At 42.0% G+C, this 57,671-nt stretch carries 47 protein-coding genes and 3 riboswitches (1 of these 50 running past the window's edge); of the genes, 36 read left to right on the top strand and 11 right to left on the bottom strand.

Annotated features, from left to right (window positions below; genetic code table 11):
- Positions 1–768: the 3' portion of a CoA-acylating methylmalonate-semialdehyde dehydrogenase gene (locus CSV74_RS07375; RefSeq protein WP_099691189.1), read on the top strand. Its footprint begins 747 nt before the window's first position; only the last 768 of its 1,515 coding nucleotides appear in the window; its start codon lies beyond the left edge, outside the window; its stop codon occupies positions 766–768.
- 109 nt (positions 769–877) lie between these two features.
- Positions 878–2,161 (top strand): GntP family permease, encoded by a 1,284-nt coding sequence (locus CSV74_RS07370; RefSeq protein ID WP_099691188.1) that lies wholly within the window; start codon positions 878–880, stop codon positions 2,159–2,161.
- Positions 2,162–2,316: 155 nt separating this feature from the next.
- Here the strand turns inward: CSV74_RS07370 and CSV74_RS07365 are convergent, their stop codons facing one another.
- Entirely contained in the window at positions 2,317–2,922 is a 606-nt protein-coding gene (locus tag CSV74_RS07365; RefSeq protein ID WP_099691187.1) for a transposase, read from the bottom strand.
- A 402-nt stretch (positions 2,923–3,324) separates the two neighbouring features.
- Between CSV74_RS07365 and CSV74_RS07360 the strand changes: the two genes are divergently transcribed.
- The 5 genes from CSV74_RS07360 to CSV74_RS07340 all read left to right on the top strand — a co-directional run bounded on the left by CSV74_RS07360 (position 3,325) and on the right by CSV74_RS07340 (position 8,752).
- Positions 3,325–4,533: an acyl-CoA dehydrogenase gene (locus tag CSV74_RS07360; RefSeq protein WP_099691186.1), complete on the top strand. Its 1,209-nt coding sequence runs from the start codon at positions 3,325–3,327 to the stop codon at positions 4,531–4,533.
- A gap of 103 nt (positions 4,534–4,636) precedes the next feature.
- A complete protein-coding gene (locus tag CSV74_RS07355) occupies positions 4,637–5,209 on the top strand; it encodes a TetR/AcrR family transcriptional regulator (RefSeq protein ID WP_369823702.1) in 573 nt (190 codons plus the stop codon).
- 58 nt (positions 5,210–5,267) lie between these two features.
- Complete coding sequence (locus CSV74_RS07350; RefSeq protein ID WP_099691185.1) at positions 5,268–6,326, top strand: phosphotransferase family protein; 1,059 nt, start codon at positions 5,268–5,270, stop codon at positions 6,324–6,326.
- A gap of 11 nt (positions 6,327–6,337) precedes the next feature.
- Positions 6,338–7,090, top strand: a complete 753-nt coding sequence (locus CSV74_RS07345; protein ID WP_099691184.1) for a 2-phosphosulfolactate phosphatase — start codon at positions 6,338–6,340, stop codon at positions 7,088–7,090.
- Between the two features lie 12 nt (positions 7,091–7,102).
- Entirely contained in the window at positions 7,103–8,752 is a 1,650-nt protein-coding gene (locus CSV74_RS07340) for a long-chain-fatty-acid--CoA ligase (RefSeq protein WP_099691183.1), read from the top strand.
- A 116-nt stretch (positions 8,753–8,868) separates the two neighbouring features.
- On the opposite strand, the gene dapA is transcribed toward CSV74_RS07340, so the two are convergent.
- Positions 8,869–9,762: a 4-hydroxy-tetrahydrodipicolinate synthase gene (dapA, locus tag CSV74_RS07335; RefSeq protein WP_099691182.1), complete on the bottom strand. Its 894-nt coding sequence runs from the start codon at positions 9,760–9,762 to the stop codon at positions 8,869–8,871.
- A gap of 117 nt (positions 9,763–9,879) precedes the next feature.
- Positions 9,880–10,057: riboswitch (Lysine riboswitch) on the bottom strand.
- Positions 10,058–10,353: 296 nt separating this feature from the next.
- Here dapA and grpE point away from each other — a divergent pair.
- Entirely contained in the window at positions 10,354–10,944 is a 591-nt protein-coding gene (grpE, locus tag CSV74_RS07330) for a nucleotide exchange factor GrpE (protein WP_158231767.1), read from the top strand.
- A gap of 84 nt (positions 10,945–11,028) precedes the next feature.
- Entirely contained in the window at positions 11,029–12,249 is a 1,221-nt protein-coding gene (locus CSV74_RS07325) for a tetratricopeptide repeat protein (protein WP_099691180.1), read from the top strand.
- Positions 12,250–12,364: 115 nt separating this feature from the next.
- On the opposite strand, the gene CSV74_RS07320 is transcribed toward CSV74_RS07325, so the two are convergent.
- Entirely contained in the window at positions 12,365–13,438 is a 1,074-nt protein-coding gene (locus CSV74_RS07320; RefSeq protein ID WP_099691179.1) for a YARHG domain-containing protein, read from the bottom strand.
- 286 nt (positions 13,439–13,724) lie between these two features.
- Between CSV74_RS07320 and CSV74_RS07315 the strand changes: the two genes are divergently transcribed.
- Positions 13,725–15,239, top strand: coding sequence for a S8 family peptidase (locus CSV74_RS07315; protein WP_099691178.1), 1,515 nt, complete (start codon positions 13,725–13,727; stop codon positions 15,237–15,239).
- 67 nt (positions 15,240–15,306) lie between these two features.
- Here CSV74_RS07315 and CSV74_RS07310 read toward each other — a convergent pair whose 3' ends face one another.
- Genes CSV74_RS07310 through CSV74_RS07300 form a run of 3 tightly spaced genes read right to left on the bottom strand, consistent with a single transcriptional unit; the run spans position 15,307 to position 17,863 of the window.
- Positions 15,307–16,347 (bottom strand): ABC transporter substrate-binding protein, encoded by a 1,041-nt coding sequence (locus tag CSV74_RS07310; protein WP_099691177.1) that lies wholly within the window; start codon positions 16,345–16,347, stop codon positions 15,307–15,309.
- Positions 16,344–17,096: an ABC transporter permease gene (locus tag CSV74_RS07305; protein WP_099691176.1), complete on the bottom strand. Its 753-nt coding sequence runs from the start codon at positions 17,094–17,096 to the stop codon at positions 16,344–16,346. Before CSV74_RS07305 ends, CSV74_RS07310 begins: the two co-directional genes overlap by 4 nt.
- On the bottom strand, positions 17,093–17,863 hold the full coding sequence (locus tag CSV74_RS07300) for an ABC transporter ATP-binding protein (protein WP_099691175.1): 771 nt from the start codon (positions 17,861–17,863) through the stop codon (positions 17,093–17,095). The genes CSV74_RS07305 and CSV74_RS07300 overlap by 4 nt, the downstream gene beginning before the upstream one ends.
- Before the next feature lie 85 nt (positions 17,864–17,948).
- Positions 17,949–18,047, bottom strand: a riboswitch (TPP riboswitch).
- Between the two features lie 141 nt (positions 18,048–18,188).
- Positions 18,189–18,376, top strand: a riboswitch (cobalamin riboswitch).
- Positions 18,377–18,494: 118 nt separating this feature from the next.
- Between CSV74_RS07300 and CSV74_RS07295 the strand changes: the two genes are divergently transcribed.
- The 3 genes from CSV74_RS07295 to CSV74_RS07285 all read left to right on the top strand — a co-directional run bounded on the left by CSV74_RS07295 (position 18,495) and on the right by CSV74_RS07285 (position 25,730).
- Entirely contained in the window at positions 18,495–21,917 is a 3,423-nt protein-coding gene (locus CSV74_RS07295) for a DUF4430 domain-containing protein (RefSeq protein ID WP_099691174.1), read from the top strand.
- A gap of 147 nt (positions 21,918–22,064) precedes the next feature.
- Complete coding sequence (locus tag CSV74_RS07290; protein WP_099669730.1) at positions 22,065–22,634, top strand: TetR/AcrR family transcriptional regulator; 570 nt, start codon at positions 22,065–22,067, stop codon at positions 22,632–22,634.
- 39 nt (positions 22,635–22,673) lie between these two features.
- Positions 22,674–25,730, top strand: coding sequence for a YhgE/Pip domain-containing protein (locus CSV74_RS07285; RefSeq protein WP_099691173.1), 3,057 nt, complete (start codon positions 22,674–22,676; stop codon positions 25,728–25,730).
- 244 nt (positions 25,731–25,974) lie between these two features.
- On the opposite strand, the gene CSV74_RS07280 is transcribed toward CSV74_RS07285, so the two are convergent.
- Complete coding sequence (locus CSV74_RS07280; protein WP_099691172.1) at positions 25,975–26,295, bottom strand: GRAM domain-containing protein; 321 nt, start codon at positions 26,293–26,295, stop codon at positions 25,975–25,977.
- A gap of 826 nt (positions 26,296–27,121) precedes the next feature.
- Between CSV74_RS07280 and CSV74_RS07275 the strand changes: the two genes are divergently transcribed.
- From CSV74_RS07275 to CSV74_RS07220, 13 genes are all read left to right on the top strand, one after another.
- Positions 27,122–28,099 (top strand): LacI family DNA-binding transcriptional regulator, encoded by a 978-nt coding sequence (locus CSV74_RS07275; protein ID WP_099691171.1) that lies wholly within the window; start codon positions 27,122–27,124, stop codon positions 28,097–28,099.
- On the top strand, positions 28,099–28,977 hold the full coding sequence (gene rbsK, locus CSV74_RS07270; RefSeq protein WP_099691170.1) for a ribokinase: 879 nt from the start codon (positions 28,099–28,101) through the stop codon (positions 28,975–28,977). Before CSV74_RS07275 ends, rbsK begins: the two co-directional genes overlap by 1 nt.
- Positions 28,974–29,363, top strand: a complete 390-nt coding sequence (rbsD, locus tag CSV74_RS07265) for a D-ribose pyranase (protein ID WP_099691169.1) — start codon at positions 28,974–28,976, stop codon at positions 29,361–29,363. Before rbsK ends, rbsD begins: the two co-directional genes overlap by 4 nt.
- 16 nt (positions 29,364–29,379) lie before the next feature.
- A complete protein-coding gene (locus CSV74_RS07260; protein WP_099691168.1) occupies positions 29,380–30,876 on the top strand; it encodes a sugar ABC transporter ATP-binding protein in 1,497 nt (498 codons plus the stop codon).
- Entirely contained in the window at positions 30,863–31,804 is a 942-nt protein-coding gene (gene rbsC / locus CSV74_RS07255; RefSeq protein WP_099691167.1) for a ribose ABC transporter permease, read from the top strand. The genes CSV74_RS07260 and rbsC overlap by 14 nt, the downstream gene beginning before the upstream one ends.
- A 15-nt stretch (positions 31,805–31,819) precedes the next feature.
- Complete coding sequence (rbsB, locus tag CSV74_RS07250) at positions 31,820–32,755, top strand: ribose ABC transporter substrate-binding protein RbsB (protein ID WP_099691166.1); 936 nt, start codon at positions 31,820–31,822, stop codon at positions 32,753–32,755.
- A gap of 716 nt (positions 32,756–33,471) precedes the next feature.
- Positions 33,472–34,725: a M20 family metallo-hydrolase gene (locus CSV74_RS07245; RefSeq protein WP_099691165.1), complete on the top strand. Its 1,254-nt coding sequence runs from the start codon at positions 33,472–33,474 to the stop codon at positions 34,723–34,725.
- A gap of 35 nt (positions 34,726–34,760) precedes the next feature.
- Positions 34,761–34,985 (top strand): DUF3311 domain-containing protein, encoded by a 225-nt coding sequence (locus CSV74_RS07240; RefSeq protein ID WP_099691164.1) that lies wholly within the window; start codon positions 34,761–34,763, stop codon positions 34,983–34,985.
- Complete coding sequence (locus tag CSV74_RS07235; protein WP_099691286.1) at positions 34,985–36,448, top strand: sodium:solute symporter family protein; 1,464 nt, start codon at positions 34,985–34,987, stop codon at positions 36,446–36,448. The genes CSV74_RS07240 and CSV74_RS07235 overlap by 1 nt, the downstream gene beginning before the upstream one ends.
- 39 nt (positions 36,449–36,487) lie before the next feature.
- Positions 36,488–38,113 carry an amidohydrolase gene (locus tag CSV74_RS07230; RefSeq protein ID WP_099691163.1) on the top strand — a complete coding sequence of 542 codons (1,626 nt, stop codon included), beginning with the start codon at positions 36,488–36,490 and terminating at the stop codon, positions 38,111–38,113.
- A gap of 324 nt (positions 38,114–38,437) precedes the next feature.
- Positions 38,438–38,584 (top strand): hypothetical protein, encoded by a 147-nt coding sequence (locus CSV74_RS16755; RefSeq protein WP_199170327.1) that lies wholly within the window; start codon positions 38,438–38,440, stop codon positions 38,582–38,584.
- Positions 38,585–38,604: 20 nt separating this feature from the next.
- Positions 38,605–40,155 (top strand): sodium/proline symporter, encoded by a 1,551-nt coding sequence (locus tag CSV74_RS07225; RefSeq protein WP_099691162.1) that lies wholly within the window; start codon positions 38,605–38,607, stop codon positions 40,153–40,155.
- 19 nt (positions 40,156–40,174) lie between these two features.
- Positions 40,175–40,660, top strand: coding sequence for a hypothetical protein (locus tag CSV74_RS07220; RefSeq protein ID WP_099691161.1), 486 nt, complete (start codon positions 40,175–40,177; stop codon positions 40,658–40,660).
- A 98-nt stretch (positions 40,661–40,758) separates the two neighbouring features.
- On the opposite strand, the gene CSV74_RS07215 is transcribed toward CSV74_RS07220, so the two are convergent.
- Positions 40,759–42,375 carry a PucR family transcriptional regulator gene (locus CSV74_RS07215; protein ID WP_099691160.1) on the bottom strand — a complete coding sequence of 539 codons (1,617 nt, stop codon included), beginning with the start codon at positions 42,373–42,375 and terminating at the stop codon, positions 40,759–40,761.
- A gap of 149 nt (positions 42,376–42,524) precedes the next feature.
- On the opposite strand from CSV74_RS07215, the gene CSV74_RS07210 reads away from it, so the two are divergent.
- From CSV74_RS07210 to CSV74_RS07195, 4 genes are all read left to right on the top strand, one after another.
- On the top strand, positions 42,525–43,994 hold the full coding sequence (locus CSV74_RS07210) for a CoA-acylating methylmalonate-semialdehyde dehydrogenase (protein ID WP_099691159.1): 1,470 nt from the start codon (positions 42,525–42,527) through the stop codon (positions 43,992–43,994).
- Positions 43,995–44,014: 20 nt separating this feature from the next.
- Positions 44,015–45,382 carry an aspartate aminotransferase family protein gene (locus CSV74_RS07205; protein WP_099691158.1) on the top strand — a complete coding sequence of 456 codons (1,368 nt, stop codon included), beginning with the start codon at positions 44,015–44,017 and terminating at the stop codon, positions 45,380–45,382.
- Between the two features lie 177 nt (positions 45,383–45,559).
- Positions 45,560–46,699: an alanine dehydrogenase gene (gene ald, locus CSV74_RS07200; protein ID WP_099691157.1), complete on the top strand. Its 1,140-nt coding sequence runs from the start codon at positions 45,560–45,562 to the stop codon at positions 46,697–46,699.
- 286 nt (positions 46,700–46,985) lie between these two features.
- A complete protein-coding gene (locus CSV74_RS07195; RefSeq protein ID WP_233190844.1) occupies positions 46,986–48,659 on the top strand; it encodes an N-acetylglucosaminidase in 1,674 nt (557 codons plus the stop codon).
- 45 nt (positions 48,660–48,704) lie between these two features.
- Here CSV74_RS07195 and CSV74_RS07190 read toward each other — a convergent pair whose 3' ends face one another.
- The gene (locus CSV74_RS07190) at positions 48,705–49,616 is read right to left on the bottom strand and encodes an NAD(P)/FAD-dependent oxidoreductase (RefSeq protein ID WP_099691155.1); all 912 of its coding nucleotides are present in this window, start codon (positions 49,614–49,616) and stop codon (positions 48,705–48,707) included.
- A 189-nt stretch (positions 49,617–49,805) separates the two neighbouring features.
- On the opposite strand from CSV74_RS07190, the gene CSV74_RS07185 reads away from it, so the two are divergent.
- Positions 49,806–50,741 carry a carbohydrate kinase family protein gene (locus CSV74_RS07185; RefSeq protein ID WP_099691154.1) on the top strand — a complete coding sequence of 312 codons (936 nt, stop codon included), beginning with the start codon at positions 49,806–49,808 and terminating at the stop codon, positions 50,739–50,741.
- Here the strand turns inward: CSV74_RS07185 and CSV74_RS16500 are convergent.
- Complete coding sequence (locus tag CSV74_RS16500; protein ID WP_158231766.1) at positions 50,682–51,122, bottom strand: hypothetical protein; 441 nt, start codon at positions 51,120–51,122, stop codon at positions 50,682–50,684. The genes CSV74_RS07185 and CSV74_RS16500 overlap by 60 nt on opposite strands.
- A gap of 70 nt (positions 51,123–51,192) precedes the next feature.
- Positions 51,193–51,477, bottom strand: coding sequence for a hypothetical protein (locus CSV74_RS07180; RefSeq protein WP_099691153.1), 285 nt, complete (start codon positions 51,475–51,477; stop codon positions 51,193–51,195).
- Positions 51,478–51,933: 456 nt separating this feature from the next.
- On the opposite strand from CSV74_RS07180, the gene CSV74_RS07175 reads away from it, so the two are divergent.
- From CSV74_RS07175 to CSV74_RS07155, 5 genes are all read left to right on the top strand, one after another.
- A complete protein-coding gene (locus CSV74_RS07175) occupies positions 51,934–52,638 on the top strand; it encodes a CBS domain-containing protein (protein ID WP_099691152.1) in 705 nt (234 codons plus the stop codon).
- Between the two features lie 347 nt (positions 52,639–52,985).
- Positions 52,986–54,134, top strand: a complete 1,149-nt coding sequence (locus CSV74_RS07170; protein WP_369823704.1) for a sigma-54 interaction domain-containing protein — start codon at positions 52,986–52,988, stop codon at positions 54,132–54,134.
- Positions 54,135–54,428: 294 nt separating this feature from the next.
- A complete protein-coding gene (locus CSV74_RS07165; RefSeq protein ID WP_099691150.1) occupies positions 54,429–55,751 on the top strand; it encodes an acyclic terpene utilization AtuA family protein in 1,323 nt (440 codons plus the stop codon).
- The gene (locus tag CSV74_RS07160) at positions 55,748–56,059 is read left to right on the top strand and encodes an AtuA-related protein (protein ID WP_099691149.1); all 312 of its coding nucleotides are present in this window, start codon (positions 55,748–55,750) and stop codon (positions 56,057–56,059) included. The genes CSV74_RS07165 and CSV74_RS07160 overlap by 4 nt, the downstream gene beginning before the upstream one ends.
- 35 nt (positions 56,060–56,094) lie before the next feature.
- Complete coding sequence (locus CSV74_RS07155; protein WP_099691148.1) at positions 56,095–57,387, top strand: CitMHS family transporter; 1,293 nt, start codon at positions 56,095–56,097, stop codon at positions 57,385–57,387.
- Positions 57,388–57,671: the final 284 nt, after the last annotated feature.

Genomic DNA, 57,671 nt, shown 5'->3' with positions numbered 1-57,671 from the left:
CAGGCATTCGGTGGCGGAAAGAATAATATGGTCATTATGCCGGATGCGGATATAGATACAGCGGTCAATTCATTCCTCGGTGCAGCTTATGGTGCCGCATCACAAAGATGTATGGCGATTTCTACTGCGATTCCCGTAGGTGAGAAAACAGCTGACGCATTTGTTGCGAAGCTAACAGAGAAAGTGAACGAGCTCAAAGTCGGCAAGTTCGATGACCAAGAGGCGGATTTTGGACCTGTGATTAGTGCAGAGGCAAAAGCAAGTATTATAAAATCCATCGATTTGGCTATAGAAGAAGGAGCCGTTCTTGCAGCGGATGGACGAAATCCTAAAGTAGCGGATGAAAATGGCTATTACTTAGCGCCAACATTGCTCGATCATGTGACAACCGACATGAATGTGTATAAGGAAGAAGTCTTCGGACCAGCACGAATCGTTGTTAGGGTAAATACGCTGGAACAAGCGATTGAACTGATTAATGAGCATGAATATGGTAATGGCGTTACGATCTATACCAACAGTGGAAGCGCTGCAAGAACGTTCACGGATCAAATTGAAGTGGGAATGGTAGGAGTGAATGTTCCGATTCCGATTCCGGTTGGTTACCATAACTTCGGTGGATGGAAACGCTCCAGATTTGGTGAAGGGCAAATGTTCGGTCCGGATACTGTTCGTTTCTTTACAAAAACTAAAACCGTTTCTGAGAGATGGTTCGATACTTCTTATAATAATGAAAGCAAAACAGATTTCAACTTCCCAAGTAGTTGATTGACCATAAGCAGGATCGTAGTGAATACATAACTTCGATCCTGCTTTATTTCTAACATAAAGTAGTTTGACGATTGAAAAGTGTACAGCCTGATGGAGGAGGGATAGGATGTTAGGGATATTTATAGGCTTAGTGTTGCTTATGGTATTGGCTTATAGAGGTTGGTCGATCATCTGGATTGCACCGATTTGTGCAGGAATTGTTGCGTTATTTGGTGGATTAAACTTATTGGATGCGTATACGGATACATATATGACGGGTTTCGTTAACTTTGCGAAGCAATGGTTCCCGGTATTTATGTTGGGGGCGATTTTCGGGAAATTGATGGAGTACAGCGGCATGGCCCATTCAGTAGCTATTGGAATTTCACGCGTTTTTGGTAAAGAGCGTGCGATCATTGGTGTCATTGTGGCAGCAAGTGTATTGGCTTACGGTGGCGTGAGTGTGTTCGTTGTAGTATTCGCAGTCTATCCATTGGCACTTAATATGTTCCGTGAAGCGAATATAAGCAGACGTCTTCTACCGGGAACGATTGTAGCGGGGATGATGACATTCGCGATGACGGCATTACCTGGCACACCGCAAATCCAGAATCTAATCCCGACACAGTACTTTCATACAACAGCGGCAGCGGCTCCGATTATAGGACTTGTTTCATCGGCGTTCATGATTGTCTCTTCCATTTTGTATTTAAATCGTAGAGTTCGCGTGTTAAGAGAAGCAGGGGAAGTCTTCGAAGAACGTGAAGAGGATTTGAATGCAGAACCACGTACGAAGTATCCACATATCATTCTTTCTTTACTACCTTTACTGGCTGTAATTATAACATTGAACATTTTAAAATGGGATATTGTCATATCACTTGCAACGGGAATTGTTCTTATATTAATCATTTCAATCAGAGAATTTAAAGGCTTCACAAAAGCGGTAAACAGCGGAGCAAGCGATTCTGTCATGGCGATGATTAACACGAGTGCTGCAGTAGGATTCGGAACGATTGTACGATCGGTTCCTGGCTTTGAAAAGTTAAGCGATGCAATTTTAGGAATCAATGCAAATCCTTTAATCTCTGAAGCCATTGCAGTAAACGTTTTAGCAGGAGCGACAGGGTCAGCTTCCGGTGGTCTTGGTATCACATTAGAAGCACTAGGCTCGCACTACTATGAAATTGCGACGACTACTGGTCCTGCGCCCGAAGCTTTTCACCGAATTGCATCGATTGCTTCCGGGGGATTGGATTCCCTTCCTCATAACGGGGCGATCTTGACGATTTTGATTGTAACAGGGATGACGCATAAGGAGTCGTATAGAGAGATGGGTGTGATCGCGATTGTATTCCCTATGCTTTCGTTGATTCCTGCGATTGCGCTTGGGATTATTGGGGTTTATTGATGGTGCTGGTGCTGGTGGTTGTCGGTGGCGGGGCGCGGTGGTGGTGGTACCAGGTCCCTACACAATTCAAAACTATTCTGACAATTTAGCGCGCATTGCAAAAAGGTTTCTATTCCAGTGGATTAGAAGCCTTTTTGAGTTTCATTTTGTTGGAATTACGTAAGCACTTCTGAAATGTCAGCACTATTATTGACGTTCAAAATATCCTCTATTTCCATCAAACAATAGTTCACGTAGGCTTCTGTAGTTTTCTCGAATGGTTTGGGTAAGTAGTGTGGGAGTTTTGATGTATCAAGATAAGGATAAGGTGACGGAGCAGATGAGTGGTAGTAGGGGAATGTACTGAATGGATAATCAGCTAAATGTTTGACCATAGGTGTTTTTGTTGCGATTGGATTTCGGTGAATATAGCGGCTTACGGCAAGCATTGCGTAAGGAGATTTCACTTCCTTGCAATAATATCGACCCTGGTAAAGCTGTCCGACATATCCGTAACGTTTAGCATAATAATCACTGTATTTTCGATTGATATGCCGCATGATTTTGGATAGGTTGTCTTCAGATTGTAGCAAAATGTGATAGTGGTTTGTCATGATACAGAAAGCAAAAACTGTAAACTGATAATCGATAGAAGCATGACCCATGCATCGCATCAAATGCAGCATGTCTTCATCGGTGGAATAGATGTTTTGTCGGTTATTCCCACGCATGACGACGTGGTAGTTTGCACCCGGCCTCCAATTCCGTTTATGTCTTGCCATTGACCTCTCCTCCAATTATTTTGTGAATATATTGAGTATAGAGGGGAAGTTTTATTTTGGTCAAAAGGGCGAAATTGAATTTTGGTAAGTGGAAAGTGTGTACAGATCATGTTGTGAATTTGAAGAATTGAATTCTTGCAGCTATTCCGATAGAAGAATTGAATTTCTGAGTGAATTGTGTCTGAATTGTATGGGGACCTGGTACCGTGCCGGACCGTGCCGCAAAGCAGAATTGTGTGCAAATTGTGTGGGGACCTGGTACCGTGCCAACCGTACCAACCGTACCACCCACCCCAACCCCAACCCAAAAACCCCTTGCAACCCCCCAACAAATCCCGTATAGTAAGTGTAATATTCAGAACATACCAACCGGTTAGTATAAACGAAAGGAAGTCATAGAGTATGAATTTTTCCTATTCCGAGAAAGTAGTGAAGTTGCAAGAGCAAGTGACGCAATTTATGGAGGAGTATATTTATCCGAATGAAACTGTGTTTCGCCAGCAGCAGGATGAGCAGGGGGATCGTTGGAATAAGATCCCGCCAATTATAGATGAATTGAAAGCAAAGGCGAAAGAGAAAGGTCTTTGGAATTTGTTTCTGCCGGATGATAGTTATGGAGCAGGATTGACGAATCTAGAATATGCACCGCTTTGTGAAATTATGGGGCGTTCTTTCTTGGCACCGGAAATATTCAATTGTAATGCGCCGGATACTGGCAATATGGAAGTGTTGGCGCGTTATGGTACGGGTGAGCAGAAGAAGCAATGGCTCGAGCCTTTACTTGCAGGAGAGATCCGCTCAGCGTTTGCGATGACGGAGAAAGATGTGGCGTCGAGTGATGCGACGAATATTGAATCAAGTATTGTGCGCGACGGTGATGAGTATGTGATAAACGGTAGGAAGTGGTGGACTTCAGGCGCAGGGGATCCTCGTTGTAAAGTGATGATCTTTATGGGCAAGAGTGATCCGAACGCAGCGAAACATGAACAGCAATCGATGATTCTTGTGCCCATGGATGCGGAAGGCGTAACAGTGGAGCGCATGCTACCTGTTTTCGGCTATGATGATGCACCGCATGGACACGCAGAAATTCTCTTTACCAATGTACGTGTGCCAGCAGAAAATATATTATGGGGTGAAGGGAAAGGATTTGCGATTGCGCAAGGCAGATTAGGGCCTGGCCGAATTCACCATTGTATGCGTTTGATTGGAGCGGCTGAACGTTCGCTTGAATTGATGTGCAAAAGAACGAGTGAACGAGAGACGTTTGGACAGAAAATATCCAATCACGGTGTCGTGCAGCAATGGATTGCGGAATCACGAATGGATATTGAGCAGGCGCGTCTGCTGACATTAAAAGCCGCGTACATGATGGATACGGTCGGCAATAAAGTTGCGAAAGCTGAAATCGCTATGATTAAAGTGGTAGCACCGAATATGGCGTTGCGTGTGATTGATCGGGCGATTCAAGCATTTGGCGGAGCGGGTGTTAGTGAAGACTTCCCGATTGCGTATATGTATGCAGCAGCGCGGACGTTGCGTATTGCAGACGGTCCGGATGAAGTGCATTCGAGACAGATTGCTAGTTTGGAATTGAAAAATTACAGATAAATATTGGATACAATAGGTTTTCTATTTCGTTCGTTTTGCATGAGGATTCGATCCGCTGAAATGTGATATAGTATGAGGTAAATAACATGAAGAGGGTCGAGGAATGAGTATGAAAGCTAAAATTACACAAGCAAGTGTGTTGTTGTTTGAAGAAAAAGGATTTAGCGATACATCGATTCAAGATATAGTCGAAGCAATCGGTGTGACAAAAGGGACATTTTATTATTATTTCAATAGTAAAGAGCAATTATTGATGGAAATTCATCTCGAATATATTTCGGATTTGCTAAAACGCCAACAGACGATTTTAGAATCGGATCATTTATCAGGTCGTGAAAAGCTTGAAGCCATTATCGCGTTGCTAATCCATGATATTCAGTATAACGGGCCGAGTGGTCGTGTGTTTTTCCGTGAAATGCGCCATTTAGTTGAACAGAATGTCGATACCATTGAAAAACAACGAGATCTATTTCGTCTAAATATCGAGCAGCTGATCACGGATAGCATCGAAGCGGGTGAATTCCGCCAAGACTTGCGTGCAGATATTGTGGCTTTTGGCGTATTAGGCATTACGAATTATAGCTACAACTGGTTTAATCCAAAAGGGAATATGTCCGCCGATGAATTGGTTGAACTATTTTCGAGTCTATTGCTTGAAGGAATCATTCCACGCTAAGCTGAGAAATCAGCTTACGCACAACATACCTACTGGTTAGTATAAAGGAGGATTAACTATGGAGAATGCTACTACAATTAATGTTCGGTCTGGGGAAGAACTGAATAAAGAGAAGCTACAACACTTTATTCGAGAACATATTCCAGAAGCACCAGAAGGAGAATTGCACATTCGTCAGTTCAGTGCAGGGCATTCCAATTTAACGTATCTTCTGCAAATTAATGAATGGCAAGCGGTATTACGCAGACCGCCGCTAGGGCCGGTTGCACCGAAAGCGCATGATATGGAGAGGGAATATCAAATTTTATCGAGTTTGCATCCGTATTTTATACCGGCTCCAAAACCATATGTCTTTTCTAATGATGAAGAGATTGTTGGAAGTCCGTTTTTCATTATGGAACGTCGGAATGGCATCGTGCTAGACACCGAATTCCCTGCCGACACGGTGTATACGCCTGAACTCGGCCGGAAGATTTCCGAATTACTAGTGGAGCAACTCGTTAGCCTGCATCAAGTGGATTATAAGAAAACGAAGTTTGTGGATATGGTGAAACCTGAAGGCTTTATGGAGCGACAAGTTGCGGGGTGGATCGGGCGCTATGAACGTGCGAAAACGGATGACGTGAAAGATTTGGACGAATTGACCGAGTACTTGAAGCGTAATGTGCCGGAGTCCGCAGAGCCTACGATTATTCATTATGATTATAAATTAAACAATGCGATGTTTTCGGAAGACTATTCTGAAATGACAGGGCTGTTTGACTGGGAAATGACGACCGTAGGTGATCCGCTCGCTGATGTGGGCGCTGCGATGAGTTATTGGATTCAGGCAGACGATCCTGAAATGCTGAAAAAAGGACTTGGCAAACCACCGGTCACAGTACTGGCAGGGTTTTTTACGAGAGATGAATTTATCGAACGTTATGCGGAGAAGAGCGGACGTGATGTCAGTACAATTGATTATTATTTGACGTTTGCGTATTTTAAGTTGGCGGTCATTTGCCAGCAGATTTATTACCGCTATAAAAAGGGACAAACGCAAGATCAACGTTTTGCTCACTTCAATGTGTTTGTTGAAAATCTGATTCAGTACGCGTTAATTAGCGCTAGGAAGTAAGAGGTGACAGGGTGAGAATTCATTTGCTTTTTAAGAAAGAAGAGTTGAATGAGGCGAAGCTCAATGCGACCAAAACAGTTGTAGTCTTTGATGTGTTATTAGCGACTTCTACGATTTCTGCCTGCCTGTCGTTTGGCGCACGGACAGTGATTCCAGTAGCTGATGAAGAGGAAGCGCGTGAAATTGCGGAAAATTTACCGACTGAAGAGTATTGTATGGCTGGTGAATGGAACGGTTTACCTATAGAAGGGTTTTCCTATCCATTGCCGCTAGCCCTTCAAGGGGAAGTTGCGGGTAAAACGTTAATATTGCGAACGACTAACGGTACAGTGGCCATCCGAAAAGCTGCAGCTGCGCGTAAAGTATGGATTGCTTCATTACTTAATAGTCCAGCAGTTGCCAGAAAAGTATATGAAGAATATGAAGATGAAACGATTTTGCTCACTTGTGCAGGATCTGCCAATCAATTTTGCTTAGAAGACTTCTACGGTGCAGGGTACTTTTTGTCCGAGCTGATTCAGCTAGCAGGGGAGAATGCTGTTCAATTAACGGACAGTGCTCTCGGAGCCAAGTCGTTCTATGAGAATCAGAAAGATCAAAATGAAATGTTACTCGCACAAACGCAAGTAGGCAGAGCGATGCTGGAGATGGGTGTAGGTGAAGATTTACATTTCGTCAGTCAAAAAGGGCAGTTGGAGGTCGCGCCTTATTTGTCTGGACAGAAAGTCATCTGTGATACGTGTATAAGCGTATACAATAATTGAGGAGTGAATCGTATGAAACATACAGCCCATTTTGAATTTTGGCCGCCACGCATTGCAAAATCCCTTACATTACCTGAAACAACGATTTATGATAATTTGGCGATCACTGTGAAGAAATATCCGAATAAAACTGCGTATGAATTTTATGGCGGATCTGCAACATACAGTCAATTACTGGACGAAACAGAGAAGATGGCAGGGTATTTGGAACAAGAGTGCCAGGTGAAGCAAGGTGATCGTGTCTTGTTGCTTATGCAGAACTCGCCCCAATTTCTTGTGAGTTTATTTGCGATATTGCGTGTGCGAGCAGTAGTGGTCGCGATCAATCCGATGAGTACGACTAATGATTTGCAGTTTTTCCTAGAAGACGGCGATATTCGACTGGCGTTTATTGGACAGGAACTGTATCCGAAACTAGAGCCGTTAATAGGTACGACGACACTTCAAACAGTAATTTCTGCCGCTTATTCGGATTATATTGATGAAGGAAAAGCGTTGGCTGAAATTCCTGGAGAAGTAAAGGCGCCTGCTAAAAAACTAGCGAAGACTGTTTCGTGGAAATCCGCGTTGGATGCGGCTCAAACTCCGTCAGACTACGCAGGTGAGAGTGACGATATGGCGATGATTCCGTATACGTCAGGAACGACAGGAGCCCCTAAAGGATGTATTCATACGAATCGTACGGTGCAGGCCAATACGACAGGTTCCTATCACTGGATGACGATGAGTCCGGACACGGTCGTATTGACAAGTTTGCCTTTATTTCATGTGACTGGACTCACGCATAGTGCGTTGAATCCTATTTTGGCAGGGAGTAATATGGTGATTCTGACGAGATGGGATCGCGACTATGCGATGAAGGCGATCGAGCAGTTTCAAGTTAGTCACTGGATCAACATTAGTACGATGCTGATCGATTTCCTTGCGAATACTAAACTCGCGGATTATGATATTTCGTCTCTGGAGATTGTCGGTGGCGGAGGAGCTACGCTTCCTATCGCAGTGGGTGAAAAACTGCGTCAACGAACGGGACTTGATTATGTAGAAGGGTACGGTCTATCCGAAACGATGTCGCATACTCATTTCAATCCGCCAAACCGTCCTAAGTTGCAATGTCTTGGTATTCCGGCATTCGGTGTAGATGCCCGCATTATTGATCCGACGACAGGAGAAGAGCTCGGAGTAGAAGAGGAAGGCGAGCTGGTGGTCCATGCGCCTCAGATGTTTAAAGGCTACTATAATCAGGAAGAAGAAACGAAAGCGAGTCATATGATGCTAGACGGTATACAATTCTTCCGCACTGGCGATATCGTGCGAATTGATAACGAAGGCTATTTCTTTATCGTAGACCGCGTCAAGCGGATGATTAATGCGGCCGGCTTTAAAGTGTGGCCGACGGAAGTGGAGTCAATCCTTTATAAACATCCGGCGGTTCAGCAAGCATGTGTCGTTCGGTCTCCTGATGAAGTGCGTGGTGAAACGGTTAAAGCACTCATTATTTTGGATCCAGAATATAAAGAAAGTGTAACGGGCGAAGAGATTATCGAGTGGTCGAAGGGGCAGATGGCTAGCTATAAATACCCGCGAATTGTCGAATTTCGGGATAGTTTCCCGACTACGAGTAGTGGGAAAATCTTGTGGCGTCAGTTGCAGGATGCGTAAAAGATAACTAGATGAAACACCATGACTATTATATAGAAGTGACTCAAAAAGCTGCACCGAATAGACCGAATCTTGCGGTCATCTCGGTGCAGCTTATAGTTGTTTCTATAAATCGATCAAAGACCGACTGCGGATTGATTACGAAGAGCTAGCAGGTCTTTCAACGACTCTACTTGTTCGTCAGGCAACGCAATCATTGGTAAACGAACGCCACCCACCGGTACACCTGTCAAGTTCAATGCAGCCTTTGTAGGTGAAGGGTTCGGAGCAGCAAACATCGCTTTCATGATCGGCAATAGACCGCGGTAGATGGTAGCCGCTTGCTTTGTATTACCTGTTTTGAATTGACGCACCATTTCTTGCATTTCATTGCCTATAATATGAGCGGAAACCGATACGACGCCTGTGCCGCCAATAGCTAGTACAGGAAGTGTAGACGAGTCATCACCTGTATAAACAAAGAAGTCGTCTTCCGTATGCTCGATAATCGCTGCAACAGCATCTAGATCACCGCTTGCTTCTTTGACAGACGTAATATTCGAAACGTTGTTAGCTAATCGGATAATCGTATCGGGGAGCATATTTACAGCGCTACGTCCCGGGATATTATAGAGCATGATCGGTAATGTAGTCGTTTGTGCAATCGTTTGGAAGTGCTGGTACAACCCTTCTTGACACGGCTTATTATAGTACGGCACGACAAGCATGATTCCGTCGACGCCAGCTTCTTCTGCTTGAATCGTCAAGTCAATGGACTCTCTTGTACTGTTCGTTCCTGTACCTGCAATAACCGGTGCACGACCTGCAACTGTTTGCACAGTGAACTTGAATAGTTCCACTTTCTCTTGCGCAGTAAGAGTAGGGGACTCACCTGTCGTACCTGCGACGACTAATGCGTCTGTTCCATTGGCTAGTAAGTGATTGATTAAGTTTTGTGTTGCTGGGTAATCGATGTCTCCTCTTTCATCAAACGGAGTAACCATCGCTGTCATAATTGATCCGAAATTCATTATTCTCCACATCCTATCATTTTATTAAGAAACATAGAGGTGGGGGCGATACGTAATTGAACGCAAAAAGCAACAACGAGGGCTCGCTGTTGCGTTGAAATAATGAATTATTTCTTTGCACGAGATAGCCCACCATATAGTCTCCTATATGACAATCCTGCACTTGTTCAGTCCAGGATCAGCTTAGAGATCATGAGCATCTCGCCGCTTCGGCAAATTCCCCTTTCCACAATCTTCACAGAACCTCATGATTCTCCGATTGTGTACTAATGGTTTTTGCGCCTCTATCCTTATTTCCGAATTATCGAAATAAGTGAAAGTTTAATTAACCTTACTGTACTTGGTATTCGAAGAAATAGCAACCTTAATTTTTCTAGATGTTTTATAGGTGTACCTTCTGTCTATCTATGACACATTGTGCAATAATACGTCAACCCGTGTATCGTAGTCGCCTCATTCCTTCGACAATTCGTGGCCCAGTATTGTGTTAGCCACCAAAAAGTGCTATCTTATCAGTATAATAGCCTAAGCTTAGACTGGGCTTTTCTTGCTTGATTTATGCATTATATGTTTTCTGAAAAGGGGAATTCGATGAGTACTATACATGAGTCCGCGAATAACAGGCCGGAAGAGTTACAGCGTTTATTGGATAAAGAATTATTACAACTGGAGAAAATTACGATTGAAGATTTCGAAGTAGATCCTATTGAGAAGCCCGTTACGCAAGAAGACTTGAAGCAGTTTCAGCAGTTTACATCGACCAGTTTCCGCTCTCTAGAAGAGTTGCTCGAAAGCAATCAAGCTGTTTTGCCCGTTGATGAGGCCATTACACGTTTGCAAGATGAAGCATTGCAAGACCGTGTACAAATGGCGAAACGTGCAGTGCAGATCTTTACTTTATTTGAAGATGTACGTCAGACGGTTGACCCTGAATCTGTCGATTTAATTGCACAGCTAGACGCAGCGATGGATCAAGCACATCTTTTACTTGAAGAAATCGGTATACAAGAGTTATCGGTCTATGATGAGTATTTCGATGAAAGTTATATGGAAGCAGTTGGAACTATACCCGTTGAAGAAGCGCAAGGAATCGAGCGTTTTAAAGTAGCGGCTGTATTCCGTAGAGCCTTTTCAATAGAAGGTCTAGTCATTCAAGATGCATTAGTGAAAACGGTTTCGTAAAAGGGGGGACGTTTATGACGAGCATTACAAATGATCAATGGGTGAGTCACTACGTACGCCCGTTTAGTAGGTGGAGGTGATTCGATGAGTTCATTCACTAACGTTCCTATGCTGATTCAGCAAATGCAACAAGCCATACGACAGAAGCGTTACACGCTGGCGCTTGATACGATACGCGAACTGGAAAAGCTGAATGTTAGCCGTAAGCAAATTCTGTGGCATAAAGCATTGCTTGAAAGTAAGGTCGGGAATTTGCATGTGGCCTTAGCCTACTTAAAGGAATTAGATAGCGACGAGCTACATGCTATCAAGTTACAGCAAACGATCGTCGACAATTGGGACACGTATACGCAGATCATCGCTAAATATAACGATGCCGTATCGGAAATTCAGTTAGGATTTGGCGAAAAAGCACTACATATTATCGATCACGCGATGGAACTTGCAGGAAAACTGCCTATTCCGATTGAATTATATCGCATGAAAACGGTGTTGTTGGCACGTTATGAAAGTGACCCTTTATCTCGCTATACGGCGGGGTTACCTATGTATGCGCTTGATGATCCGACAATCAAACGTGTCGTGGCGGCAGAACCTCCACGTCCAGATATCCCACGGCCGATTCCGAAGCCGAAAGTTAAGCGTAAGCTAAAAAAAGAAGCGGCAGTACTACTCGCTAGTATAGCAACCGTCCTATTAGTATTCGTCGTCTGGTTAGTTGCCAATCTCATGGCACAGCCTGAAACCGCTACGGAGTCGCCAACTACAGCACCCGTGAAAAAGCCGGCTATAACGGAGACTGCGTCTAAGAAAGACGAGCCGGTTAAAGAAGTGGTCGCAACAACTAAAGAAGAAACTAAGCTTGAATTCGTTTCCGATGAAGCGGCGAGAACGTATTATAATGAAGGCTATAAGCAATTTATGAAAGAAGACTTCCCAGCGGCTGTGGTGTACTTGGAATATGCTATGCGTACGGAGGAAAGTGATTACTTCACGGACGATGCCTCGTACTTCCTAGCTTCGAGTTATTTGCGTGAGCAGAAGTATGAAGACGTGGTGAAAATCGCGAAAGCATTCCGTAAAGAAAAAGATGTGAATTATAAGGAATCACCTTATCGAGAGGGAATTCGTCTTCAAGCAAGCCGCGCTTTGTGGCAGCTTGGTAAGGAAACTCAAGCTATTTCGATTTTGGATGAGTTGATTAACAAGTCCGATGAAGATTGGGTGACGTATGAAGCGAGAGCTATGAAGAAGTTCGTAGTCGATGGTGAGAGTAGTAGTGAGGACGAGGAAGAGACTGGTTGAGTTAGCATGGGTTCGCGCTTTTTTGTGTCGATATCGCGCCATCCACCAGTGCGTCCAAACCACAAAAATAGAGCAATCCGTTAAGTCAACATGACTTAACGGATTGCTCCTTCTTTTATTCCAGTGATTTAATCAATTCAACATTATGTTTCTCCCACTCGGTCATCTTGCCATCGAAGGATGGATCCGGGCTGTACCAAGACTGTGAGCCAAAGTAGTTTTGCATTTCTTTTGATTTGAATACATAGCCATGTCGTGCATAGATTTCATTACGCGCTAAACGTAAATCATCTTTTGACAATCCTTTTAAATCGGATTCGTCGAGGAACACGTCACCGCTGTATGAGATGATGAAGTGGTCATTTGAAGCGTCAGCTGGAACTTCTTTAATCACCTCTTTGACAATAACGGTTTCGACGGGTTCTTCTTCCACGACGTCGTTTTGCACGACTGGCAAATCGTTGTCGGTTTCCACGTTCGTTGCAATGGCCAATTCTTTGATGGAATCAAAAGCGAGGTGAACTGATTGCTTCGCTCCAAATACGTTCGCCTGAATTTCTTCACGCACGCTTTCGTCATTCAAAGTCGTGGTCATTTTGATGGGATAAATTCCTGCCATATACGGGCCGAATTCTGCTTGTTCTTTACTCTTTTTAATATAGCCCATCTCGGTATCGTGAATGGATAGTACCGTTTCGTCTCCGATCGATTTCACTTTGAGGATATAGCCCGCTGGATTAATCGTATAGCGGGGAAAGAGGCCGAATCGCTTACCATCCGCACGTATGGAGAACATGCCGTCGTCGGTCGTTTCTCGTAAATTGTTTTCTATTACTTGTACGATGGAAGGGTTCTTCTCGACCAATGTAAGTAAGGCTTGTATGCTATCCCTGTTGATCGAAATCCGACTATCTTTCGGTACAATCAATTCATGCAACTCGTCTTGATCCTGCTCGATCAGTGCTGAAATGAATTGCTCTGTTATTGCCTTCCGACCATATTTATTTTCAATAGTGTAATAACCTATAATCGCGACAAGCACAGCAGTAATCAATAAAATGGGATACAGTGGTGTTTTCAATAACGAACGTTTTTTATTGGAATAGCGGGATGCAAGAAACGCTTTACAGTGTGTGCAGTACTCTTGCTGAATTGTATTCATTTCTTTACATATCGGACATTTTTTCATATAAATTCTCCTACTTCATGCTATGGCTCTATCTTTTGAAAGCGAGTATAGATACCAATGTAGTCAAGATTATACTATGACTGACGGGATTATTCTAGATGTAAGGACGGTTGTTGTGTAATGGAAGTAGGTCGCAGGATATTCATTCCAAGGAATGTTTCAAAATTCGTCATTTAAAGTAGTTCTATCATACGCCTAGTATGTATGAAGATGGTAAAAAGTGAGTTATAATGGTTTAAAAGAATCCCATATTACTAAAGTGTGGCAGGGAGGAAAAGAGGGGCGAATGAAAAGACGGCATCATGTAGTTTTGATTGCCTGCATTGGATTGCTGGCGGTACTTGGATTTAAAGGGGTAGTCAGTGCAGAAGCTGCTTCAAATGAGTTGTTGATAGAGTACGAAGAAAATCGTCAAACATTTTCTGTAGACGATAGCGTACCCGGTGTAGAAAGCCGCGAACCTATCACAGACAAAGTGGAGTTATGGAGCTTTACAGATTCTGCTGATACGCTATTAATGAAGGAACAACTTCTCAAAGATCCCAACGTCTTACATGTTGAACCGAACTATGAGCGCTATTCGCATGTTGTATTCAATGATCCTATTCTAGTGAAGCAGTGGTGGATACCACAAATGAAGCCGCAGTGGATGTGGTCTAGGGTGCAAGAACAAAAGAAAATGACCGTCGTGGCAGTCATTGATTCCGGCATTGATCTACAACATGAAGATTTACAGGGCCGAATTCAGCCAGGCGGTTATAACTTTTACGCAAATAATTCGAATCTTCAGGACGTCAATGGCCATGGCACAGCTGTCGCAGGCGTAGTCGCGGCTAAGGCTGGAAATAATCTGGGTGTAGTAGGTATTGCGGGAACATATGAAACCAAAATATTGCCGTTGAAAATCTCGCATCTGAACGGTCTCAGTAAAGTGTCGGATAGTATTAAGGCGATTGATTACGCCATCAAGAAACAAGTCGATGTAATCAATATGAGTTACGGAAGCAGCATGTCTTCTCAAATGGAAGAAAAAGTGATTCAGCGTGCAGTCGAATCGGGTATCACGGTCGTATCGTCTGCAGGGAATGATGCAACGAAAGGGAATTCGATCATGTTTCCTGCATCTTATCCTTCCGTCATTTCAGTTGGCGCAACGGAAAGAGATAATCAGCGCGCTTCCTTTTCAAACTATAACTCTCACGTGAGCTTAGTCGCTCCAGGTGCGGCAATCTATACGACAACCCTTGCTAATAGCTATAAGTTAGTCAGTGGAACATCTTTTTCGGGACCAATGGTAGCAGGTGCAGCGGCTTTGGTAAAATCATTGAAGCCTGAAGCAACACCGGCTGAAATCAGACAGTTACTAGAAATGACCGCGACAGACCTAGGCGCGCCGGGTAAAGATATTCATTTTGGTGCAGGGATAGTAAGTTTAGAGAAACTGAGCCATGCGTTACCAGCTAGTTCTACACCTATTCCGCCAAATGAATTTACAGGCGATTTTCCAGAACTAAAAGTACAAACGAATAAAGTATTCACAATCAAATTTACTAATGAATTACTACTTGGAAAAGACTACTCAAAACATATTTACATTACCCGTTCGCCAAATAGCGCAGAACGTATCGAAAGCTTTACAGCGAAAGTGGATCCTACAAATAGCAAGCAATTATTAATTACACCAACTAAAGAATGGCAACTAGGAGTTCATTATTTACGCGTGGAGCAAGGGTTGCAGAATAAAAAAGGTGTCGCAATGAAAAAGTCATTTGCTGTGAAGTTTACGGTACTTCCTCGCTAATTCCATAGAATCGAAAAAGGCTATTGCGGTCAGTCATAGAGACTTCCGCAATAGCCCTTTGTGCGTGTTACTTCGTTATTTTAGAAAACATTTCACCTGTGCTGACGTCTAAAATCATATCGTCCACTTCAGGTTTCGTCTTGATCAATTCCATCTCATGTAGCCAGTCCCGCACTTCTTCCCAAGATGTTTCATCAAGCGTACCAAATGCTTCACCGTCTGTATCCATCTTCGGTAATAACACATTTAAACTTTCCGTTTCGATTGCTTTGTCTAACGGGAAGTTCGCTTGATCTTGGTTGCTTAGCAAGAGGTCGAGAGCTTCTTCGGGTTGTTCTACCATAAATTCATACCCTTTTTGTGCTGCCCGCCAGAAAGCCTGGATAGCGTCTTGTTCTTTGTCCCATGTATCATCACTCGTCAACAACACAATTTCACTATAATTTGGCACGCCATAGTCTACTGGATTAAAGTAGCGCGTTTTGAAGCCTTTCGATTCCATAACAGGCACTTCGTGGTTAATAAATGTTCCTGTCACGGCATCGGCACGTTTTGAAACGAGTGAAGATTCCAGTTCGAATCCAACGTCGATCATATTCACTTTGTCATAATCGCCACCGTCATTCGTTACCATCGTTTTAATCAAAGATTCGTTTAGTGGAATTCCTGGATAACCGATTGTTTTACCTTCGAGATCTTTAGGTGATTGAATCGAACTTTCCTCTAGCATGACAGTATAATTTAGTGGCTCTCGCACAATCGAAGCAATTGCTTTAACTGGAATGTCTTCATTGGCTTGCGCTAAAATGACATCCGGTTGGTAATACAGTCCAAGAGTCACTTTTCCTGCTGCGGTCAAGTTCATTGGATCGGTCGGATTGGCAGGGAATTGTATATCCACTTCCACGTTCTCTTCATTAAAATAGCCTTTTTCCTGGGCTACATAAATATAGCTATGTACTGCATTTGGATACCAGTCGAGCATGATACTGACTTTTTTCTTTTCATTTTTCGGTGTCTCTTCGTTATCTGCGGGAGACTTATCATTATTGCACCCAGCTAGCAGTACAAGAAGAAAAATGATGCTAAGGAATAGATGTTTTCTCATTGGTGATTCCTCCATTGTAAAAAGTGTTTTTCCAATACGACGACGAGTAGAAAGAAAATAATACCTACTGCAGAAAGCAAGACGATCGGTGCGAATACAGCGGCACTGTCAAATTGCGTCATCATTCTTCTGCTGAAATATCCAAGTCCTGCCTGAGCACCCAGCCATTCCCCAATGGCCGCACCGATTACACTCAGTGTGACCGCCACTTTAAGTCCAGAGAAGAAAGATGGCAAAGCGGAAGGTAGGTCTAGTTTATAGAAGATATCTTTTGCGGACGCACCCATTGTTAGCATTAATTCACGTAAATTTTTATCTGAAGAGCGCAAGCCGTCGAAAACGCTGACGGTAATCGGGAAAAAAGTAATCAGTACCGTAACCGCGACTTTACTCCAAATACTGTAGCCGAACCATAAGACGAAAATCGGTGCGAGCGCGATGACCGGAATCGTTTGCGACGCGATCAGGATAGGGTAAAACGCCTGCTCGATCGGTTTCTTACTATACATCGCAATTGCCAGTGTGGATCCGAGCATGATTGAAATCGATAAGCCGATTAAGATAGTTAAAGCAGTCGGAGGTAAGTGGTGGATAAACAGCTCCGTTTTTAGCTCCCATAATCTGATCAGAATCGCTGAAGGGGACGGGAAGAGAAAGCTTTTGTCGTAAAGACGTGCGCTAATTTCCCATAGGCCCAGTAAAATCGAAACGAAAAGTATAGACCAACTATACGAAGTGATTTTCTTCATAGCCGCGCCTCCGAACGAAGCTCACTAATAAGTTGCTCCTTCAGTTCCATCAGTTCGGGCCGTGCCAAGTCTCGCATAGTACGTGGTCGGCTAAGAGGCACGATGACTTCGCGAATCGTCTGTACTGGTCTTTCAGCTAGTACAAAGATGCGATCGGATAGAAATAAAGCTTCGTCGATATCATGTGTGATGAAGACGATCGTTTTATCGAGCTTCTGCCATTGATCGATCAGCCACTCTTGCATCGTCAGCCGTGTGATTGCATCCAATGCGCTGAATGGCTCGTCCAGCAATAAAACATTGGAGCCGGTCAGGATCGTTCGTAAAAAGGAAACCCGTTGTCGCATCCCACCTGATAAATTTCCAGGATAGGCGTTTTCTTCGCCTGCCAGTCCGAAATCAGCTAGTAGCTGGATGATCTGATCGGCAGTAGGTTTATCGCCTTGAAGTTCTACTGGTAATTGGACATTTTCAAGAATCGTTCGCCACGGCATAAGTAAGTCTTGCTGCGGCATATAGCCGACTTTGCCCAACCGCTTCGTTGTCACTTCTCCGTTCAATGAAATCTCACCACTGTCAGGATTTTCTAGACCGGTGACTAGTCGGAACAACGTGCTTTTCCCGTAACCACTTGGTCCAATGATGCTGACAAATTCGCCTTCATTTACATGCCAATCGACTTGATCAAAAATAGCAGTTGGTTTCGAAGCATTGGTTGCTCGATAATGAAAAGATACATTCGTAAACTCTAAAACCTTATTCGTCATCATTCTTACCACTTCTCATTTCTTCAAAAAATACACACAAAAAAACCACTTCTCTGTGCGAAGCGGTTGCATAGTACGGTCGAAATCCGTCATATGTCCACTTCCCTCCGCTAGCATTATCTAGAGCAGGTTTCGAGGGTTAAGGCGAACGCCTCTCTCAGCAACAGCACCCCTAGTGTTTATCCATATCTTATCGTTACATAGTCTGAAAAGATAGTCAAGATAGGAAAGGAATAAATTGGTCATTTATAGGAGGTTGGAAAATATTCTACACGTCAAAAATCTCGCTATTGCAATTGTTTTGTCGACTCATTATGATTAAGGGGAGTTTATAGCGTATTTTGGTGTCTTGCTAGTTTGCAAGACGTAAAAAGGAATCAGGTGAAAATCCTGAACGGTCCGGCCACTGTAATTGGAAAGTAACTTCAGACAACCACTGGTATTTATACTGGGAAGGTTGAAGTTGCGTTCGTATCCAAAAGTCAGGAGACTTACCATAATACAATGCTTACAGCCTTCCGGGAAAAGGTGTGTATGTTGTGTTGTATTATGTATGTCTAAACACGCATCCATCCTTGTCTCTTTCCGGAGGCGGGATTTTTTTATTGAGAAAAATAGGGGGTAGGAGTCGTTGAGGAAAGGTAGTCGAGTAAGCAAGACATTCTCTGTGTTGCTAAGTTTGTTGTTGGTGTTGTCGGTTTTAACTCCAACAGTACAAGCGGTTGATACAGGAGTAGAGAAAACCAAAGCAACGGTTGCCGAGCAGGCAGATGTGGAAGAATTATTAGCTAAAACCATTCAATTTTATAAAAACAAAAAAATGAAATTGGATTCGTGGCAAACATTAGTAGGACTTTACGCAGCAGGTGAAGACCTGAATAATGGCGAGTGGATATTACCAGAATGGCAAAAAGAAGATCCAGATTATCTAGAACCTATACATCATGGTACAGATCATATTCGCTTTATCTTCGGGTTACTCGCAATGAACGAAGATCCAGCAGATGCATGGGAAACGAATCGTAATCTTTATGCAGAATTAGCATCGCAACAAAACGAAGAGACAGGCTCATTTGGCGGCATTAATAAACATATGTGGGCCTTGCTTGCGATGGATACAGGCGAACGTCTAGGAGCCGACTTAGGTGAGTGGAATACAGATAAGAAACAAAAAGCGCTACAATTCTTATTCGATAACCAAAATGAAGATGGTGGATATTCATTCTTTGGTCCAGTTTCCGATCCAGATATGACAGGTATGGGCATGATCGCGTTGTCTACTTATCAAGGGGAAGAAGCGGCAGATGCAGTTATTGAAAGAACGAAGGATTTATTACGAGCTAGACAACTAGACTTAACGACGGGTGGGTTTAATTCTCCAGGTAATTTTGGAATGGGCGATAATGCCAACTCCACAGCGACAGCGATTTGGGGTCTAGCTGCAGTAAATGAAGATATACTAGCAGAAAAGTGGCATGTAGGCGATCAGACAGTAGTAGATGCAATAAAAGGTTTTCAGTTTGAAGACGGGTCTTATAAGTGGAAAGTGACTGATAAGAGTGCTAATTTAATGGCAACAGAACAAGTTTTACTTGCGTTGGCGGATATTAAAGCAGGAAGTTCTGTTTGGAATCGAATTGCTTTAAAAGCAGAACAACCTACAGCCAACGTGAAAGTCGATGGGGTAGATGCACCGATTCTTGCAAATACTGCAGTGGCATTCGAAACAGGCGATACGATTGTACAAGTTGTTGAACAGTTGTTAAAAGAACAAAATATTCCTTACGAGCTGGATCAACTGAGAGAAAATTTTGTATCGATTAACAACGTTCAAAATGGAAGCTTACATGGCACGGATCAGTGGGTTGTTGATGTAAATGAAGAATCATCTACTTCATTTATCGATAAAGCAGTAAACGACAATGATAAGATTCATATTTTCTATAAACGTAATGCAGTTCTCAAATCCATGACAAAATTGAAAGTCGGCGACAAGGATCCGACTATTGAAATCAAATTAAGTGGGGATACGTTTACGGAAGCGGCTTCAGATGCTAGTAATTGGACTGTAGGTAACAGTGACCTAACAGTTGGCTCCGTTACAGTTGATAGTAACCAGAAAGTACTTCTACATGTGCAAGGCGAAGTACCAAATGTAACGTTATCAATAACTGGACTTGCTAAAGCAGTGCAGTCGAATGTAAACACTACTGCAAATAATACTCCGGCTATACCAGAAGTTATTCGTACGGTAGACGATATGCTTGCGGATACGTTACGTTTCTATGAAGTGGAGAGATATAATAAAGATAATTTTAGATGGGGTATGCCTGGAATTAGTTGGACAGAATTGGTTGCATTGGGTGCGTCTAGTTCACAATTAAGCGATGGTACAGCACAATTACCAGATTGGCTCACTAAAGATCCAGGATTACAGAAAGATGAAGCAGATACGCATCATATTCGCTATATCTTCGGTTTGCTAGCAGTAGGAAAAGATCCATCTACTGCATGGGAAACTAAACGAAATCTTTATGCAGAGCTAGCAGCACAACAAAAAACAGACGGATCGATCGGTGCTATAAATAAACACGTCTGGGCGATGCTCGCTTTAGATACAGGTGAGAAGCGTGGACAAGATGTAGGAACATGGGATAACACAACAAAAGAGAAAGCGTTACAACATATATTAAATCAAGAAAAAGATAAGGGTGGCTTTTCACTTTCATTAAAGGCGGCAGACATAGCGGATCCCGATATAACGGGAATGGTCTTGCTGGCACTAGCAAATTATCAAGATGATAGTGCAGCGAATGCAGCAATTGAACGTGCAAAACAAGCCTTGCGCGAACAACAACTTGATACAGCTGGCTGGGGCGCTTGGGGAGAAAATTCCAATAGTATTGCGACAGTCATTTCAGGTCTTGTTGCGGTAGGAGAAGACGTTACATCGGACAAGTGGCAAAAGGGCGGGAAATTGCCCTTAGATGCATTAAGCAAATTCCAAACGAAAAATGGTGCATTTGCCTTTACTTTACCTGCTGATCAATGGGTCAATACGAAAGCAGTAGAACAATCCTTAATTGCCCTACAAGAAGTTAAAACGGGTAAATCCGTATGGCAACAATTTTCTGAAGTGGGAAATGTAGAGCCGCCAGTTGAACCGGAGTATATAACATTTTCTGTAGAAACACGGACAATGGGGACTGGGGATATTATCAGCCCGAAACAGTTGAAAATTGAATCTGGAGATACGGCATTCACGGCATTAAAACGTGAAGTAGAAAATCTCTCCATACCAATCAAATTTACTGGTGTAGGTCCAACTATTTACGTGAAGAGTATAAATAATTTAGGTGAATTTGATGGCGGACCACTTAGCGGCTGGATGTATTCAGTCAATGGGGAGTTCCCGCAGTATGGTGCAGGAATTTATGAATTACAGAAGGATGATATTTTACGCTGGCAGTATACAACGAACTTGGGTGCAGATTTAGGGGATGATTGGAATCCTACACCTGAACACTCAGTCGAAGCACCTGAAAACGTAAAAGCAACCATTACGGATGGAAAGCTTCAAATTCAACTGAAAGATGAAAAGACAGGGGAATTCCAACCTGCCAAAGTAGAGAAAACAGAAGTGGTAGACGGAATTATGATCGTTCAAATTGGGGAGACGGGCGAAGTACTGGATGCGCTAAAAGGTCTTGAACTGCCTGCAGGAATAGTACAAGCGGTAGTGCTCAATAATGATCAACTGTATAATTATTTCGAAACGGTAAGTAAAATTGAAGCAACGAAAGAATGGAATATTAAGTTTTCAGGTGCATTACAGAATGATGCTGAGAACTTAGAAAAAGTAGTCGTTCGAAATGCAGCGGGCGAAATCGTTCAGGTTTCTACAACGCTTGGAGAAGATGGAAAGTCGTTAAAGATCAAGCCAAGTACTAGATATACTCAAGGTGAACTATACTACTTGACGATTACCGATGTACTATCAGCAAATGGAGAAGTGATTAAAGAACCTATTCGAAAAGTATTCGTGATTGAATGAAAATTATAGACTATCATGCAAGTCATTACCATATGGCTTGTATGATAGTTTTTTTGTGCAATATCTTGCATTCATTCATCAATCTATGTAGTATAATGACTAACAGACTGAAATGGTATTTCGGTCACTTTTAAAGGAAGTGTCATAATGGATCGCAGAGAAGAAATTATGTTGGCAGCTGAAAAATCATTTTCGATGTTCGGATATAAAGCGACAACGATGGACCGGGTCGCGAAGATTGCGAATGTGGGGAAGGGCACAATCTATACATTTTTCTCAAATAAAGAAGAATTATTTCATTCGATTGTTTGGAAAATGGTTGAAGAAATGAAAAACGTCTCCGAACGAACTGCTAAAGAAGGAGCATCTTTTCAGGAAAATGCCCATGCACGTATTATGCAGTTGCTGGAGTTTCGCGAGACGCATCAGCTATTCATTAAATTAATTGAAGAAGAGAAAGAGTTGCGTACACCTGCTGTAGGCGATGCGTTAACTTCTATAGAGAAGGAAATATTGAAATTCATTGCAGGAAAGATTGAGCGCGGTGTCGCAAAAGGTGAATTGAAGCCATGTAACAGCGAACTGATTGCTTTCCTTTTATTCAGATCTTATTTAGCACTAGTTAATGATTGGTCAAAAACACATGATGAACAGCTGACGGAGAAGCAAATAACGGACATTTTGAATGGTACGATCTTCTCCAGTTTGTTAGTTTGACGTGCGCATGACGAAATGTAGAGTGAGGGTTTATACGAAATGAATAAAATATGGTTTATAGTCAGACGGGATCTCCGGAATATCTTCAAGAATAAAGCAGCACTCATTGTCATTGCGGCGATTGCTTTTCTGCCTTCCCTTTATGCTTGGATGAACATCCTCGCTTCGTGGGATCCGTATTCCAATACAGAAGGTGTGGAGGTCGCAATCGTCAGTGAAGACGTAGGGGCAAAGATTGAGGACAAAGAATTCAATGTCGGAGATGAAGTGATTGTCTCGCTGACCAATAACGATGATCTCGGCTGGCAGTTCGTAACGAAAGACGAAGCGTTAAAAGGCGTGAAGCACGGGGATTATTATGCTGCGATCATCATTCCAAAAGACTTCTCGGAGAATTTAAGCAGTGTCGTCACCGACGATATGAAGAAGCCGACATTAGATTATTATATCAATGAAAAAATTAATGCGATTTCCCCGAAAGTTGCGGGGAAAGGTGCATCTGCAATAGTAGAAAATATCGATAAAACATTCGTTGAACAAGCGAATGAAGCAGTCATCAAAGTATTTAATAATCTGGGAGTAGAACTTGAAGACAATCGTGGGAATATCGAAAAGCTACGTGATTTAATTTATCAATTAGAATATGACATTCCAGATATTTATTCGAAATTACAGATGGTAGATAAAGGCTTGGATTTTGCAGATACTTCTATTGATCGCGTAGATGTCGTGCTTGACGACGTCAATGTAGTGCATGCCAATGCGAAAAAGTTAAACGCACGGTTGATTAGTAAGTTGCAGGAGAATGAAAAGACCGTGGATCACACATTGCGTGTCATCACGTCTAACTTGGAGAGTGCACAAACAGCATTCCGCAAAGTGCCCGATTTGACGAGTGAGCTGTCAGGTAAAGGTGAAGACGTCGATCGTATTGTCGATTCGCTACGGGATAAGCAAGACAAATTAGAAGATACGAATGCACGATTAGATGATATTTACGATTATTTGAAAAAACAGGATCAGAATCTAAAAGACTCAACGAATATTAAAGATTTGCAGAGTTCGTTGAATGAGAGCGCCACAGATTTAAACCGTCTGAAAAAGAATTTGGAAACGATCATTTCCGATTTGCAGAGCGGTAAAAATCCAGCAACCGATTTAATTACGCAAACACAATCGTTGTCGGATAAACTCGCTGAAGATATGGATAAAATTAAAGGCAATTACGAAAATGTATTATCCCCGCAAACTCAAAAGCTTATGAAGCAGTTGAATGAGCTTTCCGCGAATATCACGGGCTTATTGGATCGTGGGACCGAAGTGAATGGCAATGCGCAGGAAGTCGTTCAAGGCTTGATTGATAAGCGTGAATCCATTGATTTCAGCAAATACCAAGAACAACTCGACAGTATTTCCACTGCGATAGAAAGTCAGATTGGTAAAGTGGATTCGGTGATTTCCGTTTTAGAAGCTGCGGGTAATGTGACGGGCAGTGACCAAATTGTCGGTCTGCAACAACGATTCGTCGCGTTACGTGATCAGTTATCGTCGACTAAACAAGCCATCGATAAAGTGCAAGCTGCCATCAATAAAGGGGAAAAACCGAGCCTCGAGTTGTTGAATCAACTTCAAGGACAGCTACATGCGAGTCAGCAAAAGATTGCAGATGCACGGAATCAATTTGATGCAAATAGCCAAAAAGCGATTGCAGATACGATTAAACAATTACAAACTTTCGATGAAGGACTGCGCGATCGGTTCAATGAACTCCAAGCATCGAAGACAGAAATTGATGAGAAGCTCGCAGGTTTGCTAGAGACAGCGGAAAATCCTGAGGTTACGATCGGTGCTCTTCAAAAAATGGTTGGCCGGATTGATAATGGACTTTCGGCAATTGGCTCCATTAACAATGGCTTAACAGATCTTGAGAAATTCATTCATTCGGATAAACTGTCTGCTGAAATTGAGCGAATCAAAACGGTTCAAGACAGCTTGTCATCTGCCAATTCATCCGTTGACGGCTTAGTTGGACGAATCAATGAATCAAAAGCGAACGGTAAAAAGCATTTGGCTGAAGTCGATCGTGTATCCGGGGAATTGGATCGTTCGGTTGGGGAAGCTATCGATTTCGTCAATAGTGATTTGACGAGAAAGTATAAATCCGCGATGCGTGATGCAACCAATGCGTTGTATGACGTGTCCGACGTACTGGACGAGGTAAATGGACGGATTCCACGTCTTCGTAATGCGCTTGAAAAAGCGGATGCAGGGGTGGTACTTGGGAAAAAAGATTTGGCGAAAGCTCAGGAACTCTTCCCAGAAGCTCGTGAAACGATTGAAACGATGGCAGAGAAAATCCGCAAGTTAGAAGACGAAGGAGACTTGGATAAATTATTGGATGTTCTCTCGACAGATCCGGTAGGCGTCAGTAAGTTTCTCGCCGAACCGGTTGTCTTGAATGAACATGCGTTATATCCAATACCAAACTACGGTTCAGCCATGAGCCCATTCTATACGACACTTTCATTGTGGGTGGGCGCATTGCTCATGGTATCCACGCTGAAAGTCGACATCCGAGAAAAGACACGATTCAAGAGCTATCAAACGTATCTTGGACGGTTGATTATTTTCGCGGGGATTGGCACGGTTCAATCATTGATAGTCACACTCGGTGAATTATTCATCATGAATGTCTACGTCGTGAATAAACTACCGTTTGTATTATTCGGTGTACTGATCAGTGTCGTATTCGTTTCCATCGTGTACACACTCGTGTCCGTATTCGGTAACACTGGTAAGGTTATCGCGATCGTTTTGATGGTCATGCAGCTCGGTGCATCAGGAGGTACATTCCCCATCCAAATGGCACCAGAGTTCTTCCAAAAGATTTCCGCATTTATGCCATTCACACATGCGATCACGTTATTGCGTGAATCCATTGGTGGAATTATCTGGGCAGTAGCGTTAAAACAAATACTCTACCTGTCCATCTACTTCGCGTTAGCACTCGTAGCAGGGCTTGGATTGAAGAAGTTCTTTAATAAATCGAGTGATAAGTTTATTGAGAAGGCGAAGGAAAGTAATATTGTGATGTGATGGAATGATAGGGTAGATAGAAAGACTGTACTGGAGGCCATGTTTGTTGTGATGGCTTCTAGTGGCAGTCTTTTTTGTGTTTAGAGAGGTGGGTGGGGTAGGGACCGTGCAATTCGGAGCATAAACCGCGCTAGAGTAGAATGACATCGTGCCAAACTAGTCCGACACCGCGCTATTACACATCATTAGCTCAACAAAAAGAGCTGTCCGCCAGTTGGAACAACTCTTTTAAACTTAATTGTATTCACATCAAATCCCAAACCGTCTTGATAATCTCATCGCACTTCACAAAAAGTGAACTCTCTAAAACAAATGTATGCAGAGTACCATCTTTTAACTCGACGGTAATTCCGTTCGGCACAATACCCAAAACGTAGGAAGAATCGATATTATTGATGTCAGCAATATCAAACTCTAAAATATCTCTTTGAAAATGCATGTTTTGTGGCTGGAAGATAAAACGCTGATTTGTAATAAATAAATTCCCGCTGACGTAATCTATACTTTTGCGTAAGTCCACTGGTATTTCATATTGGACTGTTTCGTTTTCTCGATAATTCGTCATGCAGATCTCTCCTCTATGGATTTTATCTATGACTCTAATTTCATTTTACCTCTATAGATATGTATAGACAAGACATCTTAATTCGTTTAGGAGATTCTGGAAAAGGGGAGTATTCATTGTTGTTTGGTGTGCGCTCTATTGTTTGGGTTAATCGCTCTATGTATTGTGCTTTCTGCTCTATGTAGCTGGATATCCGCTCAATCCATATCCGCGAGCGCTCAATGTGTCGTCTCAAGCGCTCTATCGCCCGCGCCATCTGCTCAATCTCTGTCCGCTAGCGCTCAAAGTGTCGGCCTAAGCGCTCTATCGCTCGCGCCATTCGCTCAATCCATATCCGCGAGCGCTCAATGTGTTGGCTGAAGCGCTCTATTGCCCGCGCTATCCGCTCAATCCCTGTCCGCTAGCGCTCAAAGTGTCGGCTTAAGCGCTACTATCGCCCGCGCCATCCGCTCAATCCCTGTCCGCTAGCGCTCAAAGTGTCGGCCTAAGCGCTCTATCGCTCGCGCTATCCGCTCAATCCAAGTCCGCTCGCGCTCAAAGTGTCGGCCTAAGCGCTCTAACGCCCGCGCCATCCGCTCAATCCAAGCCCGCGAGCGCTCTAAGCAGCAGTGTACCCGCTCAATGTATCACGCTATCCGCTCTAAACAGCTGTATAACCGCTCAATCCCGCCTAGGAAATCCCCACAACAACCCCACAATCTAACCCAATATTCACTCAATAAACCCTACTCCCACCTAAATCCACTTCGCTATTGACACTAAAAAACTCCGTCTGTTATCATTATGTGTAACCGGTACCACATAGAACAGAATGTAGGTGAAATAGTTGGCAAATATACGGGATGTGGCTAAAGCTGCTGGAGTTTCAGTTGCGACTGTTTCACGCTATTTAAATAATAAAGGATACATAAGTGAAGAGGCGAAACGGGTGATTGCTAAGGCGGTGGAGGAGTTAAACTATCAGCCTAGTATGATTGCGCGTTCTCTTAGTACGAAGCAATCTACTTTTATTGGCTTGATTGTTCCCGATATCGTCAATCCGTTTTTTCCGGAACTGGCGCGTGCAATTGAAGATGTTGCGCTGGCGTATGGATACACGTTGATTTTGTGTAACTCGGATGAGGATCTTGAGAAGGAAATTAATTATGTAAAGACTCTGCAACAGAAATATGTGGCGGGGTTTATTGTTGCGTCGAATCATGTAGAAGCGGAGCATTATATGGGGCTGGATATCCCCATTGTAGCAATCGATCGAAGAATTCATTCGTCGATACCGTATATTGCGACGGATAACCGCGAAGGCGCTCGTTTAGGAACTGAGCATTTATTGGATAGCGGTTGCAGAAACATTCTTTGTATGCGCGGGCCTTCAGGATTAGGACCTGCTGATGATCGATTTGCTGGGTTCAAGGATGCGGTAAAGGGGAAGAAAATAGAAACACATATTATTGAATGTCCCTTTCATTTTGATATAGCGGAAACGATGGTGAAAAAGATTTTGCAAGAAGTGTCAATTGACGGGATTTTTGCGAGCAGCGACGTGACCGCAGCGGGTGCAATGAAAGCTGCGTATTCAGCGGGTATTCATGTACCGAATCAGCTTCAAATCGTTGGATATGATGGAACGATGCTTGCGAGCCAATTAACACCAGGCTTAACGACGGTAGCGCAGGACTTATATAGAATGGGTGCGATGGCAGCGAGGATGCTCATTGAATTAATTAAAGGGCAAGAGCTGACGGAGCGTGAAGTACTGATTCCGGCAGAGTTGCTCATTCGCCAAACAACGAGGAGTGAAGCATGATGATAACGGTAATTGGCAGTGCCAATATGGATTTGGTAGTTGGTACGAAACATTTCCCGGACCAGGGTGAGACGGTTCTTGGAAATGTGTTCGATACAGTGCCAGGTGGAAAAGGTGCGAATCAGGCAATTGCTGCAGCACGACTTGGCAGTGAAACACATATGGTTGCGTGCGTGGGAAATGATTTATTTGGTACGAGCATAGTGAACAATCTTCAACAGAATAAAGTCGGCGTCACCGGTGTAGGTACAGTGGATGGAGCTTCGGGTATCGCAAATATTTTGTTGTCAGAAGGGGATAATCGGATCATCGTCGTACCGGGTGCCAATTCTTTGTTGATGCCAGCACATATTGACGAGATAGAAGACCTCATTAAGCGCAGCCAATTGGTTATGCTTCAACTAGAAATTCCAATTCCTACTGTGATCTATACATTAGCGAAGTGCCAAGCATTAGGCATTCCGGTGATGTTGAATCCTGCACCAGCGGGCGGTTTCGAACTTGACATGATGCCTTCAATTACTTACTTAACGCCGAATGAAACGGAATGTGAACAGATTTTTGGCATGGACATGGTCAGTGCATTAGAAAAGTATCCGAACCGTTTGATTATTACGCTAGGTAATGACGGCGCACGATTCTTTGATGGAAAAAAGCATGTCATAGTAGAAGGCTTTAAGACAAATGCCGTGGATACGACAGGTGCGGGTGATACGTTTAACGGAGCGCTTGCACATGGAATAGTTGCGGGGATGGAACTGGAACGAGCAGTTCGTTTCGCAAATGCGGCCGCTTCACTTTCCGTAGAGAAGTTCGGCGCACAAGGCGGCATGCCTTCATTTCAAGAAGTGGAAGCGCGTTTGGAGGAGAGTCGATGAAAAAGCACGGCATGATCAATCGCGATATTGCGGCTGTGCTGGCTAAAATGGGTCACACCGATCAATTGACGATTGCGGATTGCGGTCTGCCGATTCCTGAAGGTGTTCCGTGTATCGATCTTTCGTATACGATTGGAAAACCTGGATTCACGGAGATTTTATTGGAATTACTGAAAGACTTTCAAGCAGAAAAAGTATATATTGCAAGTGAAATAAAAGAAGAGAATCCTACAGTCTATAGTGAAATTACACAACTAGAATGTCCGATAGATGAGCTGACACATGATCAATTAAAAGAACTATCAAGACAATCGAAAGTTATTATTCGTACAGGAGAGGCGACACCTTATGCCAATATTATCGTCCAGTCAGGCGTCATATTCTGAAAGTGGGTGTGCAGAGATGATTGCGATGAGCGGGATATCGAAAAGTTTCAATGGAAATAAAGTACTCGACAATGTGGAATTTAATGTAGTCAAAGGCGAAATCCATGCGCTCATGGGAGAGAACGGTGCAGGGAAATCTACGATGATGAAAATTCTGACAGGGATCTATTCGCGTGATTCAGGGGAGATCTCGGTCAAAGGTAAGAAAGTGGAATTTAAGAACGCCAAGGAAGCTGAAGCAGCGGGAATTGCGGTCATTCACCAAGAGCTCAATATTTTACCTGACTTGACAGTTGCAGAGAACTTCTATTTAGGTAATGAAAAGACATTCGGGAAAAGCGGAATTTTGAAGACGAAAGAAATGAATCGTCAAGCAGAAGAAATTCTGTCGAAGTTAGGCTTGCATGTCGATGCGCGGACTATCACGCGTGATTTATCCGTTGGTAAACAGCAGATTATTGAGATTGCGAAGGCGGTTTCTTCTAATGCAGAATTAATTATTATGGATGAGCCGACTGCAGCATTGACGGACCGTGAAATCAAAACGTTATTTAAAACTGTTCGAGCATTGCAAGCGGAAGGCGTTTCATTCGTTTATATATCACATCGGATGGAAGAGATTTTCGCGATGTGCGATCGTATTACTATATTACGGGACGGTCAATACGTCGGTGTGCGGAATATCAAGGACACGACGTTTGAAGAAATCGTGCAGATGATGGTTGGACGTGAATTGGGTGAACGATACCCAGCCCGAGCGTGTGAAATTGGCGATGTGAAACTAAAAGTAGAAAGTCTCTCGCGCAATGACTATTTTGAAGATGTATCGTTTGAAGTGCGAAAAGGTGAAATCGTCGGTATTGCCGGATTGATGGGTGCGGGGCGTACGGAAGTGATTCAATCGATTTTCGGCTTCAAGAAACCGACTGCGGGCAAGATTTTCATTGATGGGGAGCAAGTGATTATTTCAAATCCGTTGCAAGCGAAAAAGCTTGGGATCGGATATGTCACAGAAGACCGGAAAACTGAAGGGTTGATTCTCGATTTTTCGGTTCAGGAAAATATGTGCTTGACAAACTTCAATCGAATTTCCAATTCAGGTGTCATTCAACGAACGAAAGAAAGTCAGTTGTATGACACGATGTCTAAACGTCTCGGTGTTCGCACGTCTGGACCTGAACAAATCGTTAAGTCATTGAGTGGTGGTAACCAGCAAAAGGTCGTCATCGCAAAATGGCTTGGTATTGAGCCAGATATTTTGTTTTTGGATGAACCTACAAGAGGAGTCGACGTGGGTGCGAAGAAAGAAATTTACAGCATTATCAATGAATTGGCTGAGCGTGGAGTCGCGATTGTGATGATTTCATCCGAACTACCGGAAGTGATCGGTATGGCAGACCGCGTGCTCGTCATGCATGAAGGTCAATTGATGGCAGATATACCGAAAGAGGAAATGACACAAGAACGAATTATGCATTTTGCAACAGGAGGTGACAAAGTTGTCCAAGACTAATATGAAATCGTCATTACAGAAATTAGGACCGTTCATTGGTTTATTATTGATTGTGGTCATTATTTCCATTATGAGTCCAAGTTTTTTAACGCTGAACAATTTGTTCAACGTATTGCGTCAAGTGTCAATTAACGCATTGATTGCGTTCGGGATGACGTTTGTTATTTTGACAGGTGGAATTGATTTATCAGTTGGATCGATTCTCGCGTTAACGGGTGCCGTGACAGCAGGTATGATGTCAGGCGGTATGGATCCGATTTTGGCTATGCTACTCGGCATATTACTAGGTGTGCTGCTCGGTGCAATCAACGGTTTGATTATTGCGAAAGGGAAGGTCGCACCATTTATCGCAACACTCGCGACGATGACGATTTTCCGCGGATTGACTTTAGTCTATACTGAAGGACGCCCGATTTCAGGACTTGGCGATTCATTCACATTCCAAATGCTCGGAAAAGGATATATTTTCGGTATTCCGGTTCCGGTCATCACGATGGCGATCTCCTTTGCAGTGCTGTACTTTATATTGAAGAAAACGACATTCGGACGCCGTGTATATGCGGTCGGTGGCAATGAAGAAGCGTCACGTCTTTCTGGAATTAATGTCGATCGAGTGAAGATTTATGTCTATTCATTGGCAGGCGGTCTAACGGCAATCGCGTCACTTATTTTGACGTCACGTCTAAACTCCGCACAGCCAACAGCGGGTAATATGTTTGAACTCGATGCGATTGCGGCCGTTGTACTTGGCGGAACAAGCTTGACTGGCGGTCGTGGTTGGATTGTCGGTACTTTAATCGGTGCATTGATTATAGGTGTCTTGAATAATGGTTTGAATTTGATAGGCGTATCCTCTTTCTTCCAACAGGTAGTTAAGGGTGCAGTTATATTAATTGCAGTACTCTTAGATCGCAAAAAAACCGCATAAGGAGATGTGAATTGTATGAAAAATATCAAATGGTTACTACTTATGGCCATGGTGCTCGTTTTGGCTGCTTGTTCATTAGAGCAACCCGGTTCAAATTCTTCATCAGATGATCAAAGCGAGGCTGGAAATAATGGCGACAAAGTGTATAAAGTCGGTCTTTCCGTATCGACGCTTAACAATCCATTCTTCGTGACATTGAGTGAAGGTGTGAAGGAACAGGCGAAAGAGTCTGGATCTGAAGTGATCGTTGTCGATGCACAAGATGATGCGTCTAAACAAGCGAGTGACGTAGAAGATTTAATCCAACAAGGTGTAGATTTGTTAATCATTAACCCTACGGATTCTGAAGCGGTTGTATCTGCAGTGGAATCAGCAAACAGCTCGAACGTTCCGGTCATCACAGTGGACCGCAGAGCAGAAGGTGGAGAAGTCGTTTCTCATATTGCCTCGGATAATAAAGCAGGCGGTGTGTTAGCTGGAGAATACCTGCTCGAGTTACTTGGCGAAGATCAACCGCAAGTAGCAGAACTTGAAGGGATCTCAGGTTCATCCGCAGCGCGTGACCGTGGAGCCGGCTTTAACGAAGCGGTTGACGGCAAGGTGAATATCGTGGCGAAACAAACAGCAAACTTTAACCGTGCAGAAGGTTTGACGGTAATGGAGAATATTTTGCAAGCTAACCCAGACATCCAAGGCGTATTCGCGCATAATGATGAGATGGCGTTAGGTGCGTTAGAAGCTATTCAGTCGGCTGGTAAGGATATTCCAGTCATTGGATTCGACGCAACAGACGACGCTGTAGCATCTGTCAAAGCTGGTAAGTTGTCCGCAACGATTGCTCAAAAGCCCGAGGAAATTGGGGTCAAGGCAATGGAAGCAGCAGTTGCTCTGTTGAACGGTGAAGATGTAGAGGCGGATATTCCAGTTGATTTGGAGTTAATTAAAGAGTAAGTTTGTGTTTTAGTTTGAGGGGAGCTCTCTGGCCAGATTTTTTGGCTGGGGGGCTTTTTTGTTTTATTGGGGGAGTGGGGCGGGGGGATTGAGCGGTTGCGGACTATTATAGAGCGGATGTGATGTGTGATAGAGCGGTTGTGGACTGCTATAGAGCGGATAGCTAGCGTGATAGAGCGGTTATGGCAGGGAATAGAGCGAATCTCGCATGTGATAGAGTGGTTGACAATATAGAGCAATCGCGAGCCACTATAGAGCGGAAATCGCCTGCTATAGAGCGGTTGCCACGTATCATAGAGCGCATCTCCAGTTGGATAGAGCGGTTACGGACTACTATAGAGCGAATATCGCGTATGATAGAGCGTTTGCGGTCCGCAATAGAGTGGATATCCCGCATAATAAAGCAATTGACATATATAATTCTGTACAGATCGCTACATATAACAATCATTATTGTATAAAGTACAAGTATTAATCATATGCATAGGATGTAAATGCTTGGACTTTATTTAAAAGAAGAACAAGCTTATTGCGCAATGTGTAAATGTGATAGGTCGTCAATGCGAGGATGGTCAATTCATATAGAATATTCAGATTTTAATAGACTATCTGTTTGTGTTTGTCTGTAATCACTTTACATTTAGTAAAATGAGAATTAATGTAATTAGATGTATACTGAATAATCAAAAGATGTGAATTCGAAGAGGAGTGGAAAAATGAAAGCGTTAACAACTTCTGTTAATGGTGCTAGATTAAATGATAATCTTCAAATATTAGGTGAAATAGGGAAAATTGGTTCCACTGGTGTCTCTAGACTTGCACACTCACCTGAGGATAAACAAGCTGTGTTACATGTGAAAAAGTACATGGATCAAATCGGTTTAAAGACGCAAATTGACCATTTTGGTAATTTAATTGGAAGGATGGATGGCGTATCGAATGATTCCCCGGCTTTAGTAATTGGCTCACATATTGATTCGCAACCTTATGGTGGAAGGTACGATGGGGCGCTTGGAGTGATCGGAGCGATTGAAGTGTTGGAAACGCTGCAAGAAAAGGGAATACAGCCTGAGATACCTATTGTGATATTTGCCTTTGCTGATGAGGAAGGTTCACGATTCAATAAGGGCTTGTTTGGTGTAAGAGGCATGTTAGGTAAGTTAGAAGAGGGAGAGCTCGAGCGTAATGATAAGAATGGAATGACGAGACGAGAGGCACTTATCGAATTTGGTTGCGATCCGTCAAAATTTAAAGAGTCTCTTATTGACCCTTCTACAATAACGGCATTTTTAGAGCTTCATATTGAACAGGGACCTGTATTGGAAGCGAAAGGTGAACCTGTTGGAATTGTTACGGGTATTTCCGGTCCTTTATGGTTGACGATTGAAATGGAAGGCTTAGCTGGTCACGCTGGATCTGTGCCGATGCCTATGCGTCAAGATGCTTTGGTAGGTGCAGCTAAAGTTATTGTAAAGCTCAATGAGTTAGCTCAAGAGGTCCCGGGAGCACCCACAGTAAGTACAGTCGGAAGTTTGCAAGTATTTCCAGACTCTCGCAATATCATACCTGAGAAAGTTACGTTTACAGTTGATTTACGAGATATTGATGAAAGTAAACGGGATCAGATTGAACAAGTTTTCCTTCAAGAGTTAGAGAGAATTGCAGATGAACATAGCTTAACGTATACAATCACTGAAGATACGCGAAGTGAACCTAGATTTTGTAATGAAAATATTATGCAGATTATGAGAGAAGAAAGTGCTGAAATGAATTTAACTCCTCCAGAATTAATGAGTGGTCCTTTTCATGATTCGCTTGAAATGTCCTATGTGTGTGACTACGGTATGATATTTGTCCGTTCAAAGGATGGTATTAGTCATAACCCGAAAGAGTATAGTTCACCTGAAGATATAGCACTAGGAGTGGAACTACTGTATAAGACTGTTTATAGAATGGCTTGTAAAAGGTGATAGAACTCAAAGAATATAGTTAATGGAGGGATTGGATGAGCAAAAAGAAATTCAATACGATTTATATAGTGATCGTTACTATTCCTTTTTTATTGTTAATATTTCCTTTATTTGAGCTGGCAAACCGAGCAACTCCTATCGTTATGGGACTACCTTTTTCATTTTTCTATATCATTCTATTAATTTTACTAACATTTTTAGGAATCATAATTTTGTATAGATTTGATCCTGACCATAAGTTAGAAGAAGGTGATGAATGATGGAGCATTGGCTAATTGCGTTAATCATTATGATTGGTTATTTAGTAATCGCCTTGGTTGTTGGAGTATGGGCAGGTAGAGGTCAGGACTCCAGTTCCCTAGATGAATTTGCTGTTGCAGGAGGTAAATTAGGATTAATCGTCATGTGGTTCTTGATGGGGGGAGCGGTATTTAGTGCTTTCTCATTTTTAGGCGCACCTGGTTGGGCTTATGAAAAAGGAGCACCTGCTTTTTATATTATTATCTATACAGCGTTTGCGATACTTCCTTGGTATATTATCGGGCCTAAGATCTCGAAAATTGGTAAGAAGTTTAATCTTTATACATTATCCTCATTTTTTAGAATCCGTTATAGAAGTAAAGCACTTGGAATAATAGTAGGGTTACTTGCATTATTAGCCTCTATTCAATATTTAGCTACTCAGTTAACAGGAATGGCACACATCTTTAATATTATGACAGAGGGTAGAATTCCATTTTGGCTTGGAGCTCTTCTTGCATACGGGATCGTTGTTGTCTATGTGGCAACAGGTGGACTACGAGCTGCGGCTTGGTCTGACGTGTTCCAAGGGTTACTCATGATCATTATTTCATGGGTTGTAGGAATAGCGATAGTGAATCAGTTACACGACTCAATGGGCGTCATGTTTACGAACATTGCTGCAGAAAGCCCTGGATTCTTACAAATAGGAAAAGAAGGATCTACGATGGGGACGATACCATTCACAACGACTATTTTAGTATCCGTAATTGGATTCTTGATGTGGCCGCATTTATTTACAAAGTCATATGCATCCAGCCCTAAAGTCATTAAGAAAACTGTGTTGGTTTACCCGATATTTGCATTATTCTTAATACCTTTATTGCTAGTTGGATTTGCAGCTAAAGGTATTGTAGATGCGGATATGATTGAAAGTGCAGATCAGATACTTCCATTCTTGATCACTACTATTATGAATCTTCCAGGTTGGGTGTACGGACTAGTTGGCGCTGGAGCACTAGCGGCTGCCATGTCTTCTGCCGATGCGATTACGCACAACGCAACATTGGAAACAACAGATGGTGTGATTCGTACCATTTTCAAAGATTTATCCGATCAGACCGTTTTAAAGATTATGCGTATAGGTGTATTCGTCATCGGAGGATTGGCTTATATTATTACCATTTTCGGAGGTCAAGGATTAATTGTCTTACTCTTAGGAGCTTATGGAGCAATTGTACAATTTGCACCAGGAGTGTACAGTGCCTTGTATTGGCGGGGAGCAACGGCAAAAGGTGTAATCAGTGGATTGGTAGTGGGAGCGATATTGAATTTCTATTTCCAACTAGTTGCAGACTCCACGCCATTTGGAATCCACGCAGGAATTATTGGACTGATTGTCAATGTTATTATCATGGTTGTAGTGAGTTTACTGACAAAGTCAAAGAGAAGCGAGGAAGAAGATATTTATATTCGTAGCTGATCAATACATTTATATTTTAGTGCAGAGAGGTGATCTATAGTGCATGCAGATATAGTATTTACTAATGGAGAAGTTATCACAGTAGATAAGAATTCTTCCATTATGGAGGCCGTAGCAATAAAAAATCATACGATCATCAGCGTTGGTCAGATTGATGTAGTAAGCAAATTTATTGGAGAAAACACTAGAGTAATTGATCTGGAAGGAAAGTCTCTCCTTCCAGGTTTCATAGATCCGCACTTACATTTAACAATTTATGGAACGAACTTACTCGGCATTAACTGTGTGAGTCTTGAAATCGATTCGTTGGAAATCTTGTATGAGGAAATGAAAAAGAGAGCGGCACAGACTCCAAGAGGGGAATGGATCCGAGTTACGGGCTTCAATGAGCAGACGGTGATGGAAAAACGTTTTCCTACAATACAAGAGCTTGACGCTATATCTACTGAACATCCGATTGTAATTATTCGAGTTTGTAACCATACATCTATCGCGAATAGCAAAGCATTGGAACTAGCAGGTTTCACAAAGGAGTCTGAAAATCCTGTTGGCGGTGAGATAGAGCGTGATTCAAATGGAGAATTTACAGGAAAAATGATTGAAAATGCACATATGCAACTATTTACTATCGCAGATTATAGTGCAGAGGAAATTGTAAAAGGATTGAAATTAGCATCTCAAATATTCGTGGAGTCAGGCATAACCAGTTTACATGATGCGGGTAGTTATGGCTGGGGACCCGATATATTAAAACTGATGAAAAAAAGTATAGACTCAGGTGATGTGAAAAACCGTGTATATGCTCTCATTGGATCATTGACCGATTCGGAGTCGTTTGTTCGACATATGATTGATGAAGGTGTGGTGACTGGAGATGGCGATGAATGGTTTAAAATTGGACCGGCTAAACTCTTTACAGATGGCAGCAGTACAGGCCCCACTTTAGCCACAAGAGAACCATATCAGAGTGACCCGACAGATACGGGCATACTGTATTATGACCAAGAAAGAATGAATGAAGTTCTAGGGGAAGCTCACAGCAAGGGATACCAAATCACTGCGCATGCACAAGGTGATCGGGCGATTGAAATGGTGTTGAATTGTATTGAAGAGGCGTTAGCGAAGCATCCGCGAACAGATCACCGACATCGTATTGAACATGCTGGAATAGCAAGTATAGATCTTCAGGAACGGATGAAGGAATTGGGAGTTGTAGTGATTCCTAACCCCGCTTTCATGTATGTGAATGGTGATGCGTATCTGGAGTATTACGGTGATCGAGTAAATGTCATGTATCCAGCAAAAGATTATTTGGCAAAGGGAATACCTTTTGCATTTGCCTCTGACACGCCTGTTGTAGACCATAATCCACTTCTTGGGATTCATGCGGCAGTGAATAGAAAAACTGTTTCAGGCCAAGATGCAGGAATTTGTCAGAGAGTAACTGTGCTGGATGCGATCAAAGCCTATACGTATATGGGTGCTTATGCGAGCTTTGATGAAACACAAAAAGGTAGTATTGAAGTTGGTAAATTAGCGGATTTGGTTGTGTTGGACCAAAGTATTCTATCAGCCGAGATAGCGAGTCTTAAAGAGATAAAGGTAGAAATGACGATGATCGATGGAAGAATAGAGTATGAAAAACAGGCTAGTTATCAGAAGTAAGCAACGTTATATATTAGCATACAGCAAAGATAGCCATTCGATTTTTTCGGATGGCTTTTATTATGGAGAAATTCTACTGGATACAAACCCCAATGCTCTTATAAGCACTAGTAGGCGCATGTTGCATTTTGATATAGCACACACTCTAGGTTTGGAAGGGATTCTCTAGTATAGAAGTTTTCCTAGTAAATGATATGCAAGACATAGTGACTAAACTTGGTAGGCACTAAATAACAATGTGTCCAATGTATGATTACCCGATTCTAAATATACTATAGTACACATTCGGAGTAGTCTGATTGCGTAAAAATGGGAGGTGAATACATGCTTGGTTTTCCTGTAGAAACATTTTGGTGGTTTGTTCCATGGCCTTTCATATGGGTAGGGTTAGCAACCATTATCTACTTTAAAATGAAACGAGACGATGAGATGGAAGTAAAGATGGACAAAGAACAGAATCAAAATCAGTAGTTGCGATAGGGGGGCATTTAATGAGCATTGATGGGATAATTTTCATTTTATACTTAGGGATTCTATTAACGATTGGTTTGTGGTTTTCACGAAGATCATCAGCTTCTACAGAACAGTACTTACTTGGTGGTCGATCTCTCGGACCGGCCGTCACTGCCATGACCATGCAAACTACAGCTATGAGTGGCTTCATGTTTATGGGAGCCCCGGCGATGGCCTTTAAATATGGCTGGTATGCTATTTGGTACGCTATTGGTGATGCGGGTGGATCGATTATAAACCTCTCCGTATTAGGTAAACGAATGAGAAGAATGTCTGAAATTTTGGGAGCGCTTTCACCGATTGAGTATTTGGAAAAACGTTTTGAAAGCGCTAGTGTACGAGTGGTAGGTTCCATCATTTCCATCGTGTTTTTATTTGGATATGTTTGTGCTCAGTTTATTGCGGCTGGAAAGGCAATGTCTACATTGACAGGCTTTACTTATGAACTGTCTCTGATTATCGGTATTAGTGTCATTATCATCTATACTGTGGCTGGCGGATATCTAGCTGTTGCCTACACTTCTTTTGTACAAGGCATGATCATGGTACTGGGGGTCGTAGGGATTGGTATTCTAGCGTACTTCCATGTAGGCGGAATCACTGGATTGAACGTTGCGTTGCAAGCTATAGACCCTTCGTATTTAAGTATCTGGGGTAAAGACTTAGCCTATTACGGTCAATGGGGAATGGTGCTCGGGGCAATACTTATTTACTCTATTGGATATATGGGGCTTCCACATGTAGTAGTTCGCCATATGTCGATGAAGAGTACAAAAACAGTAAAAGGTGCTGTCATGATCAGTGCTCTATGGAATCAATTCTTCATCTTTGTGCCATATATTCTAGGTATGATTGGGATTATTTTACTACCTACAATTGCTGACCCCGAGATGATTATTACAGAGTTAGCCTATACGTTATTCCCTGGAATCTTTGCGGCATTATTGCTCTCGGCTATTATGTCGGCGGTCATGTCCACTGCAGACTCTATCTTGATGCAAGCAGGCTCGATTCTTTCACGTGATGTTTATCAACGTTTCATCAATAAAGATGCTAGTCCTAAAACCATGATTCTTGTTTCAAGATTATGCATTTTAATGGGAGGGATTGTGGGGGTTATCGTAGCCATCTATGAGCCACCTTCCGTGTTTGCATTGGTTCTGTTCGCTTTCGGTACATTAGGGAATGCTTTCTTAGTTCCTTATGTTGCCTCTGTTTACTCTAAAAAGGCCAATTATATCGGTTGCTTATGCGCGATGATCGGTGGAGCTTCAACGAATATTATTTGGACTTCTATGGGGTTAGAAACGTCTACAGGACTTCATCCATTCTTGGCAGGTTTAATAGTGTCACTGTTAGGTATGATCATCGGAAGTCGGTTTGGCCGCAAACCATCAGAAGAAATATTGGATGCGTTCGAACAGTCCAGACGCAAACGTGTATTCTCAAAAGAGTTCGATCGAAATATTACACGGGATTTGGCTCCCGAGGCTAGCAACGTATCAAAGTTTCTAGCAGATAGTAAATAACTTACAGGAGTAGGTACTCATGAGCGCTATATTATTACAAGAAATTGAGTTTACTAAAGAAGAAGTTTTGCTAGGATTGCAGCAATACGAAAAAGAAACGTATTTTCAAATCCAAGATATTATCTACTATCCATATTACTTTTTTGAATATCAAGTGAGTGCTAAAAGCTTACTGAAGTTTAAGGGGAAGGCTGCTTGTACAATAGATGGCCTGGGAGGTAGAGGAGCGATGGTAGATGTTCGGCCAAAATTTTCAATAAAGAACGTGGAAGTTGGGCGTTTCCCTGAGCTTGTGATCGCAGAGGAAGAAGCGATTGATATGGCTGAAAGATTTATTTTTGATAATGCTTCTTCAAAAGCTAAATTTGTTACGATGCCTAAAGTTACAGAAGTTCAAAGAAACCTCTTTTATCGTCCTTTTTGGTTAACGGATTTCAAGTTGGACAATAAGAAATCAGGACAGATCATTGTGGATGCAATTAGCGGAAGCTATCATCCGTTATAACTGTATTTAGCGAAGCTACCTGGTAATTATAAAATCGTAAACAGCCACTATTCGCGTTTTATAGGCGAGTAGTGGCTGTATGTAGGAAGAGATAACATTTAGACTAACACCTTTTTTGCCATAATAGCTACTTCAAGCGCAATCCGATTGAGTGGAGACATGAAGTTCTCCCCCATTATAGATTCAATTTTTTCCAATCGGTGATACAGTGTTTGTCTTACGATAAATAGACGATCTGCGGTTTCTTTTTTTGAACCACCACACTCAAGATAGATACGGAGCGTCTCGAATAAGTTGCCACCGGTCTTTTTATCATAATCCATAAGATCTTGAAGATAATCGTCTACATAGTGTTCAAGGTCTCCTTGTTCGTTGAGTAGAAGTAACAGTCTATAAATCCCTAAGTCATCATAAAAATCACTCTCAAATGCAAACTTTTGCTTGAGTTCCGCTACTCGTTTTGCTTCTTTATATCCTTCCCTGATTTGTGAATGGTTATGGTGAACTAAACTAATACCAAATTTATATTCACGTTCGTTAAAGAAAGTGTTATCGTCCATGCCAGTTAACTGCTCGGCTACTTGAGTGAAATGATTGATGTCTTTTACATGCTTCCCTGAAGCGATGAACGATGCAATAATCGTAATTTCATTTCTAGTTACGGAGATAGCCGGAAAGAAGCTATGTCTTTTAAAGACGGAGCGGATCATCATAGATTGTTGTAAACGGATTTCTTCCCAACTGTTCTCATCTATAGTGGATTCATTCGTGTCCAACTGAATGACGAAGATTCTGTAATGAGTATTCGGGCTTTTCGTTGGTAAATAGGATTGGATGTCTTCTTGTTCTACAGGCCGACCATGAAGTAAGTTGCGCACGAATTCATCTTCATTAAATTGATTTCTCTCTTGAATTGTACGATTTCTAAGCAATATTTGAGCAATCGCAAGAGAAGCTCTATCCAATATTAAAAAAGCGAACTCATCGGCCGTTTCCTGTGGAAGGTGAAGGCATAAATAGCCAAGAGCCTGGCCTAAACCGTTGATAGAGAACAAGGCGAATGGCTGGTCATCGACTATATAGATGTCCTGATCTAGCTTTTGCGTAGGTTTCTCGCTAAGAAATTCCTTTATACTATGTTTCCATGAAGTGGATTCAAGGGGGTAATAATAAGATTTTGCTTCATCGGATATAAACAAGACATGTTGGTTGAACAAGGAGTGTAGTTCGTGAAGAATCTTCAAAATTCCGTTTGGCATTAAACTTAACTGATTAAACCTTCTCGATAATGTATCTAACTTAGACAACATTTCATAATGGCGATTAATAATCACAGTATGTAAATCTTGTGAAATATCAACGAATTTGACCGCTTTTTCAAACACGACAATAGGAAATTGCTGTGCATCAGCGAGTGTAATAATGTCTTGCTGTATTTCACTAACATAATATCCTATTTCAACACAAAGGCAGGCAACATCCAGTTCGATTAACTGTTTAATATACTTTAACTGTGTCGCGCTATCGAGTTGTAGATGAATGCCTGTTGTTAAAATAATTTCGCCACCGTTGACAAGTGAACTAAATTCACTAACTTCTAATACGTGTGACCATCTAACCTGTCGATCCAGTCCATTACGTCCTGCTATGACTTTGGCGTGTTTGAACGTTTCACGAGCTAAGACATCTTTAACGGTCAACGAAAGTTCATTCATGTAAATTAGACCTCCATAACGTGAAAAGATTTTCAGTACGATGTTACACAATGTAAAATGAAACTATTTAGAATAATTGTTAAACTATAGAAAGTAGTTTAGCTCAAGTCTTGTTGTAAAGCAAGATTAGAAGAATAGGAGGATGGAAAATGAATACGATAGTAGTAGAAAAGAAAACGCTTTCTAACTTTATAAATGGACAATGGGTAAAATCACTCACTGATAAATATGAAGAGGTGCCGAATCCAGCTACAGGAAAGATTATTGCAGAAGTACCTATATCGACTCAAGAAGATCTACAAGTGGCAGTAGATGCAGCGAAAAAAGCGTTTTCTTCTTGGAAGAAAACTGCCGTACCGCAAAGAGCTCGTATTCTATTTAAGTATCAGCAGCTTCTGATTGCTCATTGGGATGAGCTGGCACAACTAATTACTATAGAGAACGGAAAAAACTATACGGAAGCTTATGGCGAAGTTCTGCGCGGAATCGAGTGTGTGGAATTTGCTTCAGGAGCGCCAACCTTGATGATGGGGTACCAACTGCCTGATATTGCGACAAATATCGAATCGGGTATGTATCGCTATCCTTTAGGAGTTGTTGGAGGGATCACGCCTTTTAACTTCCCGATGATGGTCCCTTGTTGGATGTTCCCGCTTGCGATTGCAGCAGGAAATACATTTATTTTAAAACCTTCAGAGCGTACACCACTCCTAGCGAATAGATTGGCAGAGCTATTAACAGAAGCAGGACTACCGGATGGCGTGTTCAATATCGTTCATGGCGCACATGATATCGTGAACGGAATCTTAAGTCATCCTGACATCCCAGCAGTTTCGTTCGTTGGATCCCAGCCGGTAGCCGAGTATGTATATAAAACAGGAACCGCTAATGGTAAACGTGTTCAAGCGCTAGCAGGTGCTAAGAATCATTCGATTGTTATGCCGGATGCCAATATGGATGTAGCAGTTACTAATATTACCAATGCGGCATTTGGCTCTGCTGGTGAGAGATGTATGGCTGCTGCAGTCGTAGTCGCAGTTGGAAATATTGCTGACCAACTTGTGGAGCGTTTAGTTGATGAAGCCAATAAAATGACTATTGGAAACGGATTAGAAGAAGGAGTGTTCCTTGGACCGGTTATTCGAGATTCCCATAAAGATAAAACACTATCTTACATCGAGTCGGGGATTAAAGAGGGAGCAACTCTCGTACGTGACGGACGAGGCGATGAATCTACTTCAGAAGGAGGCTATTTCGTAGGGCCTACAATTTTTGAAGGGGTTACAACGCAAATGCGAATTTGGAAAGAAGAAATATTTGCACCTGTACTTTCGATCATCAGAGTAGAAACATTAGATGAAGCTATTGAGCTTACAAATCAATCAGACTTTGCAAATGGTGCTTGTTTATATACAGATAGCTCGAAAGCGATTCGTCAATTCAGAGAAGAAATTGATGCAGGAATGCTTGGGATAAATCTTGGCGTACCAGCACCTATGGCGTTCTTCCCATTCTCCGGCTATAAGAAATCATTTTATGGTGACCTACATGCAAATGGCCGTGATGGTATCGAATTTTACACACGTAAGAAAATGTTGACTGCACGTCATGAATATTGATAAATGGGGAGGCAACGCTATTGAAAACTTTACGCGAACAAGATCAGAATAAAGGGTCATTAATAGAACAAAATCGAGATAAAGTTTGGCCTCATATTTCAGCATACAATGAAAAAAATCCTCCGATGATTATCGAAAGTGGGGAAAACGCTTGGATTACAGATCATAATGGGAATCGCTATTTAGATGGTATGTCAGGGTTATGGTGTGTCAATGTGGGCTATGGAAGAGAAGAGATAGCACAAGTAGCATATGAGCAAATGAAGAAACTCGCTTATGTGCCTATGACACAAAGCCATAAACCCGCAATTGAACTGGCTGCCAAGTTAAATGAGATGCTAGGAGACGATTATAAAATCTTCTATTCAAATAGCGGATCAGATGCAAATGAAGTAGCGTTCAAGCTTATACGCCAGTATCACCAACAAAATGGAGAACCTTCCAGACATAAATTCCTCTCCCGTTATCGTGCGTATCATGGCAGCTCAATGGGAGCGTTATCCGCTACGGGGCAGGCTTTACGAAAATACAAGTATGAGCCGCTTGTACCTGGATTCTTACATGTTGCACCCCCAGATAATTATCGAAAACCTGAAGGGGTTTCAGTGGAAGATTATAATATTCAGCGTGCTTTAGAGCTTGAAGAGAAAATCATTTGGGAACAAAAGGATACAATCGCGGGGATTATTATGGAGCCGCTCATTACAGGAGGGGGCATCTTAATTCCACATCCGGTGTACTTAGAGAAAGTCCAAGAAATCTGTACTCGTCACGGAGTCCTATTAATCATGGATGAGGTAATTTGCGGATTTGGACGAACTGGAAAAGCATTTGGACATCAGCATTACAATGTGAAACCCGATATTGTCACGATGGCGAAAGGTTTGACTAGCGCATACCTTCCATTATCGGTGACAGCAATCCGCAAAGATATCTATGAAAAGTTCGATACAGGCGAAGATTACAGTCATTTCCGCCATGTGAATACATTTGGTGGAAACCCGGCTGCTTGTGCAGTTGCGCTTAAGAACCTAGAGATTTTGGAACGTGAAGATCTTATCAATCGTTCTGCAGAACTTGGCCAGCGGTTATCGGATGAACTGGCATGTTTACAAGATCACCCCTATGTTGGAGATATTCGAAGTATTGGTTTCTTGATGGGGATTGAACTCGTTGAAGACAAGAAGACAAAAGAACCTGCAACGAATGCACGAATTACGAAAATTATTGGAGAGTGTAAAGCGAATGGACTGATTGTCGGTCGAAACGGTGAAACGGTAGAAGGTTTTAATAATGTCCTTGCGCTTTGCCCACCACTTTCTTGTACAGACGAAGATTTGGATTTCATCGTAGCTGTTATTAAAAAAGTATTTAAAGAGAATGAATAATAGATTGTCTATCTTGTAATCGGGTATAAAGCACCTCTAGTCTACTGGCGTTAAGTAATCAGAGGTGCTTCTCCCATACAGTAAATAGCGTCGTGTAATATGACAGGCTTATACCACTACATCTCAGAGAGCTGAAAACTATACAATAGTATACATTTGATTCGAGGAGGAATGGGTATGTTGATTGGTGTACCAAAGGAGATTAAAAATAACGAGAATCGTGTTGCGATGACCCCCGCAGGAGTGTACACACTTCGCTCGTCTGGCCATGAAGTACTTATCGAAACAGAAGCTGGTTTAGGGTCAAGTTTTACAGACAAGGAATATATAGAGGCGGGCGCACAGATTGTTCAGACAGCAGAAGAAGCATGGAGCGCTGAAATGGTCATGAAAGTAAAGGAGCCGATCGCTTCTGAATATCGTTATTTTCGTAAAGGGTTACTACTATTCACATACTTGCATCTAGCATCTGAGATGGAGTTGACTAAAGCTCTTTTAGAAAGTGGAGTAACAGGAATTGCCTATGAGACGGTTCAGTTGCCTAATAAATCATTGCCTTTGCTTGCGCCGATGAGCGAAGTAGCAGGAAGAATGGCGACACAAATCGGTGCTCAGTATCTTGAAAAAACGAAAGGTGGAAAAGGTATTCTGCTAGCTGGGGTGCCGGGTGTATCTCGAGGGAATGTTGTAGTAATTGGTGGTGGACAGGCAGGAGCAAACGCTGCGCGTGTTGCGATTGGGATGGGAGCTCACGTAACCGTACTGGATCTCTCGGTAGACCGTTTACGTCAATTAGATGATATTTTCGGCAATAACATTCAGACACTTGTTTCCAATCCATTTAATATCGCAGAATCAGTCAAAGCAGCAGACCTCGTGGTTGGTGCAGTGCTGATCCCGGGAGCCAGAGCGCCTAAGCTTGTCTCTGAAGAAATGGTTCAATCAATGAAACCTGGGTCGGTACTTGTGGATATCGCCATCGATCAAGGTGGAATCTTTGAAACATCAGATCGTGTAACCACACACGATGCTCCGACTTATACAAAACATGATGTAGTCCATTATGCGGTGGCTAATATGCCTGGAGCAGTACCACAGACATCTACAATAGCATTGACCAACGTGACAGTCCCTTACGCACTTCAAATTGCCAATAAAGGATGCAGACAGGCTCTTCTAGATAATGAAGCACTTCGAAAAGGTTTAAATACTATGAATGGCTATGTTACATACAAAGCTGTTGCAGAAGCACAGGACTTACACTACACACCTGCACGATCTATACTAGAAAACAATGGTTTAGTAACGAACGCTTAAAAGCATCGATATGTATTCATTTGTAACGATGTAAAAGAAAAATAAATCCCTCCGCCTACACTATATTTTGGAAACAAAAATATAGTATGGCAGAAGGATTTTTTTACGTATTGGAGTCGTCTAGCGTTAAAGATGCCAGTTGCTCATACCGATGCAATGAATACGTGTTCCACTCCGTCACTATTACGCCATCGTGCCTAATTCAGAATTCTTTCATTCTTTATATCAAATCTAGTAAAATCCTGTATAATTGACACTAAAAGGGAGGTTGCTAGATTTGAAATCTATGACAAAACTACTTACAACTACTATCATCGTCTTTCTGCTTACTTTCGCGATGACGCTATCAACTAAAGCGGCTACTTGGGAGGACCATTCGCCTGATCAGAATCCGGACAAGCCGTGGACTGTCACGTTCAATAAACCGGTAAATAAAAATACGGTCAACGAAAAATCGATTTATATTACGGATTCTAAAAGAGTTACACAGAACAATGAAATAACATACTCAGACTCCGACCAGAAAGTACATATTGCACCGCCAGTAGGAAATTATCGTAGTGGTGAAACTTACACATTACATATTACGCAAGCCGTGCATAATACCGATGGCAAACCATTAAAGGCACCAGTTACTAAAACATTTTCCATTAAAGCGGATATAACATATGACTTGGCGAATGTACAAGCCAATGGCACGACAACTATAGTGGAAAAGTTTTCAAGCTTTGAAGCAGCGGCAAGTCGTATGAATAGCAATCAAGTCGTGCTGTTCCAAAATAAGATAGTTCATATGCCAAAAGGGTTTATCTCGACCGTGGCATACGGTGGCAGCTCATTGACGATTTTGTATGCTAATGAAAATTTGACACGACAAGAAACCTATGTCCCAGCAGACACGGAACTTGTGTACGTTGACTCAACTGAGACCTCTGTAAAAGTCGAATTGGCAGGAAGAAACTTTTACATCAAACCACAAAATGCAACGATGCTACCGAGCCAGACTGTAACGGATCGCACACACTATAAAGTGGTGAATGGTTCGCTCTATCACTTGATTTATTCGCATAAGACAAAGACGTTTGCTTCGTATGAAATGGGTGCTGCCCCAAGCTTTATGCAAGAAGGAATCAAGTATTACAGCACGGACGGCAGTCATTTCCATAATGAAACGGGGGCTTTGATTGGCACGGCACATCAATACTTCCAATACTTGCCGATGCGTAGCATGACGCGCTATACGGCTGAAGAGTTGGATGCGTATATAATGAAGCAGTTACGAAGTTTAGAAGAATATTATCCTAACTCCACAATTTATAAAGACGCTACGACAAGAAGTAAGTTGATTGGATTAGGAACCGAGCTAAAACGTATCGAACGAGAAAGTCATGTGAACGCGATGCATATTTTAGCGTTGGCACAACATGAAAGTCAGTACGGTCTAAGTAAGCGCGCGTTGGATAATAATAACTTATTCGGTTTGTATGTAAGAGATGATGATCCATCCAATCAAGTCTTTGCTTCGGTGAGTGAAAACATCCAAGAATTGGTCGATGCTTTCTTGAATAAAAACTATCTACCGCCAGGCGCTGCATATGCGAATGGGACGAATTTCGGAAATAAAGCAATTGGTATGAACGTAAAATACGCTTCTGACCCGTATTGGGGTTCTAAAATTGGCGGACATTTATATCGCATGGATCGATCTATGGGCGGCAAGGAAATGGCCAATCAACTGAAAATTGGATTGACGAATCCGCCTAGTTTGAATGTACGTCCTATACCTTCATCAGCTCCAGGCACGCCGATCAATTATAAATATGAAAAGATGGGAATGCCCCTCATTATTTTGGAAGATCAAGCAACAGAAACGCCATGGATTAAAATCCGTTCAGATAAAGCTCCGTACGATGCGTTATACGTGCATGGAGATTTAGTAGATCCGTTAGAATGGCAATGAACACTGAAACACCCCCTTACCTTAATTGTCGGTAAGGGGGTGTTCTTAATCTATTCGATTAAAAAACTCATTCGTCAAGTCACCATTAATCCCTATAGCAGCAGCGCTTCCGGTTCCCGCTGCGACTAGTAGCTGTGAAGGGACGATATGTGAGACGTCTCCCGCTGCGTAGACATTCCAAACGGTTGTCCGTCCATATTCATCAGTTAGGATCCCGCCGTGTTTATTGCGCTCACACCCTAAGTCTTGAGCGAAATGATTGGGATGACTCCAAAGAGGAGAGGCAAATCCTCCTGCCCGGTCTATCAATGTACCATCTTCAAGCCGCACACTGTGCAATTGCCCATCTTTGCCTTCAAGCCCCGAAATAATATCATCTATAATCTGTATCCCTTTCACACTCAACTTCTTTTGTTCCTCTTCCGTTAGCTGACCTTCTCCACCTGTAAAAACCATTAGATCCCGGCTCCATGTATGAACTTCTGCTGCCAATTTAAACACATTTTTATCCGCAAATACAGCCAATGAACGATCTCTTAATTCCCAGCCGTCGCAATACGGACAACTGAAGATGGATGTGCCGTAAAAACGCTCAATACCCGGCACGTTAGGCTGTTCATCACGCAAACCGACAGCAAGAAGTACTTTCTGTGTGCGGAATGTCCTGCCGTCTGCTGTCATTAATTCATAATGCGATTCGTCCAAACGTTCCACTGCCACAATCTTTTTATGATGAAAGTTGACTGACGGATAATGTTTAAGCTCTTCACGACCCATCCGACGTAACTCTGCAGGATGCACGCCGTCACGTGTCAGGAAGCCGTGTGATGCACGGGAGACGCGATTTCTTGCATGATCATCATCGAATATAATAATATTCCGTCTTGCCCGTCCGAGTACTAAAGCCGCACTTAATCCAGCGGGTCCGCCACCAACGATTGCACATTCATAGATCATACCTATTTTCATCCCTTTTACATTCCATTTTAGTTATATGACTTCCCATGAAGTGCATGAATTAAACTGTAGTGTGTAGTTTAATTTAATTCGTACAGAACGTACTGAACAATATTTTACTTGGACATTATCACAGTTAAGCTAATTCCGTGATACGATAGTAAGAAAACTTCTGAGGAGTTCGAATACATGAAGAATCAACAAGAAAAACATGTCCTAATATACGGAGACATTTTCGTAGACTACATCGCAACAGACGAGACGAACACCGAATTTTCAACATTCCTTGGTGGTGCAACAGTCAATGTAGCGGCGGGTGTCTCGCGCCTGGGTGCAAAGTCTTCATTAATCACCGTAATCGGGGAAGACGAGGATTCGTTCTTTGCAGAAAATCAGCTGCGACAAGAAGGTGTTGATGTAACGTTTGCTGTCCGTTCACCGGAGAAGAAAGTAAACCGTGTTTATGTACATTTGACTCCGGAATATGATCGGGTATTTGTAAAATATATAGACGACACGCCTGATCTTCAAGTTCAACCGAGTGATTTACGAGAGCAAGCTTTCCAGAATGCTTCGATTTTACATATATGTTCCGGTACGATGTTCCAGCCAACTGCTTTGGAGACTACTAAAAGAGCTGTTGAATTAGCAAAAGAAAATGGTTTATTCATTTCAGTAGATCCTAATATTCGTCCGTTACGTTGGGAAAGTGAAGAGGAATGTCGCAATACCATTCTTTCATTTTTAGATCAGACGGACTTGCTAAAACTTACGGAAGAAGAACTCACTTTTCTTATGCAAGAATCGAGTATAGAAAAAGCTCTAGATCAAATTGCTACCTATAACATCCCTGTCATTATGATGACGATGGGCAAGGAGGGAACTCTTGCCATCCTTGAAGGGACGCAACATCATGTAGCGGTGGAGCCAATCGATCCCGTAGATACGACAGGAGCAGGAGATGCTTTCTTGGCGGGCGTACTTCGCGGCCTTCATTTGAATGGCAAGCCCAAATCGCTCGAAGAAATGCTTGCACATATTGAGTTTGGCAATCAAATGGGTGCGTTATGTGCAATGAAAGTCGGTGCGCTTTCCGCGATGCCCCGTGCGGATGAATTGGAGTGATGTTGTAACTTGGATTTTGAATGAGCGCTCTATGTATGCGGTTATTCGCTCTATTGCGGCTTGTGAGCGCTCAATGTGACCGTTTAACCGCTCAATTGCGGCTTGTGAGCGCTCAATGTGACCGTTTATCCGCTCAATCGTGGCCTGTGAGCGCTCAATGTGACCGTTTATCCGCTCAATCGTGGCCCGCGAGCGCTCAAAGCGACCGTTCATCCGCTCAATCTCAGCCAGTGAGCGCTTAATGCAATCGTTTATCCGCTCAATCGCAGCCCGCGAGCGCTCTATGCGATCATTCATCCGCTCAATCTCGGTCTGCAAGCGCTCAAAGCGACCATTCATCCGCTCAATCGCAACCCTCGAGCGCTCTATCAATCCATCCAACCGCTCAATCACTTACCAAACAGAATAAAAAATGTACACAGTGCGCTGTGTACATTTTTTTATAATGGCTTTAGGAGCCATATCTAATAGTACAAATATCTTCTACATCAATCTCCTGGACATCAGAATCTCCAAATGGTTGAAAGTGGATGGTACGAACTTTCCGATCAAACTGTAAGTAGTAACCGTTATATTGTACCTCTTTGGAATCCTTCAATGTAATCTCTACAGGCGCACCCATTGTCAGGTCGGCAAGTATATGAATGATTTTCTTTTCATCATAACATCGCGCTTTTCGTTTCGGAATATACGGCACGTCGTAATCATGGTGAGGTCTGAACTTTCTAGATGACATGATTTTATGCACCTCCTTCTCTCTTTAGCGTATGTGGAAATTTGCTAGAGAACTGTGTCACTTCATTGGATATATTCAATTAGAATGAATTGGTGTATGCATTTTGACTGAAAAATTTATTGGAAGTTGTATTTAGAGATAAACAGGTCAATTGAACTGGAATAATCATGGAATTAAATAATGAATTTCACTTTATTAAGATAATACCGTATTCGGATTTTCGATTTCGATGCACAGTATTTAGAAAAGAACAATTTGTACATGGTGGTATATGATGAGTATGGTGATTATCAAATTAAACAGATTTCCAATCAATAATTAGTCGTTGCAGTGTCAGTAATAAGTCACTGCAACGGCTTTTTTGTATCTTTAAATGTAGAGCTTGCCATGAAGTCCAAAGGCTCGAAATGGAATTGAAATATGCTATACTTTGCCTAGAATAGGGGGCGATGTGTCATGGAGCATAAAAATTCAGAGCGTTTTCTCATTGCGTTTAACCGAATCGATAAATCGTTACTGAAGATTACAGGTTTGCCGAATCATTTTTCATTCTCAAAAAAAATCGATCGAGCTAAATCGCAACATGCGTTGGTTGCTCATTATGAAGATGATCTGCGTGAGTTTGGCAGTTTACGTAATGCGATTGTGCATAATCGGACAGGGTTTGATTATGCTATAGCGGAGCCTCATGATGAAATAGTAAAACTGATCGAGAGTATAGATGAACGATTATCCAACCCGGTCACGGTCAAAGATTTATTCTCTGGAAAAGTATATATTGTGCAAGCAGATGAATCACTCGCCACAGGTTTGCGTTTAGTAAGGGAATGGAAAATCAATCAATTACCTATTTACAAAAAAGGTCAGTTTATCGGATTAATTACCGCCGATGGCATCATGAATTGGTTAGCGGATCAGGAAACAGATTGCATTTCCCGGGAAATACCGACATTATTAGACGTATATAATCACGAGAAAAGAAGGAAAACCTATCGTTTTGTCAAAAGTTCGATGTCGGTTTATGAAGCAGAAGGATTTTTTAGAAAGTCCATTGTGTCGGGGAAACGTCTCCAGGCTTTGCTCATCACCGAACAAGGTGGTAAAGATGAGAAACTAATCGGCATCATTACTCCATTGGATTTATTGAAAATAGATGAATGAAGAATTAACTACAGTAAATTGTAAGCATATTTATTTGCAAAAATATAGATTTGTATTGGAAGCTAGTAGTATAAAAAATAGATGAAACTGAAGTCATGTATAATTGTGAAGAAAAAATCCCTTGCTGAAAATATATATATAGTAAAGAGGAGAGATTCCTTATCAAAGAACAAACAGTCGAGTGGTGGAAGGCCGTAGTTGAATCAATGAAGGATGGTGTTTTGGTTATAGATCAAGATGGTATTGTCCGAATAATTAATCCTGAATACACTAGTATTACTGGGGTAACGCCTAATATCATTGGTCACTTTTTAGCTGAGTATCGTCCGGGAGCGCAGTTGCCTACTGTGTTGAAAGAGCAAAAAAGTAGGGTAGGAATCTATAGAAAAACGAAAGATCGAGAGTACGTAGTAGATATGGCGCCTATTGTCGTACAAGGCGAAACGATAGGTGCAGTTTCAGTATGTAAAAGCCTGACAGAAGTACATTCCTTATCACAAGAACTAAAGAAACAAATAGAGAAAGTTACTGAATTGGAGAAGCGGATGAAATCAATATATGAAGTTAAATATAACTTTGAAGATATCATTGGCGAAGACCCCGAATTACTTAGAGTGATCAATGTAGCCAAAAAAACGGCAACATCCGATCTCCCGATACTAGTGACAGGAGAGAGTGGTACGGGAAAAGAATTATTTGCTCAGTCTATTCATCATAATAGCGATAGGACTTATAAACCTTTTATACCAGTAAATTGCTCTGCTTTGCCAGCTTCTCTTATGGAAAGTGAATTATTCGGCTATGCGGATAGCGCATTCACTGGTGCAATGAAGGGAGGAAAAGCAGGGCTGTTCGAAATGGCTCATGGCGGCACTTTATTTCTAGATGAAATCGGTGATTTATCTTATGATGTACAAGCTAAAATTTTACGTGTTCTTCAAGAAGGACGCATTAGAAGGGTTGGGGAAGTGAAAGAAAGGGAAGTAGATGTAAGAATTGTAGCCGCAACACACCGTGATTTGCGTCAGTATGTTATGAAAAACTTATTTAGAGACGATTTGTACTATAGATTGAACGTAGTACACTTACAAATCCCTTCGCTAAGAAACCGTAAATATGATATACCGCTAATTAGTAAAAAACTGCTCCCAGCAAATCATGCATTATCTAAAGATGTGCTATCCTTTTTCATTACTTATGAATGGCCTGGTAATGTTAGAGAACTTCGAAATGTAATAGATTTTGCAGTTTGTATGACAGAAGGAGAAATGATTGAAGTTCAGCATCTCCCTGAATTCCTAAAGAAATATAATACCCTACCTCAGCAGAGTGAATCATCAGGAACTTTGAAAGAGTCTATGTGGAATGCAGAAAAGGATATCTTGGTAGAAAAAATGAAGAATTTCGGGGCGAGTCTGGATGAACGTCAAAAAGCTGCAGATTTATTGGGAGTGTCCTTGGCTACGTTATATAATAAATTGAAAAAACATAATTAAAATTAAAAACATTCTAGAAATTTAGAGAAAGTCTACATAAATTCTAATTTATTAGAATTTCTATCTTTGCTTGAAAAAGTGCGTTCATAGAGATATCAATAAAAATAATTCTAATAATTTAGAAATGTGAATCGTTCATTATTATGAACGATTCTTTTTTATATTCAATTTATCAGCATAGAATCAACCATTAGAAGGAGTTTATAGCAGAAGTTTATTTTTGGCATAGAACTTGCATTGATATTAGCAAAGACAAAGTTTATATGTTTGTCAGATTAATGAGGTGAGGAAACTATGTTGAGGATTGGTTCCGGTGCAGGTTTTTCAGGAGATCGTTTAGAACCTGCTGTTTTATTGGCTGAAAAGGGAAATTTAGATTATTTAGTGTTGGAATGTCTGGCGGAGCGAACAATAGCACTCGCCCAAAAAAGAAAAAAGCTAGATCCGCTAAAAGGTTATGATCCTTTATTGGAAAAACGTATGAGATTGCTATTGCCCGTCATTAAAGAGCAGGGTGTTAAAGTTATATCAAACATGGGTGCCGCAAACCCTATTGGCGGTGCTGAAAAAATTATTGAAATAGCGGAGGAGCTTGGGATATCGATAAAAGTAGCAGCCGTCACAGGTGATGATGTATTCTCTTATATCAATAATACCAGAGGAACTGCTAAAATGAATCCGCCCCTTTCAGTAGACCGAGAAATTGTTTCTGCGAATGCATATTTAGGAGCAGATGCTATAGTGCCTGCTTTGCAAACAGAAGCAGATATTATAATTACTGGTCGAGTAGCGGATCCCTCTTTATTTTTAGCGCCGATGATTCACCATTTTGGATGGTCACTAGAAGATTATCATTTACTTGCTAAAGGAACAGTGGTCGGACATCTGTTAGAGTGCGGTGGGCAGTTAACAGGAGGATACTTTGCTGATCCAGGTAAGAAAGACGTATCAGGTCTGGCAGAAATCGGCTTTCCGATAGCTGAAGTGAAATCAGATGGAAGCGCTTTATTAACGAAACTACCAAGTACCGGTGGAGTATTAAATATGATGACTGCAAAGGAACAATTATTGTATGAAGTAACAGACCCCAATGGCTATATTACTCCTGACGTGATTGCAGATTTTACAAAAGTAGAATTAAAAGAAAAGGAATTGGACCAGATTTTAGTTAAGGGGGCTTTGGGCAATGAAAAACCTGATCTCTTAAAAGTAAGTGTAGGCTATCAAGCTGGCTTTCTAGGTGAAGGAGAGATTTCCTATGCCGGTGAAAATGCAGAATTACGAGCCCGACTTGCGGGAGAAATTGTCGAAGAGAGGATTGGTGATTTATTTAGTGAAATAAAAATCGATTACATTGGATTAACGTCTGCCCATGCCGGAAACCTCTCAGATGGCTCCACTCCATATGAGGTTCGCCTACGGGTAGCTGGTATGGCAGATAACTTGGAAACTGCCAGCATAGTAGGAGAGGAAATTGAGTCTCTCTATACAAATGGACCTGCAGGTGGTGGCGGTGCGAGGAAATATACAAATGAAGTACTTGGAATTGTCTCTGCTATGGTACCGCGGGACATAATAACAGCTGAAGTTGTACTAAGGGAGACTGTGAAAATATGAAGAAAAAACTATATGATATCGCACATAGTCGTGCTGGCGACAAAGGAAATACATTGATGTTATCGCTTATTCCTTACAATGAAAGTGATTATGCTTTATTGTGCAAAAAAGTTACAGCAGAGAAGGTTAGAGAGCATTTAGAAAACATTGTTTCAGGTGAAGTCATTCGATATGAAGTACCGAATATCTCTTCATTGCAGTTCGTTTGTTATGATGCACTACTTGGTGGAGTGACGACCTCTCTTGGCATGGATACACATGGAAAAACATTGAGTTATGCATTGTTAGAAATGGAGATCGAATTATAGAGTATTGAGATAATGACGTAATAGGGGGCTTGGCCATGTTAGCTTTGTTGGGGTTTTTAACTATATTCATATTTCTAGGCCTAATTCTCTCTAAAAAGGTATCTGTTATCGTTGCATTAATTATAGTACCCATTATATTCGCTGTAATAGGTGGCTTTGGTAGTCAAATGGGCGAATTTATGTTGGAGGGAATTACAGGCGTGGCGCCTACTGGAATTATGTTAGGATTTGCGATTTTGTACTTTGGTGTAATGAATAATGCTGGCTTATTTGATCCGTTGATCTCTCATGTTCTGCGTGTAGTGAAGGGAGATCCATTGAAAATTGTAGTAGGTACTGTCATCATTGCGATGGCAGCTCATTTGGATGGCTCAGGTGCTTCGACATTCTTGATTACTATTCCCGCTCTATTACCTTTATATGATCGATTAGGGATGAGCCGGGTCGTGCTAGCCGGTATGGTAGCGTTGGGAGCAGGAGTAATGAATTTAATGCCTTGGGGTGGTCCGACAGCGAGAGCAGCTTCAGCATTACAATTAGATACTAGTGCTATTTTCAATCCTGTAATACCCGCCATGATTGCAGGTGTACTCTGGGTTTTGTTTGTGGCTGCTTATATTGGGAAAAAAGAGCGCAAGAGAATCGGTATAGCTTATATTCAGTACGATTTTCATGCAGAACTAACAGATGAAGAAAAAGTAATGAGAAGACCCAAGCTGTTTTGGTTTAATTTAGCTTTTACCGTTCTTACTATTGTAGCTTTGGTAAAGGTTTGGTTACCCTTACCGATTATATTCATGGTCGCTTTTGCAATAGCTGTGATTGTGAATTATCCTAAACCGGATGATCAAATGGAGCAAGTGAAATCGCAGGCAGTAGGAATGATAACAGTGGTATCGATAATTTTTGCTGCAGGCATTTTTACAGGCATATTATCAGGTACTGGTATGATAGAGGCTATGGCGACCGCTTTAGTAAATATTATACCGAGTGGCACGGGTGGATTTATATCGATTATTGTAGCGGTCACTAGTATGCCTTTGAGCTTGATTTTCACCCCAGATGCATATTACTTTGGAGTGCTACCCATTATTACTGAGACTGCCGCGGCTTACGGTGTTCCGCCTGCTCATATAGGAAGTGCTGCTATTTTGGGACAAATGACTACCGGTTTCCCGTTAAGTCCTCTGACGGCATCTACTTTCTTATTGATAGGATTGGCTGGAGTAGAGTTAGCAGATCATCAAAGGTTCGTATTTAAATGGGCTTTTGGCACGACAATTATCATGACAGTTGTAGCAGTTATTACAGGAGCGATAATAGGTTGAACAACATCTAAAAAGATTATAAAAAATAACTCAATGTCCGTTTTAATTAAAGCGCCTTAATGGATAAGTTAATCAAAAACTCTACGGGGAATCCTGTAGAGTTTTTAATTGTCCTCGTAAAACTTGAATGTCTTATGTCATATAAATTATTTCATATGGTATAGTTTAAATTGGAATTCAAACAGAAATTCTAAGAATGTTATATGAGAAAATTACTGCATGTCGGTTTATGAAGCAGAAGGATTTTTTAGAAAGTCCATTGTGTCGGGGAAACGTCTCCAGGC

The sequence above is a fragment of the Sporosarcina sp. P19 genome (genome assembly GCF_002743165.1).
Classification (GTDB): domain Bacteria; phylum Bacillota; class Bacilli; order Bacillales_A; family Planococcaceae; genus Sporosarcina; species Sporosarcina ureae.
The sequence above is the reverse complement of the archived record's forward strand: the minus strand, read 5'-3'. Positions and strand labels throughout refer to the sequence as shown.

Coding starts and splice junctions, on each gene's coding strand:
- CSV74_RS07370 (WP_099691188.1), top strand. CDS start 878: ATGTTAGGGATATTTATAGGCTTAGTGTTGCTTATGGTATTGGCTTAT.
- CSV74_RS07365 (WP_099691187.1), bottom strand. CDS start 2,922: ATGGCAAGACATAAACGGAATTGGAGGCCGGGTGCAAACTACCACGTC.
- CSV74_RS07360 (WP_099691186.1), top strand. CDS start 3,325: ATGAATTTTTCCTATTCCGAGAAAGTAGTGAAGTTGCAAGAGCAAGTG.
- CSV74_RS07355 (WP_369823702.1), top strand. CDS start 4,637: ATGAGTATGAAAGCTAAAATTACACAAGCAAGTGTGTTGTTGTTTGAA.
- CSV74_RS07350 (WP_099691185.1), top strand. CDS start 5,268: ATGGAGAATGCTACTACAATTAATGTTCGGTCTGGGGAAGAACTGAAT.
- CSV74_RS07340 (WP_099691183.1), top strand. CDS start 7,103: ATGAAACATACAGCCCATTTTGAATTTTGGCCGCCACGCATTGCAAAA.
- dapA (WP_099691182.1), bottom strand. CDS start 9,762: ATGAATTTCGGATCAATTATGACAGCGATGGTTACTCCGTTTGATGAA.
- grpE (WP_158231767.1), top strand. CDS start 10,354: ATGAGTACTATACATGAGTCCGCGAATAACAGGCCGGAAGAGTTACAG.
- CSV74_RS07325 (WP_099691180.1), top strand. CDS start 11,029: ATGAGTTCATTCACTAACGTTCCTATGCTGATTCAGCAAATGCAACAA.
- CSV74_RS07320 (WP_099691179.1), bottom strand. CDS start 13,438: ATGAAAAAATGTCCGATATGTAAAGAAATGAATACAATTCAGCAAGAG.
- CSV74_RS07315 (WP_099691178.1), top strand. CDS start 13,725: ATGAAAAGACGGCATCATGTAGTTTTGATTGCCTGCATTGGATTGCTG.
- CSV74_RS07310 (WP_099691177.1), bottom strand. CDS start 16,347: ATGAGAAAACATCTATTCCTTAGCATCATTTTTCTTCTTGTACTGCTA.
- CSV74_RS07305 (WP_099691176.1), bottom strand. CDS start 17,096: ATGAAGAAAATCACTTCGTATAGTTGGTCTATACTTTTCGTTTCGATT.
- CSV74_RS07300 (WP_099691175.1), bottom strand. CDS start 17,863: ATGACGAATAAGGTTTTAGAGTTTACGAATGTATCTTTTCATTATCGA.
- CSV74_RS07290 (WP_099669730.1), top strand. CDS start 22,065: ATGGATCGCAGAGAAGAAATTATGTTGGCAGCTGAAAAATCATTTTCG.
- CSV74_RS07285 (WP_099691173.1), top strand. CDS start 22,674: ATGAATAAAATATGGTTTATAGTCAGACGGGATCTCCGGAATATCTTC.
- CSV74_RS07280 (WP_099691172.1), bottom strand. CDS start 26,295: ATGACGAATTATCGAGAAAACGAAACAGTCCAATATGAAATACCAGTG.
- rbsK (WP_099691170.1), top strand. CDS start 28,099: ATGATAACGGTAATTGGCAGTGCCAATATGGATTTGGTAGTTGGTACG.
- rbsD (WP_099691169.1), top strand. CDS start 28,974: ATGAAAAAGCACGGCATGATCAATCGCGATATTGCGGCTGTGCTGGCT.
- CSV74_RS07260 (WP_099691168.1), top strand. CDS start 29,380: ATGATTGCGATGAGCGGGATATCGAAAAGTTTCAATGGAAATAAAGTA.
- rbsB (WP_099691166.1), top strand. CDS start 31,820: ATGAAAAATATCAAATGGTTACTACTTATGGCCATGGTGCTCGTTTTG.
- CSV74_RS07245 (WP_099691165.1), top strand. CDS start 33,472: ATGAAAGCGTTAACAACTTCTGTTAATGGTGCTAGATTAAATGATAAT.
- CSV74_RS07240 (WP_099691164.1), top strand. CDS start 34,761: ATGAGCAAAAAGAAATTCAATACGATTTATATAGTGATCGTTACTATT.
- CSV74_RS07235 (WP_099691286.1), top strand. CDS start 34,985: ATGGAGCATTGGCTAATTGCGTTAATCATTATGATTGGTTATTTAGTA.
- CSV74_RS16755 (WP_199170327.1), top strand. CDS start 38,438: ATGCTTGGTTTTCCTGTAGAAACATTTTGGTGGTTTGTTCCATGGCCT.
- CSV74_RS07225 (WP_099691162.1), top strand. CDS start 38,605: ATGAGCATTGATGGGATAATTTTCATTTTATACTTAGGGATTCTATTA.
- CSV74_RS07220 (WP_099691161.1), top strand. CDS start 40,175: ATGAGCGCTATATTATTACAAGAAATTGAGTTTACTAAAGAAGAAGTT.
- CSV74_RS07215 (WP_099691160.1), bottom strand. CDS start 42,375: ATGAATGAACTTTCGTTGACCGTTAAAGATGTCTTAGCTCGTGAAACG.
- CSV74_RS07210 (WP_099691159.1), top strand. CDS start 42,525: ATGAATACGATAGTAGTAGAAAAGAAAACGCTTTCTAACTTTATAAAT.
- ald (WP_099691157.1), top strand. CDS start 45,560: ATGTTGATTGGTGTACCAAAGGAGATTAAAAATAACGAGAATCGTGTT.
- CSV74_RS07195 (WP_233190844.1), top strand. CDS start 46,986: ATGACAAAACTACTTACAACTACTATCATCGTCTTTCTGCTTACTTTC.
- CSV74_RS07190 (WP_099691155.1), bottom strand. CDS start 49,616: ATGATCTATGAATGTGCAATCGTTGGTGGCGGACCCGCTGGATTAAGT.
- CSV74_RS07185 (WP_099691154.1), top strand. CDS start 49,806: ATGAAGAATCAACAAGAAAAACATGTCCTAATATACGGAGACATTTTC.
- CSV74_RS07180 (WP_099691153.1), bottom strand. CDS start 51,477: ATGTCATCTAGAAAGTTCAGACCTCACCATGATTACGACGTGCCGTAT.
- CSV74_RS07175 (WP_099691152.1), top strand. CDS start 51,934: ATGGAGCATAAAAATTCAGAGCGTTTTCTCATTGCGTTTAACCGAATC.
- CSV74_RS07165 (WP_099691150.1), top strand. CDS start 54,429: ATGTTGAGGATTGGTTCCGGTGCAGGTTTTTCAGGAGATCGTTTAGAA.
- CSV74_RS07160 (WP_099691149.1), top strand. CDS start 55,748: ATGAAGAAAAAACTATATGATATCGCACATAGTCGTGCTGGCGACAAA.
- CSV74_RS07155 (WP_099691148.1), top strand. CDS start 56,095: ATGTTAGCTTTGTTGGGGTTTTTAACTATATTCATATTTCTAGGCCTA.